At 37.2% G+C, this 57,671-nt stretch carries 51 protein-coding genes, 2 pseudogenes and 2 riboswitches (2 of these 55 cut by a window edge); of the genes and pseudogenes, 37 read left to right on the plus strand and 16 right to left on the minus strand.

What is annotated here, in order from left to right:
• The 6 genes in view from ACIQZI_RS10725 to ACIQZI_RS10750 are tightly spaced (at most 23 nt apart) and all read left to right on the plus strand, a layout consistent with a single transcriptional unit that may run on beyond the window.
• Nucleotides 1-368 carry the 3' end of an ABC transporter substrate-binding protein gene (locus tag ACIQZI_RS10725; protein ID WP_403072927.1) on the plus strand. It extends 676 nt beyond the left edge of the window, so only the last 368 of its 1,044 coding nucleotides appear in the window; its start codon lies beyond the left edge, outside the window; the stop codon is at nucleotides 366-368.
• Between the two features lie 18 nt (nucleotides 369-386).
• On the plus strand, nucleotides 387-1,313 hold the full coding sequence (locus ACIQZI_RS10730) for a nucleoside hydrolase (RefSeq protein ID WP_403072930.1): 927 nt from the start codon (nucleotides 387-389) through the stop codon (nucleotides 1,311-1,313).
• 23 nt (nucleotides 1,314-1,336) lie between these two features.
• The gene (locus ACIQZI_RS10735) at nucleotides 1,337-2,158 is read left to right on the plus strand and encodes an ABC transporter permease (RefSeq protein WP_062181917.1); all 822 of its coding nucleotides are present in this window, start codon (nucleotides 1,337-1,339) and stop codon (nucleotides 2,156-2,158) included.
• 7 nt (nucleotides 2,159-2,165) lie between these two features.
• Entirely contained in the window at nucleotides 2,166-2,954 is a 789-nt protein-coding gene (locus tag ACIQZI_RS10740; protein WP_062181914.1) for an ABC transporter permease, read from the plus strand.
• Between the two features lie 15 nt (nucleotides 2,955-2,969).
• Entirely contained in the window at nucleotides 2,970-4,034 is a 1,065-nt protein-coding gene (locus tag ACIQZI_RS10745) for an ABC transporter ATP-binding protein (protein ID WP_403072935.1), read from the plus strand.
• Nucleotides 4,035-4,051: 17 nt separating this feature from the next.
• Entirely contained in the window at nucleotides 4,052-5,764 is a 1,713-nt protein-coding gene (locus tag ACIQZI_RS10750; RefSeq protein ID WP_403072938.1) for an adenine deaminase C-terminal domain-containing protein, read from the plus strand.
• Nucleotides 5,765-6,235: 471 nt separating this feature from the next.
• Here the strand turns inward: ACIQZI_RS10750 and ACIQZI_RS10755 are convergent, their stop codons facing one another.
• Nucleotides 6,236-7,627 (minus strand): amino acid permease, encoded by a 1,392-nt coding sequence (locus ACIQZI_RS10755; protein WP_403072941.1) that lies wholly within the window; start codon nucleotides 7,625-7,627, stop codon nucleotides 6,236-6,238.
• A 467-nt stretch (nucleotides 7,628-8,094) separates the two neighbouring features.
• On the opposite strand from ACIQZI_RS10755, the gene ACIQZI_RS10760 reads away from it, so the two are divergent.
• The 12 genes and pseudogenes from ACIQZI_RS10760 (at nucleotide 8,095) to ACIQZI_RS10815 (ending at nucleotide 19,407) form a co-directional block, all read left to right on the plus strand.
• Nucleotides 8,095-8,625, plus strand: a complete 531-nt coding sequence (locus tag ACIQZI_RS10760; protein WP_403072944.1) for a GNAT family N-acetyltransferase — start codon at nucleotides 8,095-8,097, stop codon at nucleotides 8,623-8,625.
• Nucleotides 8,626-8,672: 47 nt separating this feature from the next.
• Nucleotides 8,673-9,488: a transporter substrate-binding domain-containing protein gene (locus ACIQZI_RS10765; RefSeq protein ID WP_403072947.1), complete on the plus strand. Its 816-nt coding sequence runs from the start codon at nucleotides 8,673-8,675 to the stop codon at nucleotides 9,486-9,488.
• A 29-nt stretch (nucleotides 9,489-9,517) separates the two neighbouring features.
• The gene (locus ACIQZI_RS10770; protein ID WP_403072950.1) at nucleotides 9,518-10,213 is read left to right on the plus strand and encodes an amino acid ABC transporter permease; all 696 of its coding nucleotides are present in this window, start codon (nucleotides 9,518-9,520) and stop codon (nucleotides 10,211-10,213) included.
• Nucleotides 10,214-10,230: 17 nt separating this feature from the next.
• Nucleotides 10,231-10,941 (plus strand): amino acid ABC transporter permease, encoded by a 711-nt coding sequence (locus tag ACIQZI_RS10775; RefSeq protein WP_403072953.1) that lies wholly within the window; start codon nucleotides 10,231-10,233, stop codon nucleotides 10,939-10,941.
• Nucleotides 10,938-11,711, plus strand: coding sequence for an amino acid ABC transporter ATP-binding protein (locus tag ACIQZI_RS10780; RefSeq protein ID WP_403072956.1), 774 nt, complete (start codon nucleotides 10,938-10,940; stop codon nucleotides 11,709-11,711). Before ACIQZI_RS10775 ends, ACIQZI_RS10780 begins: the two co-directional genes overlap by 4 nt.
• Before the next feature lie 146 nt (nucleotides 11,712-11,857).
• Nucleotides 11,858-11,957: riboswitch (SAM riboswitch) on the plus strand.
• Between the two features lie 84 nt (nucleotides 11,958-12,041).
• Entirely contained in the window at nucleotides 12,042-12,218 is a 177-nt protein-coding gene (locus ACIQZI_RS10785) for a YezD family protein (RefSeq protein WP_172796842.1), read from the plus strand.
• A gap of 508 nt (nucleotides 12,219-12,726) precedes the next feature.
• Nucleotides 12,727-13,800: a DUF5105 domain-containing protein gene (locus ACIQZI_RS10790; RefSeq protein ID WP_403072960.1), complete on the plus strand. Its 1,074-nt coding sequence runs from the start codon at nucleotides 12,727-12,729 to the stop codon at nucleotides 13,798-13,800.
• 15 nt (nucleotides 13,801-13,815) lie between these two features.
• Nucleotides 13,816-14,961 carry a TcaA second domain-containing protein gene (locus ACIQZI_RS10795; protein ID WP_403072963.1) on the plus strand — a complete coding sequence of 382 codons (1,146 nt, stop codon included), beginning with the start codon at nucleotides 13,816-13,818 and terminating at the stop codon, nucleotides 14,959-14,961.
• A gap of 246 nt (nucleotides 14,962-15,207) precedes the next feature.
• Nucleotides 15,208-16,125: a S66 peptidase family protein gene (locus ACIQZI_RS10800; protein WP_403073987.1), complete on the plus strand. Its 918-nt coding sequence runs from the start codon at nucleotides 15,208-15,210 to the stop codon at nucleotides 16,123-16,125.
• A 337-nt stretch (nucleotides 16,126-16,462) separates the two neighbouring features.
• Nucleotides 16,463-17,059 carry a YdcF family protein gene (locus ACIQZI_RS10805; RefSeq protein ID WP_483878416.1) on the plus strand — a complete coding sequence of 199 codons (597 nt, stop codon included), beginning with the start codon at nucleotides 16,463-16,465 and terminating at the stop codon, nucleotides 17,057-17,059.
• A gap of 79 nt (nucleotides 17,060-17,138) precedes the next feature.
• A pseudogene (locus tag ACIQZI_RS10810) lies at nucleotides 17,139-17,555 on the plus strand (IS66 family transposase); the annotation flags it as partial.
• 295 nt (nucleotides 17,556-17,850) lie between these two features.
• Entirely contained in the window at nucleotides 17,851-19,407 is a 1,557-nt protein-coding gene (locus ACIQZI_RS10815; protein ID WP_062181876.1) for an ABC-F family ATP-binding cassette domain-containing protein, read from the plus strand.
• Between the two features lie 145 nt (nucleotides 19,408-19,552).
• On the opposite strand, the gene ACIQZI_RS10820 is transcribed toward ACIQZI_RS10815, so the two are convergent.
• The 3 genes from ACIQZI_RS10820 to ACIQZI_RS10830 form a co-directional block, all read right to left on the minus strand.
• Nucleotides 19,553-20,785 (minus strand): aminopeptidase, encoded by a 1,233-nt coding sequence (locus ACIQZI_RS10820; protein WP_403072970.1) that lies wholly within the window; start codon nucleotides 20,783-20,785, stop codon nucleotides 19,553-19,555.
• A 450-nt stretch (nucleotides 20,786-21,235) separates the two neighbouring features.
• A complete protein-coding gene (locus ACIQZI_RS10825) occupies nucleotides 21,236-22,729 on the minus strand; it encodes a peptide MFS transporter (RefSeq protein ID WP_403072973.1) in 1,494 nt (497 codons plus the stop codon).
• Between the two features lie 489 nt (nucleotides 22,730-23,218).
• On the minus strand, nucleotides 23,219-24,706 hold the full coding sequence (locus ACIQZI_RS10830) for an aldehyde dehydrogenase family protein (protein ID WP_403072976.1): 1,488 nt from the start codon (nucleotides 24,704-24,706) through the stop codon (nucleotides 23,219-23,221).
• 524 nt (nucleotides 24,707-25,230) lie between these two features.
• Between ACIQZI_RS10830 and helD the strand changes: the two genes are divergently transcribed.
• The 4 genes from helD (at nucleotide 25,231) to ACIQZI_RS10850 (ending at nucleotide 30,054) form a co-directional block, all read left to right on the plus strand.
• Nucleotides 25,231-27,561: an RNA polymerase recycling motor HelD gene (gene helD / locus ACIQZI_RS10835; RefSeq protein WP_403072979.1), complete on the plus strand. Its 2,331-nt coding sequence runs from the start codon at nucleotides 25,231-25,233 to the stop codon at nucleotides 27,559-27,561.
• 59 nt (nucleotides 27,562-27,620) lie between these two features.
• Complete coding sequence (locus tag ACIQZI_RS10840; protein ID WP_403072982.1) at nucleotides 27,621-28,832, plus strand: MFS transporter; 1,212 nt, start codon at nucleotides 27,621-27,623, stop codon at nucleotides 28,830-28,832.
• 66 nt (nucleotides 28,833-28,898) lie between these two features.
• Nucleotides 28,899-29,004, plus strand: a riboswitch (SAM riboswitch).
• A gap of 313 nt (nucleotides 29,005-29,317) precedes the next feature.
• Nucleotides 29,318-29,503: a Fur-regulated basic protein FbpA gene (locus ACIQZI_RS10845; RefSeq protein ID WP_403072985.1), complete on the plus strand. Its 186-nt coding sequence runs from the start codon at nucleotides 29,318-29,320 to the stop codon at nucleotides 29,501-29,503.
• Nucleotides 29,504-29,871: 368 nt separating this feature from the next.
• The gene (locus ACIQZI_RS10850; protein ID WP_403073989.1) at nucleotides 29,872-30,054 is read left to right on the plus strand and encodes a Spo0E family sporulation regulatory protein-aspartic acid phosphatase; all 183 of its coding nucleotides are present in this window, start codon (nucleotides 29,872-29,874) and stop codon (nucleotides 30,052-30,054) included.
• A 155-nt stretch (nucleotides 30,055-30,209) separates the two neighbouring features.
• On the opposite strand, the gene ACIQZI_RS10855 is transcribed toward ACIQZI_RS10850, so the two are convergent.
• A complete protein-coding gene (locus ACIQZI_RS10855) occupies nucleotides 30,210-30,725 on the minus strand; it encodes a GNAT family N-acetyltransferase (RefSeq protein WP_062181796.1) in 516 nt (171 codons plus the stop codon).
• Between the two features lie 399 nt (nucleotides 30,726-31,124).
• Here ACIQZI_RS10855 and ACIQZI_RS10860 point away from each other — a divergent pair, with 399 nt between their 5' ends.
• The 5 genes from ACIQZI_RS10860 (at nucleotide 31,125) to ACIQZI_RS10880 (ending at nucleotide 35,862) form a co-directional block, all read left to right on the plus strand.
• Nucleotides 31,125-31,634 (plus strand): acyl-CoA thioesterase, encoded by a 510-nt coding sequence (locus tag ACIQZI_RS10860; protein ID WP_403072989.1) that lies wholly within the window; start codon nucleotides 31,125-31,127, stop codon nucleotides 31,632-31,634.
• Between the two features lie 395 nt (nucleotides 31,635-32,029).
• On the plus strand, nucleotides 32,030-33,049 hold the full coding sequence (locus ACIQZI_RS10865; protein WP_403072992.1) for an ABC transporter ATP-binding protein: 1,020 nt from the start codon (nucleotides 32,030-32,032) through the stop codon (nucleotides 33,047-33,049).
• Nucleotides 33,036-33,962, plus strand: a complete 927-nt coding sequence (locus ACIQZI_RS10870; RefSeq protein ID WP_403072995.1) for an ABC transporter ATP-binding protein — start codon at nucleotides 33,036-33,038, stop codon at nucleotides 33,960-33,962. Before ACIQZI_RS10865 ends, ACIQZI_RS10870 begins: the two co-directional genes overlap by 14 nt.
• Nucleotides 33,963-33,976: 14 nt before the next feature.
• Nucleotides 33,977-34,942, plus strand: coding sequence for an oligopeptide ABC transporter permease (gene opp4B / locus ACIQZI_RS10875; RefSeq protein ID WP_403072998.1), 966 nt, complete (start codon nucleotides 33,977-33,979; stop codon nucleotides 34,940-34,942).
• A 20-nt stretch (nucleotides 34,943-34,962) separates the two neighbouring features.
• Complete coding sequence (locus ACIQZI_RS10880; protein WP_062183337.1) at nucleotides 34,963-35,862, plus strand: ABC transporter permease; 900 nt, start codon at nucleotides 34,963-34,965, stop codon at nucleotides 35,860-35,862.
• Nucleotides 35,863-36,042: 180 nt separating this feature from the next.
• On the opposite strand, the gene ACIQZI_RS10885 is transcribed toward ACIQZI_RS10880, so the two are convergent.
• Both ACIQZI_RS10885 and opp4A read right to left on the minus strand, forming a co-directional pair.
• The gene (locus ACIQZI_RS10885) at nucleotides 36,043-37,092 is read right to left on the minus strand and encodes a M42 family metallopeptidase (RefSeq protein ID WP_403073001.1); all 1,050 of its coding nucleotides are present in this window, start codon (nucleotides 37,090-37,092) and stop codon (nucleotides 36,043-36,045) included.
• Nucleotides 37,093-37,139: 47 nt separating this feature from the next.
• On the minus strand, nucleotides 37,140-38,900 hold the full coding sequence (opp4A, locus tag ACIQZI_RS10890) for an oligopeptide ABC transporter substrate-binding protein (RefSeq protein WP_403073992.1): 1,761 nt from the start codon (nucleotides 38,898-38,900) through the stop codon (nucleotides 37,140-37,142).
• 295 nt (nucleotides 38,901-39,195) lie between these two features.
• Between opp4A and ACIQZI_RS10895 the strand changes: the two genes are divergently transcribed.
• The gene (locus ACIQZI_RS10895) at nucleotides 39,196-40,005 is read left to right on the plus strand and encodes a cyanophycinase (RefSeq protein WP_403073004.1); all 810 of its coding nucleotides are present in this window, start codon (nucleotides 39,196-39,198) and stop codon (nucleotides 40,003-40,005) included.
• A complete protein-coding gene (gene cphA, locus ACIQZI_RS10900; RefSeq protein WP_403073007.1) occupies nucleotides 40,002-42,617 on the plus strand; it encodes a cyanophycin synthetase in 2,616 nt (871 codons plus the stop codon). Before ACIQZI_RS10895 ends, cphA begins: the two co-directional genes overlap by 4 nt.
• A gap of 90 nt (nucleotides 42,618-42,707) precedes the next feature.
• Here the strand turns inward: cphA and yidC are convergent, their stop codons facing one another.
• Nucleotides 42,708-43,490, minus strand: a complete 783-nt coding sequence (gene yidC / locus ACIQZI_RS10905; RefSeq protein ID WP_403073010.1) for a membrane protein insertase YidC — start codon at nucleotides 43,488-43,490, stop codon at nucleotides 42,708-42,710.
• A 30-nt stretch (nucleotides 43,491-43,520) separates the two neighbouring features.
• A complete protein-coding gene (locus tag ACIQZI_RS10910; RefSeq protein ID WP_062181773.1) occupies nucleotides 43,521-43,808 on the minus strand; it encodes a hypothetical protein in 288 nt (95 codons plus the stop codon).
• Nucleotides 43,809-44,309: 501 nt separating this feature from the next.
• Between ACIQZI_RS10910 and ACIQZI_RS10915 the strand changes: the two genes are divergently transcribed.
• Nucleotides 44,310-44,789, plus strand: coding sequence for a hypothetical protein (locus tag ACIQZI_RS10915; protein ID WP_403073014.1), 480 nt, complete (start codon nucleotides 44,310-44,312; stop codon nucleotides 44,787-44,789).
• Between the two features lie 489 nt (nucleotides 44,790-45,278).
• Here the strand turns inward: ACIQZI_RS10915 and ACIQZI_RS10920 are convergent, their stop codons facing one another.
• Nucleotides 45,279-46,100 carry a glycerophosphodiester phosphodiesterase gene (locus ACIQZI_RS10920; RefSeq protein WP_403073017.1) on the minus strand — a complete coding sequence of 274 codons (822 nt, stop codon included), beginning with the start codon at nucleotides 46,098-46,100 and terminating at the stop codon, nucleotides 45,279-45,281.
• Nucleotides 46,101-46,336: 236 nt separating this feature from the next.
• Here ACIQZI_RS10920 and ACIQZI_RS10925 point away from each other — a divergent pair, with 236 nt between their 5' ends.
• Nucleotides 46,337-46,504: a YvrJ family protein gene (locus ACIQZI_RS10925; protein ID WP_062181767.1), complete on the plus strand. Its 168-nt coding sequence runs from the start codon at nucleotides 46,337-46,339 to the stop codon at nucleotides 46,502-46,504.
• Between the two features lie 117 nt (nucleotides 46,505-46,621).
• Here the strand turns inward: ACIQZI_RS10925 and cspD are convergent, their stop codons facing one another.
• Nucleotides 46,622-46,825: a cold-shock protein CspD gene (gene cspD / locus ACIQZI_RS10930; RefSeq protein WP_062181764.1), complete on the minus strand. Its 204-nt coding sequence runs from the start codon at nucleotides 46,823-46,825 to the stop codon at nucleotides 46,622-46,624.
• A gap of 1,000 nt (nucleotides 46,826-47,825) precedes the next feature.
• Between cspD and ACIQZI_RS10935 the strand changes: the two genes are divergently transcribed.
• Nucleotides 47,826-49,403, plus strand: a complete 1,578-nt coding sequence (locus ACIQZI_RS10935; RefSeq protein WP_062181760.1) for a peptide chain release factor 3 — start codon at nucleotides 47,826-47,828, stop codon at nucleotides 49,401-49,403.
• Between the two features lie 678 nt (nucleotides 49,404-50,081).
• A complete protein-coding gene (gene nhaC, locus ACIQZI_RS10940) occupies nucleotides 50,082-51,428 on the plus strand; it encodes a Na+/H+ antiporter NhaC (RefSeq protein ID WP_062183328.1) in 1,347 nt (448 codons plus the stop codon).
• A 38-nt stretch (nucleotides 51,429-51,466) separates the two neighbouring features.
• On the opposite strand, the gene ACIQZI_RS10945 is transcribed toward nhaC, so the two are convergent.
• Both ACIQZI_RS10945 and ACIQZI_RS10950 read right to left on the minus strand, forming a co-directional pair.
• Complete coding sequence (locus tag ACIQZI_RS10945) at nucleotides 51,467-52,657, minus strand: FtsW/RodA/SpoVE family cell cycle protein (protein ID WP_403073022.1); 1,191 nt, start codon at nucleotides 52,655-52,657, stop codon at nucleotides 51,467-51,469.
• A 436-nt stretch (nucleotides 52,658-53,093) separates the two neighbouring features.
• Nucleotides 53,094-53,285 carry an alpha/beta-type small acid-soluble spore protein gene (locus tag ACIQZI_RS10950; RefSeq protein WP_400625301.1) on the minus strand — a complete coding sequence of 64 codons (192 nt, stop codon included), beginning with the start codon at nucleotides 53,283-53,285 and terminating at the stop codon, nucleotides 53,094-53,096.
• A 515-nt stretch (nucleotides 53,286-53,800) separates the two neighbouring features.
• Here ACIQZI_RS10950 and ACIQZI_RS10955 point away from each other — a divergent pair.
• The gene (locus tag ACIQZI_RS10955) at nucleotides 53,801-53,965 is read left to right on the plus strand and encodes a hypothetical protein (RefSeq protein ID WP_062181754.1); all 165 of its coding nucleotides are present in this window, start codon (nucleotides 53,801-53,803) and stop codon (nucleotides 53,963-53,965) included.
• Nucleotides 53,958-54,101, plus strand: coding sequence for a hypothetical protein (locus tag ACIQZI_RS10960; RefSeq protein ID WP_157279558.1), 144 nt, complete (start codon nucleotides 53,958-53,960; stop codon nucleotides 54,099-54,101). Before ACIQZI_RS10955 ends, ACIQZI_RS10960 begins: the two co-directional genes overlap by 8 nt.
• A 102-nt stretch (nucleotides 54,102-54,203) precedes the next feature.
• On the opposite strand, the gene ACIQZI_RS10965 is transcribed toward ACIQZI_RS10960, so the two are convergent.
• A complete protein-coding gene (locus tag ACIQZI_RS10965; protein ID WP_403073027.1) occupies nucleotides 54,204-55,247 on the minus strand; it encodes an acyltransferase family protein in 1,044 nt (347 codons plus the stop codon).
• A 314-nt stretch (nucleotides 55,248-55,561) separates the two neighbouring features.
• Between ACIQZI_RS10965 and ACIQZI_RS10970 the strand changes: the two are divergent.
• A pseudogene (locus ACIQZI_RS10970) lies at nucleotides 55,562-55,744 on the plus strand (ATP-binding protein); the annotation flags it as partial.
• Nucleotides 55,745-55,814: 70 nt separating this feature from the next.
• On the opposite strand, the gene ACIQZI_RS10975 reads toward ACIQZI_RS10970, so the two are convergent.
• Entirely contained in the window at nucleotides 55,815-56,210 is a 396-nt protein-coding gene (locus ACIQZI_RS10975; protein ID WP_403073030.1) for a YkvA family protein, read from the minus strand.
• Between the two features lie 376 nt (nucleotides 56,211-56,586).
• Between ACIQZI_RS10975 and ACIQZI_RS10980 the strand changes: the two genes are divergently transcribed.
• Entirely contained in the window at nucleotides 56,587-56,850 is a 264-nt protein-coding gene (locus ACIQZI_RS10980; protein WP_062181740.1) for an aspartyl-phosphate phosphatase Spo0E family protein, read from the plus strand.
• A 208-nt stretch (nucleotides 56,851-57,058) separates the two neighbouring features.
• Here ACIQZI_RS10980 and ACIQZI_RS10985 read toward each other — a convergent pair whose 3' ends face one another.
• Nucleotides 57,059-57,671, minus strand: partial view of a ZIP family metal transporter gene (locus ACIQZI_RS10985; protein WP_062181738.1) — the 3' portion only. 116 nt of this gene lie beyond the right edge of the window; 613 of the gene's 729 nt are visible here — the last part of the coding sequence; the start codon falls outside the window, past its right edge — the gene reads right to left on this strand; the stop codon is at nucleotides 57,059-57,061.

Consider the following 57,671-nt stretch of genomic DNA (forward strand, 5'->3'; position numbering starts at 1 on the left):
CAGCTGGACCAATTATGGAAATGTACTTTACACAATTACAGGAAGCTGTTCCAAATGCTAAATTTGTTTCACCTAAAGAAGGTGGATATGCGGTCATGAATACAGTGAATATTGTAAAAGGCAGCGAGCAAAAAGAACTAGCAGAAGAATTTATTAATTATCTTTTAAGTAAAGAAGTTCAAGAAAAATCAGCAAAAGCAAAAATAGATTCACCAGTTAATACGAAAGTTCAATTAACAGAAGAAGAAGCTAAAGGACTTACGTATGGGGAAGATGTTATTAATAGCCTGAATATCCTTGATATGAAATTCGTGAATAAAAACTCAAAACAATGGATTGATCGTTGGAATAAGGAATTAGCTCAATAAGAATTTGAGGTGCTTACTATGACTAAAAAAGTCATTCTTGATGTTGATACAGGAGTAGATGATGCTATTGGAATCTTGCTTGCTTTAAAGAGCAAGGAGATGGATGTACTTGGGATTACGACTGTGAATGGAAATGTATCTTTAGAAGCTGCAACGGTTAATACATGTAAGGTTGTTGAATTAGCAGAAGTGGATGTCCCCGTTATCATGGGGGCTTCTGCTCCATTAGTGAGAATCCCTTATTTTGAACACCGAATACATGGTGAAGATGGAATCGGTGGAGCATTAAAGGATATGGTTCCTAAAAAACAACCCGATGAAGGATTTGGTCCTGATTTCATTATTAATTCGATATTGAGTTTTCCAGGTGAGGTAACCCTTGTTATGACTGCGCCTCTTACAAATCTAGCACTTGCAGTAAAGAAGTGTCCTGAGATTACGAAGTTTGTGAAAGAAGTAATCTTTATGGGTGGTGTAGTGAAAGACGTAGGCAATGTCACACCAACTGCTGAGTATAATATGTTCACTGATCCGGAAGCGGCAAAGATCGTATTTCATGCGGGTTTTCCTTCCTTGACTTTAGTCGGTTTAGATGTGACTAGAAAAGTGTTACTAACAGAAGAGCATATGGATGCCATTCATAATCCGATACTTTCTTCTTATATTAAAGAAAGTACGACGGATTATCGACAAAGATATTTTGAGCGTTATCAGATTCATGGTGCGGTGATGCATGATCCCCTTGCTGTTGCGATTGCAATAAACGCTAATATTGTGACGAAGAGAAAATATTATGTAGATGTAGAAACGAGCAGTGAATTATGTGACGGACAAACGGTTTGTGATTTTCAAAATCGTTTAGGGAGAACAGCCAATCTTGATGTTTGTTTAGATGTAGATGAAAAAGCTTTTATTGCACTATTTCATAAGGTCATAAATTCTTAAAGTGTGCAAACTGGGAGGATAAAATGAGAAACCGTACGATTTACCTGTTGTTATTGCCAGGAGCATTATTTTTAACAATCTTTATGGTGATTCCGATTTTATTAACGATTGGATCAACATTTTTTAATGAAGGCAGCTTTAGCTTTGAAGGTTATCTGCACTACTTTCAAGATAAGTATTTCATCGGTATTTTACTAACAACGCTTAGAGTTAGTCTTGTAACAACGTTTATCTGTATTTTATTAGGCTTTCCAGTTGCTTACTATATTTCTAAGGTTGGGACAAGAACCAAGGTACTCCTATTATTACTTTCCATCTTCCCACTTCTTACTAGCTCAGTTGTCCGCTCATTCAGCTGGATGATTATTATTGGGAAGAATGGTGTACTCAACAAGCTTTTACTTAGTATAGGACTTATAGAAGAACCGTTAAATATTTTGTACACCCCTACTGCGATCATTATTGGCCTCGTTCATTTATTCTTGCCATTAATTATTATTACGTTAATCGGTGTTTTGGAAAATATGGATGAGGATTTGTTAACGGCAGCAGAAAGCTTAGGCGCATCTAGACTAGGTGTTTTTGCCAAAGTCGTTCTGCCACTGTCCATGCCAGGACTTGTCATCGGAAGTATTCTCGTTTTTGTCGGCAGCTTTACGGCCTATACAACTCCAGCTTTATTGGGAGGGAAACAACGGGTAATTTCCACATTTCTCTATCAAAATGCAACAACATTAAATGACTGGCATACAGCAGCAATCGTTGCCACAATTATGATTGTTATCACGTTACTGGTGACTATAATAATGAACCAAATTGCATATAAAATAAATCCAAAGGGGTAAGGTTAATATGAAGCAAAAAAATCGGGGATTGGCTGTATTTACGTTCCTTGTATTTGTTTTTTTACTAGGGCCTTTGCTCATCATTTCCGTTACATCTTTTGAAGGCGGAAGTGTTCTGAAATTTCCTATTGAGACGTTTTCGTTTAAATGGTATGAAAATATTTTTAAAGTAAACATGTTTTTGACATCTTTCAAGACATCCATCATTGTCTCGTTAGCAGGAAATCTTTTGGCATTGATATTAGGAATTCCAGCGGCTTATGCTTTATCCAGATTCGACTTTAAAGGAAAATCTGTCTTGAATGCCGTGTTTATTTCACCGATTTTGATTCCAGGTATCGTTTTAGGTTTTACGTTTTTGCGTTATATTGTTACAACCTATCATTTACCAATTTATACAGGCTTGTTTATCGGTCATACAATTATTATGCTTCCATTTGTTATCCGCGTAATATCTTCAAGTTTGTCAACCTTCGATTTCTCTATTGAAGAAGCAGCACATAGCTTGGGTGCAAGCAAGATTGGAACATTCTTTCAGGTTGTTCTGCCTAATATCAAGTCAGGAATCATCGCAGCCGTTATGATTGCATTTTTAGAATCATTCAATAATGTTGATATTTCCGTATTCATGACTGGACCAGGTGTCAGCACCTTTCCAATACAAATGCTAACATATGTTGAAACATACTTTGATCCTACAATTGCAGCCATTTCAGTAATGCTGATGATTATTACGGCGTTCTTTATGTTCATAGTTGAGCGGTTAATGGGCTTATCATATTTCACTAAACGATAACGGAGGCAACAAGTAATGGCTTTATTCACATTAGAAAACATATCAGTTGCATACAACAAACAAAATATATTGCAGGATTTTAATTTAGAAATTGAAGAAGGGAAGTTTGTTTCTCTGCTTGGTCCAAGTGGCTGTGGAAAAACGACAACCCTTCGATTAATTGCAGGCTTTCTTGAATCAAATAATGGCAAGTTCTTATATAAAGGCAAGGATTATACAAAGGTCCCGGTTAACAAAAGAAATTTTGGCTTCGTATTTCAAAACTATGCACTATTTCCTCATTTAACGATTTTTGATAATGTAGCTTTCGGACTTCGGCTTAGAAAGGCTTCCAAAAGTGAAATAGAAAAACGAGTGGCAAGTGTGTTAGAAATCGTTAATCTTAGAGGGTTTGAAAAACGATATCCAAAAGAACTTTCAGGTGGTCAGAGACAGCGTGTTGCGATCGCAAGGGCACTAGTAATTGAGCCTGATTTATTACTTTTCGATGAGCCTCTTAGTAATCTTGATGCCAATCTCCGTGAAAATATGCGGATTGAAATTCGCCGTATTCAACAGGAGCTTGGCATCACAACGGTTTACGTATCTCATGATCAAGAAGAATGCTTCGCGATTTCAGATCAAGTGGCAATTATGAATAAAGGAATTATTGAGCAATTAAGTGACCCCGCTACGATCTATAATTATCCGAAGACGAAATTTGTCGCAGACTTTATCGGTTTTAAAAACTTTATCGACTTTGAAGACCAAACCATTCATGAAAATGAAATTGAACTGACAAAGTCGGGATATACATTTATCGTTCAAAAAAATAAAGAAAATTCAGATACTGACAAAAAAGTCGGTGCGATTCGTCCAGATAATTTAGTGATCCGTCCAATTCAAGGACCTGTAACTTCGGCGAAAAATGCACTGCCTGGAAAAGTGAAGATAAGAACGTATTTAGGAAGAAGCTATCAATATATCGTAGAAACGCCAATTGGAGATTTTACAGTCAATCAAGAAATGCTTGTACCTTATCAAGTTGGCGAGGAAATCATACTCGACTTTCCAGCGAACAACATGGTACTTGTTAAGTAAAACAGGAGGCGAACAGAATGAAAATAGATATGCTAATTACGAATGCCAACGTTTATAATAGCTTTTTGAAGAAATTCATGAAAAGTAATGTAGCAGTTGTCGATGGGAAATTCTATTATGTTGGCGAACGTGGACAAGATTTTTTTTCTGCTGATAAAGTAATTGAAGCAAAAGAAAAATATATGATCCCAGGTTTAATTGATATTCATTTACACATCGAGAGCACAATGGTTACACCAGCTACCTTTTCATATGGAATCATCAAAAATGGGGTAACGACGATTGTACCAGAACCGCATGAAATGGCGAATGTCTTTGGTGTCTCTGGTGTGAAGGAAATGATGAAAGCAAGTCGTGATTGTGTAGCAGATATGTTCTATGCAATTCCAAGTTCAGTGCCCGCGACAACGATGGAGACTACAGGTGGGAGTATCGAAATTGCAGATATTGATGAATTGCTACAAACGGGTGAAATGAAATGTTTAGGTGAAATCATGAATTTCTATGATGTGATTACGGACCCAGCATGTAAAACGAATCAAATTTTGAATTATATCAAAACAAATTACCCTGACTTAATTATCGAAGGCCACGTTCCTAAACTACTTGATTTGGAATTACAGCAAATTTTATTTGCAGGTGTCAATTCAGATCATACACATCAAACAGTGGAAGGGATGCAGCAACGTATCGCGGCGGGGATGTTTTTAGAAATTCAAGAAAAATCCATGACAGAAGAAATCATTGCATTCTTAATGAATGAAGCGGTGGATGAGCATTTTTGCTTTGTAACTGATGATGTGATGCCGGATTATTTTCAGAAATATGGACAATTGAACCATTTATTAAAGAAAGCAATTCAAATGGGCATGCCGCCAGAGAAAGCTATATATGCTTGTACGTATACGCCTGCGAAAAGGATGCAGATGCATGATCGCGGAATCATTGCAGCCGGAAAAATTGCCGACTTTTTATTAGTTTCAAATCTTGAATCATTTATTATAGAAGAAGTTTATAAAGATGGTGAACAAGTTTATCATCACAAGCAGCCTTATGAGCAGGTGGTAAGTGAAAAGAGCTTCCCGGAAAGTTTTTATCGTAGTATCGTGCTGAATGAGTTAACTGCGAAAGATTTTGAAGTATCATTGGAATTAGAAGATGGTAGTTATCCTTGTCGAATCATTGAAGTGAATGACGGCTCTACGTTTACAAAAGAAATTCACGATACTCTATCCATTTCCAATGGTAAGCTAGATTGGCAGGAAAGTGAGTATGGATTAATTGCAACGTTTGAGCGATATGGGAAAAATGGAAACCGAGCACATGGATTGATAAGCGGGGACATCATTAAGCGAGGGGCTATCGCTACAACCTATTCTCACGATAATCATAATTTATTAGTCATCGGCCATAACGTAGAAGATATGATACTTGCAGCGAATGAAGTAATCCAGAGTCAAGGTGGTATTTGCTGTGTTTTGAATGGTGAAGTATTATCAAGTGTACCGCTTCCGGTTGGAGGCATTCTTTCTGAGGAGCCATTAGAAATCGTTGCCGAGCAGGTGGATCATCTGACGCTTACTCTGAAATCATTAGGCTATAAGCATTATAATGTCATCATGTCTATAAGTACCTTATCACTACCTGTGAGCCCGGCGCTAAAAATAACAGATCGTGGTTTAATTTCAGTCAATGAAGGGAAATTCGTTCCGCTTGTTGTTAAGCCATAAGAGATAAAAAATCCAACAGCTGATAATAGCGTTGGATTTTTTTTGATGTTGGAAATCGGCCGATCTAAGTAAGATGGGCTACGTTATAACAGAATCAATTAGAACTATTCCTTTAGGTAGGAAAATTAATAGAAAATACGTGAAATAATGTAGTTAACCGTGGGAATATATACTAATGAATTTAAGGTAAATTTCCTATCTAAGTTTATTACGAGCCGGAAATTAAATTTACGTGCCGGATCGGTTTCTTTTCGTGCCAGTTTCAACGGTTTACATGCCGGAATCCGTACTTTTCGAGCGAGAATTGAAATTTGCGAGCCGGGGCCAAATTTACACAATAATTCATCTCACTGTCTTTTCATATTTTACAAGATAACCGTATTTATGGAAAAATGCGAAAACAAGGTTTATGGCTCTACTCAATTAATTGGGTTATGAAAAAAGAGGTTGTCCCAAAGGGCAACCTCACACTTAAATCGTTCGCTTTTTCATCACAAATGGATAAAGCAATAAACCTATGACAAACAAGCCAATACCTAACATAAAGGTGAACATATTTGCTGTTCCTGTTTTAATTACCCATATTGAATAAACTAAGGCAAGGGCAGTGATTATTCCATCGCGAACCCTTGAGCCTTTGATGATATCATAAGTTTCCCCAGTAATGACTAGTTTCAATTGATAGATGGCTGAAACAAGATAGGGAATTAAATAGGCAAGTGTTGCTACAACCATGGCGAAACTGTAGGCTTCCGTAATGGTTCCTGAAACGGTTGAAAATAAGAACAACTGAGTCATCAGGTTTGTTATCGTTAATGACCGTACGGGACTCCCTTTTTGATTTGTTTTTGCAAAGTAAGCAGGAAACAAATCCACTTTGGCTGCTTGATAAGGCACCTCGGAGCTGACCATGACCCATCCAATCGTAGAACCTAGAAGGGAAATGATGGCAAGTGCTGCCATTAAATAGACACCTTCATTCCCAATCGCTCCTGATAGAGCGTCGACAAGGGGACGGGAAGATTCACGCAATGCGGATTGCGGAAGTGCGCCCATTGTTAAAAGGGTGATGCCCATATAAATCACAACTGCAATAATGAGACCTAGTATTGTAGCTTTCTTTACGTCCCTTTGTGATTTTGCTCGATTAGATAGCATCACTGCAGCTTCAACGCCAATGAATGCCCATAGAGTAGAGATGGCTGCTGCGTTAATTTGGCTGCCTAAAGATAGAGCCGTTCCTTGTGAGTCTTGGAATCCACCACCGTTTGTTAGGTTGCTTGCATCAAAAATGAAGAGGGTGATAAAGATAAAAAAAGCAAAGCCAAGAACTTTTGTAGCCGTGGCAATAAAGTTAATTTTACCTGCTCCGTTATAGCTGCTGACTGTTATTGTATGGATCCCCCAAAGGGCCAATGAGCAGATTGCAAACGTTAAGGCTTTACCAAGTTCAAGGTTAAAGCTGTCCGTGGAGTAGATAATTTTTGTGCTTTGTAGAACAGGAAAAAAGGTAGATAAGTACCCTGCAAATGCAATGATTACAGAGGCTGTTGCCGCCCAGTTAGCTGCCCAATATCCCCAAGCCATACTATAGCCAGCAACTCTTCCTTTACTAGGAGAAGAAAAAATAGCTTGCGCATAGCTTTGTGGTCCAGCCTTAAGATCAGGCTTTCTGACGGCTAAATTACCGAACACAAGAGCAATCATTAATACACCAATTCCAGTGATGCCCCATGCAAGTGTTGCCCCTAGTGCACTTGATACTTGCGCAAGGTTGGCAGGAAGCATGAAGATTCCACCACCTACCATATTTCCAATTACAAAAGCTGTTAATATAAACAGTCCCCATTTTTTTTGATTCATAATAAAACGACCTCTCCATTGTTTTGATTCCTGATGTTATATTGAAAATCACATGTAGTTATTTTTTGTTCCATATACTATCCTTAATCAATATCATTCTGTATTTAAATTATACTTAAATAATTTAGTTTGGTAAAGTGATAAATCGATAAAGGTTATAAAACAATTTTTTCAGAAAATAATACGTTTTATATTGACATAGTGTGAAACCTGAATTATATTAAGTATTATTATAAAAACCAAGTTTTCTTATATGAATTAATTAGTTTAACTAAAGGCGCCGATTAGACAACTAAAGGCACCCACTATTCCGTTCGCTGAATAGTGGGTGCCTTTCGTTTTAAAGAAGGAGGATTATCCGTTGAGTATTTTATAACTATGAGGTCATCTAGAATTGAAATGAAAGAGTAGAAGTAACAAATAAATAACAAATAAATAACAATGGGGAATTAGGAAGGGTGGATCATATGACGGAAATTATTCGTTTAGCAAATTTAGATGATGCAGAAAGATTATTGTATGTAACTTTGAGAGCGTACGAACCGATTCGAGAGCTGGATATAAAATGGCCTGCAGCAACAGCGGATATTGAGTTAGTTAAACAAAACATTACGGACTTTTCCTGCTACGTCTTAGAAGAGGATGGGGTGATTATAGCTACAGTAACTGTTAGAACATTTGCTGAAGTTTCTGATTTAACCTGTGTCTGGTGGTTTGCAGTTGATCCTGATTATAAAGGATTGGGATATGGGAAGAAAATCTTGGATTGGGTAGAAGAAGTGGTTATTCGTGATCAGCTGAATCAGCCAGCTGTTGGTTTAGGAACGTCACCGAAACATCCATGGCTTGTTTCAATGTATGAGCGAAGAGGATATGAACAAATTTTCGAAACAAATCATGGTGACGGACAAAATGGTGTATTTATGAGGAAAAAATTGATACCTGAGTACACAGATAACAAAACGAAAAAACAGGAAGATGTTCAAACAACGAATTAATCTTATGAATCTATAAATAAATGGTTTAAGGTGAAGGAGATTACGAGATGAAAAAACGATTGTTGGTTTTATTAGGGGTGCTACTAGTTATCGTAACGGCAGGTTGTGGTTCAAATAGTACTCAATCTACAGGCGCAGCAAAAAGTTTTGATCCAAAGGTGAAAAAAATAATCGTTGGAACAGGTACACAATTTCCTAATATTTGCTTCATAGATGATGATGGTAAATTGACAGGATATGATGTAGAACTTGTCAAAGAAATCGATAAACGTCTTCAAGAGTATGAATTTGAATTTAAGACGATGGAATTTTCATCTCTATTATTAAGTCTAGAAACAAACAAAATCGATTTCATCGCTCACCAAATGGAAGTAAATGAAGAAAGACAGCAGAAGTTCTTGTTTAATGATGAGCCATATAACGTGTTCCCACTTCAAGTAGTTGTACATGAAGATAATCAATCGATTAAGTCAATTGAAGATTTAAAAGGCAAGAAAGCGATTGTAGGTGCTACGAGCAATTCAGCGATATTGCTTGATAAATATAACAAAGAACATGGCAATGAAATCGAAATTGTCTACAGCGGAAGTGGCAGTACAGATACAATCACACAACTTAAAAATGGTCGTGCAGACGCTACAATAAGTACTCCGTTTGCAGTTGATTTCCAAAATGAACAGGCAGATGCCGAACAAAAAGTGGTCGGCGACGTGCTTTCAAACTCTAAGGTTTACTTCATGTTAAGAAAAGATGAATCAGATTTGAAACAAGCAATTGATGGTGCGCTAAAAGAGATCAAAGCTGATGGTACATTAAAGAAATTAAGTACAAAATGGCTAGGAGCAGATTACTCGGAGCAATAACAATCTCATGAAAGGTACAGGATGCTTAGATGGATATAACCCTGATCGTAGATTTTTTTCCAAAATTAATTTCGTACCTTCATATTACTTTGTTGATTTTAGTTGCTGCGGTAGCAATTGGACTGGTAATTGGTGTAGTGATAGCTTTAATTCGTATTTATAAAGTGCCAGGCTTAAATCAATTAGCTCTCATTTATATTTCCTTTATGAGGGGCACGCCAATCCTAATTCAGCTCTTCTTAATTTACTTTGGACTACCGACACTTTTAGCACTTGTTCATATTGATGTATCTCGTGCAAATCCATTATTATTTGTAGCTATCACATATGGACTAAGCTGTGGTGCATCATTGGCAGAAATTATTCGTGGAGCCATTAATGGAATTGAAAAAGGTCAGACTGAAGCCGCATATTCAATTGGCATGAATGAAAAACAAATGATGGTGCGAATTATCTTGCCTCAGGCATTGGTTATCGCTTTTCCAAATTTCGCAAATTCAGTGATAGGCTCTTTAAAAGATACCTCGCTTGCTTTTACAATTGGTGTGATGGATATGGTAGGAAGAGGAAATACGCTCATTGCTTCTTCTCTACACGCACTCGAAGTATATATTACATTGTCAATTATCTATTATGGTGTTGTTATATGCTTGGAAAAAGGATTTTCACTTTCAGAGAAAAAACTACAAAGGTTTGAAGGAAGCTTGGCGGTAGATACAAAATAATTAGGAGATCTGAAATTATGCAAATTGATATTCCATTTATTTTTACGGCATTAACCGAAATATTCAAAGCACTACCATTGACGATGCTTATTACCCTGGTCCCGTTAATGATTGGTTTTCTTATTGGGATTGGAATTACGTTAATTAGGATTCGGAAAGTAAAAGGAATATATCGTTTGGCCAATTTCTATGTGTCATTTTTAAGAGGGACGCCGGCATTGATGCATATTATGCTGATCTATTTGGGCTTGCCACTTCTTATTGACAAAATGGCTGAAACGTTTCACTGGTCCATTCAATCCACTTCCATTCCGATTCTGTTATTTGTTTTAATGGCATTATCCTTGACAGCTGGCGCTTATATGTCAGAAATTATTCGAGCAGGTATATTGGCAGTTGATCAAGGACAGTTAGAAGCAGCTGAATCAATTGGAATGACGGGCTTTCAAGCGATGAGAAGAATTGTCTTCCCACAGGCTATTGCAGTTTCACTTCCTAATCTATGTAATATCTTTATCGGATTTTTGCATACATCGTCCATTGCTTTTATCGTTTCGCAAAAAGAATTAACGGGTGCTGCCAACATTGTTGCTTCAAATAACTTGAAATTTCTTGAAGCCTATATCGCAGCGGCCTTGATCTATTGGGGCTTAACGATTATCTCAGAAAAAGTTACTGCATTATTGGAAAAAAGAGTCACGGTTTATAATCGAGGAGGTGTAGCATGATACAGCTAAGAAATATCCAGAAATCATTCGGAAATCAACTCGTGTTAAAAGGAATTGATCTTACAGTAAATAAGGGAGAGGTTGTCTCGATACTTGGACCTAGCGGATCTGGGAAGACAACGTTACTTCGTTGCATCAACTTTCTAGAAAGACCTAATGAGGGTCAAGTAATAGTTGATGATTTTAAGGTAAACAGTAAACAGGTCAATAAAAAAGAAATTCTTACACTTCGGAAAAAAACAGCCATGGTGTTTCAACAATATAACCTATTTAAGCATAAAACCGTCATTGAAAATGTGATGGAAGGATTGATCATTGTTCAGAAACAGCCAAAAGAAACAGCAAGGAAATTGGCAATGGGAGTGATAGAAAAAGTTGGGTTAACGGAGAAAGCGAATGCTTATCCAGTTCAGCTTTCTGGAGGTCAGCAGCAGCGGGTAGGTATTGCAAGGGCACTTGCGCTTAATCCAGAGGTGATTTTACTAGATGAACCAACATCAGCACTTGATCCAGAGCTTGTTTTTGAGGTTCTTGAGGTAATTAAGCGGATTGCGGATGAAGGGATTACGATGATTATTGTGACACATGAAGTAAGTTTTGCTAAAGATGTCTCAGATTATATCGTGTTTATGGATCAAGGTGAAGTTGTCGAGGAAGGAATCCCGACGGTTATTTTTAATAATCCTAAAGAAGAAAGAACGAAGAGATTCTTTAAGAGAATAAACAGAGAAGAAGATAATCTTGAATCAAATTTAACTAATGTCATCTAATTACAAGGGGAAATGAAGGAGAAGTGGTGATTAAAAAGAGTATGAAAAATACAAGTATAATTCATACTTATCACCTAGGAAAAATAGGTAAAATAATTGACAAAAACTGTTTGTGAATTTACACTATATGTAACTAATAATCAACTTTCTTATCAAGAGAGGTGGAGGGACTGGCCCTAAGATACCTCGGCAGCAGACTTGTAATACTGTGCCAATTCCAGCAAGCGAATGCTTGACAGATAAGAAGAGTAAAGTACAGTTTTGTTGCTTAACCTCTTCTTATTTTTGGGAAGGGGTTTTTTCATATCCAAAAACCAGGGGGAGATTCGAATGGGAAGCATTGATGAATTAAAATTAAAGTATATTATATCAAGTCTCAAGGATCTTGAGTTCGGTTCTCTTAACATTACCGTTCATGAAGGTGAAATTACCCAAATCGATGTGACGGAGAAGAAAAGATTCCCAATCTTGAAAAACCAAAAAATTAGGGAACAAGGAAGAGCGTGAATTTAACATAAACAAGATTTGAGCATCTCTAAGAGGTGTTCTTTTTTTTATACGGCTAAAACACGGCAATATTAGATTTGTAGGGCTCTATAGAATCCGTAAAAGGGGGAGGGGAAAATGCGAACTAAAAATCAATTAATGGCTGATGGAATTAAATTCTTGATACCAGCTAATCGAAGGATGGATGCTTTTTCATTGGTCGTAATCTATGAGACATGGAGAAAGGCATAGATAAATCAGTTGAAATGTAATTTTATGTAAAGTGATAGGTGGTTTTTCTCTTTCAAAAATTCCTATAATTGAGCAAAAACTCCTAGATTAACGAATCGGAAATTTGGAAAAGACAGGATAAACGATCGATTTTTTAAAAAAGGCATTTTAATAAAATGAACTTATGGTAGGATGAAAAATAATGGATAAACGAACAAAAAATTCCATATTTTTTAATTAAGATTCAATGATTTACAGATACCATGGTAGAAGACAATTTTTGAGGGGAGATAAAACCATGAAAAAAAAAGGTACCATTTTATTGATTGTAATAGGCCTCATTTTTGTTTTAGGAGCATGCTCAGGTACAGATGAAAAAGCATCTGCGGACAAAAATCAGGGGAAGAACAAAAATAAGCAATTAGAAGCATCAATTGAGGAAGCATCTTACATCGTTCCAGATATTGAGTATGGCATGCCTGAAAATCAGGATCAAGGAATAATTGCCGTGAAATTAAAGATAAAGAATCTATCGGATTCATCGATACTTCTTTCAGAATATGAAGGGGTTAAATTGTATGATGGAGACCAACAGATCAATATAAAGCCAGAATTGTATAATCGAAAAATAGATTTAAATATCGGCACTAGCGGGAATCTCGGTGCTGGAAAGGCAAAATCATTTCTTGCTATCTTCGAAGTAGAAAAGGATAAGGAATATGAAATCGGATTGAATCCGATTTCTAGTAACTTTGAAGAAGATAATGATGAGCTGATACTTAAGCTTGATACGAAGAAATATGCAGATAGTTATGAAACACTTCAAGATCCAGCGAAAGCCTTCACAGCCTATGTCGATCAAATCTATTACGAAAAGGAAAACAATGATTACGAACAATTCGTATCTGCCGATAAACCAGCTATGCAGGAAGCGGCGAAAAATACGTTCAAAACCGAAGTGAAGGAATTATTTAAAAAAGACTTAACAGATGAGGAAATCGACAAACTATACATTAGCTATCGTGATATTTTAGCAGAAAAAGCAGTGGTCACGTCATCAATTGCAGCATATGCCAATGATAAAGCTATCGTTGCGTTTGATATAACGACACTGCCGTTACAGGAATTGTATCAAGAAGTGTATGAATATCAAAAAGAATTCCGAGATAAAACGGGCAATTATGATGAAAAGGCAATCGATGAGTACGTTCTATCTAAATTTGACATAATCCTAGATTCAATGGAAATGAAGTCCAGCAGCAGAAAAATTGAAGTTTCTCTTATGAAAAAGAATGGGAAATGGACAATCGACCCGGTTAATAAATATGGGGATAGCTTAGATAAGATTTTTGTAAAAGGATCAGTTTACTAAGGAGCCGTGAACAATGTGAATAAAAAGTGGTTATATGCAATTCCGGCAGTCTTTGTTCTGATGATCGTCATCATGGCCACAGTCCTTTTTGTCCAGCAAAGTAACAAACCGAAACAAGCTGTGGAGGTCTTTGAACAAGCTGTTGAGCAGAAGAAGCCCAAACAGCTTAAGGAATGGATAATGGCTGATGATAAAAGGGCTGTTATAAATGATGCATCCTTGAAAGCGCTGGTTGCTTATCTAAATGCAAATAATAATAGCTACCAGGTGATAACAGAAAGCTTGGATAAACAAGTGGAAAAGAAAGAATTCAAGACAACCAACCAGCAAATTAGTTTGGTTGAGTCCGGAAAGAAATGGGGTTTATTCCCAGAGTATAAGTTTAAAGTTAAGACGGCTTACATCAAGGTAACTGGTCAGCATAAAGACGATGAAATTCATCTTTCCATCCAGAAATCCAACGATACGCTTAAAAAAGACAAAGAAGAGAAATTATATGGCCCGGTTATTCCAGGCGCTTATCAAATTAATGTGACCGTGAAAAATAAGCTGGGTACTTTTATAGACAAAAGAAAAGTAGATGTCTGGGGAGGCAGCAATCAAGTAAGCTTGCTTATCGATGACGAAAAAATAGCCCAAAGTGATCAACGAATTCAAAAGGATGTCATTTCCGCAGTAGAAACCTTTAATAAAGATTTTGTCATGTATTATACAAACGAATTTGAGGCAAAACATTTTACCAATGTTTCGGACTCGGTTCTAGAAGGTCTTGCATTAGTCAACGTTGAATCAGAATTTGCTGAATTAGAAGAATACGTGGATGAAATTCAAATGCAGCATTCGGGAACAGTTGTAAATCTTGACGATTTGGATATTAATCAAATTCATAATGAATGGACTGCGGATGTCGAAGCTTTTGTTGCATATAATAATAAGTTCAAGATTCGAGGCATCGATAGGTATGAAGATATGTCCTATAAAGAGATTCGCACATATAGCTTGAATTATGATGTTAAAAGAAAAAAATGGCTCATTGATGAAGCGGATCGGGTCCCTGCGGATGGCTCTGAAAAAGATAGTTGGGATAAGAAGGCGGAATTGAGCGGAAAGGATTCACCTGTAATGAAATGGAAAAGGAAGGAGAGCATGGAACAACTTTAATTGAACGATTTAGTTATGTTCGCCTAATCCTAATAGACTTTATGTTTATTAGGTTTTTTCATTTGATCTAAGAAAAAAACTAATGAGTTACGGAATTTGTTATTTTTTCTCTGATTCAACTTAGATTTCATGTTATTTGATGACAGACCTAAAGTTAACAAAGCTTCGCCTCCTTAATCTTCATACAAAGGGTAATTGTGTAATACGTATAGTAATAGAAGAATGTGAAGGAGGATCAACATGAACATGATAAAACCAGCGCGCCTTCAAAAAGGGGATACAGTAGGAGTCATTGCTCCAGCAAGTCCTCCAGATCAAGAAAAAGTCAAACAAGCTCTTTCTTTTTTTACTGAGTTGGGCTTAAATTGTAAGCTTGGAAAAAACATAGAATGCCAATATGGTTATTTAGCAGGCAGTGATGAAGAAAGAGTGGAAGATGTGCACAGTATGTTTTCTGATCCTAGTATAAAAGCCATTTTTTCAGCGCGTGGCGGATATGGAACACCAAGAATTGCTGCTCAAATCGATTATGAAATCATTAGAAATAACCCGAAAATCTTCTGGGGATATAGTGACCTTACTTTTTTGCATAACGCATTTTTTCAAAAAGCAGGACTTGTTACTTTTCATGGTCCGATGCTAAGCTCTGATTTGGCTGGTGTAACAATTGATCCTGTAACTAAATCACGATTTTTGCAATTGTTTGAATCACAGCCATTTGTATATGATGAGACAATCTCACCGCTTGTAACTGAAATACCAGGTGAAGCAAGTGGACTTGTGATCGGTGGAAATTTATCTTTGTTAGTTAGTACGCTAGGTACGGAATTTGAAATAGATACAAGAGGTAAACTGCTATTTATTGAAGAGATTCACGAAGAACCCCGTTCAATAGATAGAATGCTGAACCAATTGTACATGAGCGGTAAATTATCTGATGCAGCGGGGATATTAGTAGGCGACTTTAAAGAATGTGAGACGACACGTACCTTAACACTTACATTGGCTGAAGTTCTACAGCATTATATTAAACTAGCTAATAAACCAACGGTATCAGGTTTTCAGATTGGTCATTGCACCCCACATGTGGCTATTCCACTTGGAACGTTTACAAAACTTGATGCAAATAATCGGAAAGTATTTATAGAGAGTGGTGTTCAATGATACAAGCAAAGTGAAGATAGCTAATATGATTTTTTTAAGCAACATCACCACGCTATTAATCAATCAAATATTTAGTGGATAAACGAATGTAAAACTTGTCCTTAGTGACAAGTTTTTGTTTTGGAAAAAGCCGAAACCTTTTCTCGATCATTTCGTAAATGAACTATTCTGTTTAAATAATTGGCACTCGATTAGATTTCCTATTCAGAGAAAATGAAACTTTTAAATGAAAGAAAAAACCAAAGGTGAAAAGCGGAAATGATGATATTTACAAATTAATAATTGAAGGGACTGTCATGTAATGAAGCTTGGTTTTTCAAAAAATAGAGGGCGTAAGATGAAGAAAGTCAATAATATTATTATAATCGTTGCCATACTAGGTGTCACATATATTGGTTTCCTACACGTAAATATTCAACAAGCTATTCAAAAAGAAGCACTAGTTCATGCGGATTATTTAATCGTGTTGGGTGCAAAAGTAAATGGGATTGTTCCGTCTCTTGCTTTACAATATCGAATAAATATGGCGGCAGAATATTTAACTAGAAACAAGTCTACGATTGCGATTGTATCTGGTGGTCAAGGAAATGGTGAAGAAATTAGCGAAGCAGAAGCGATGAAACGAGGATTGCTGAAATATGGAATTGATGAATCAAGAATCATTTTGGAGGACCGTTCGACAAGTACGTATGAAAATATAAAATATTCAAAACAGCTTATTCCAGAAGGTGTCCTGAAAGGTTTTCTTGTCACAAATGACTTTCATGTTTACAGAGCTGAGAAAATTGCTGCGAGTCAAGGATTGAAACTTCCGGGAATTGCCGCAGACACACCAAAAGTTGTTCTAGTAAAATCGTATATACGTGAATATTTAGCGATTACGAAATTCTACGGTACAGAGTTGCTGCGAAGAATTAAAATAATAGATGGATAACGCGGTCGCTTCCTTTTTACAGCTTATTCCTTGTGTGACCATAAAAAAAGAGGGATCTCAAACCTAAGGATCAGCCCTTTTTTCAGCATGGCTTTATGAACAAAAAGACCAAGACCTACCCAAAAGCGCTCTAGGAAAAGCCATCACTTATTGTTTGAATCAATGGAATCACCTTGAAGCTTTTTTATTAGATGGCCATTTAGAAATCGATAATAATAGAAGTGAACGTTCCATTAAACCGTTTGTGATTGGGAGAAAAAATTGGATGTTCTCCAATACAGCGCGAGGTGCTAGAGGGAGCGCCATCATGTATAGTGTCGTTGAAACGGCAAAAGAGAACGGTTTAAGTCCGTATCATTATCTTCGCTATTTATTTGAAACGCTACCAAATATGGATGTAACAAATAAAGAAGAAATAGATCAAGTCTTACCTTGGTCAACGGATTTACCTTCCATATGCAAAGTGCCGATAAAAAGGGAAGTAAACGTCAAGTAGTCCTGAAAACACAATTTTCATCGTGTATTTGGGCTACTTGACGTTTACGTAAACTCAAGAATAGAGAAAGGCACAATAAGCAGCTAAAAATCGCTTATCGTGCCTTTTTGCGCGCAAAACTTCCGATTGTCCCCTGTAAGAACCGTCCCTTCGTTTCCAAATTTATTCCATTCAACTATTCCATTTTCTGTGTTATAGTTCAATATTGAACTATAACAATCATATGAACGATTTTATAGTTATTTCCTAAACTAAACGAAACAAAATAAAATGAAATTTAAATGAGGTTAAATATATGAGTGTATTAACGGTTACAGACCTAAACCACGGATTTGGCGATCGTACGATCTTTGATAATGTTTCCTTCCGCTTGTTAAAAGGTGAACATATAGCTTTAATTGGGGCAAACGGCGAAGGTAAATCGACGTTTATGAATATCATTACAGGGCAACTTCAGCCTGACGATGGAAAAATAGAGTGGTCAAAGCATCAACGAGTCGGTTATCTTGATCAACATACGGTTTTGCAAAAGGGAATGTCAATCCGTGACGTATTAAAAACGGCTTTTCAATATCTCTTTGACGTTGAAACGAATATTAATACCATTTATGAAAAGATTTCAGACGTTACACCTGAAGAAATAGAAAAGTTGTTAGAGGAAGTTGGTACATTACAAGACATATTAACAAATAATGATTTCTATATGATTGATTCTAAGGTAGAAGAAGTGGCACGTGGTCTTGGACTTGATGGTATAGGATTAGAAAAAGATGTTCATGATTTAAGCGGTGGGCAACGAACGAAGGTTTTATTAGCCAAGCTTTTACTTGAGAAACCAGATATTCTTCTTTTAGATGAGCCTACAAACTATTTAGACGAACAACACATTGAGTGGTTAAGACGTTACCTGCAAGAATACGATAATGCTTTTTTATTAATTTCTCATGATATTCCATTTCTTAATAGCGTTGCAAATGTGATCTACCATTTAGAAAATCAGAAATTAAATCGCTACGTGGGTGATTACAACCATTTCCTTATTGCCTATGAAGCTAAAAAAATACAAGTTGAAGCTGCCTTTAAGAGACAACAATCAGAAATTTCTAGTTTAAAAGATTTTGTAGCCCGTAATAAGGCAAGGGCATCTACCAGCAGCCTTGCCATGTCGAGACAGAAAAAACTCGATAAAATGGATGTTATTGAAATAGCACAGGAACGACCAAAACCTGATTTCAACTTTAAAGAAGCAAGAACCTCAGGTAAATTAATTGTTGAGACGAAAGAATTTGTCATTGGGTACGATGAGCCACTATCAAAGCCGTTAAATCTTTATATAGAGCGTGGACAAAAAGTGGCATTAGTTGGAGCGAATGGGATTGGTAAGACTACACTCCTTCGTAGCATGCTCGGAGAAATAAGATCTCTTGCTGGTTCACTTGAACGCGGTGAACATCAGTATATTGGGTATTTTGAACAAGAAGTGAAAACGGAAAATCAAAACACGTGCATCGAAGAAATATCGAATACGTTTCCTCAGTTAAGCCAAGGACAGGTACGCGCTGCTCTTGCGAGATGTGGGTTAACCAGAAAACATATTGAAAGTAAAATATCCGTATTAAGTGGTGGAGAGCAAGCGAAAGTCCGGTTATGTAAGCTCCTTAACCAAGAAAGCAATATCCTTGTTTTTGATGAGCCAACCAACCATTTGGATAAAGATGCAAAAGCTGAGCTAAAACGAGCTTTGAAATCGTATAAGGGAAGCGTGGTCCTTATCTCACATGAACCTGATTTTTACCAAGACGTGGTAACAGATATTTGGGACGTAGAATCATGGACAACGAAAGCCATCTAAACTTGAACGTTCCGAGTAAGAGTCGCCAATTCTGACTACCCATATGAATAGTAAAAAAGGAGAGCCGATCATGATTACTCTCCTTTTTTCTTATATTCCATTCAAGGTTTTAGACCTTAGAAAAGCCTCTATATCAACGTTTTTATTAAAACGCCCAATCCCCATTACGGAAGACAGGTTCGCTTGTTCCGTCTGGTTTGATGCCGTCGATGTTCATTTTGTCAGAGCCGATCATGAAGTCGACATGGGTAAGGCTGTGGTTCAATCCGTTCTCGGCAAGTTCTTCTTGAGACATTTGTTTGCCGCCTTCGATACAAAATGCATAGGAGCTTCCAATTGCTAAATGGTTAGAAGCATTTTCATCGAATAGTGTGTTGAAGAAAAGAACATTTGATTGAGAAATCGGTGAATTGAAAGGGACAAGAGCGACTTCACCGAGATAATGAGATCCTTCGTCTGTTTCTACTAATTTCTTTAAGATTTCTTCACCTTGTTCCGCTTTTATTTCAACAATCCGGCCTTCTTTGAACGTAACGCTGAAGTTATCGATGATATTGCCGCCGTAGCTTAGTGGTTTCGTACTTGCGACGGTTCCATTAACTCCTGTTTTAAAAGGGACCGTAAACACTTCTTCGGTCGGCATATTCGCCATGAATTCATGGCCTTTTTCGTTTGTGCTACCAGCACCTACCCAAAGGTGAGTTTTAGGTAGTTCAATCGTAAGGTCTGTACCAGGTGCCGTGTAATGTAGTTTTTGGTATCGTTTTTCGTTTAAATAATCGACTTTTTCATGAAGAGTTCCATCATGATGTTTCCAAGCTTCGATTGGGTTTTCGACATCAGCACGCGTTGCTTTAAAGATCGCATCCCATAGTTTATGTATCCGGTTTTCCTCTGCAACATCCGGAAATACTTTATCTGCCCAAGCTTGTGAAGGTACAGCTACAATGGACCAGCTTACTTTATCGGATTGCATGTATTGACGCCATTTTTGTAAAGCGGTACCTGAAGCTTTTTGAGCATTGGCAATTCGCTCAGGATCAATGCCTTTTAATAGATCAGGGCTTGAAGAAATGACTGATAGGTAAGCTGCGCCATTTTCAGCAAGTTCAATCGTTTCCTGTGCTCGCCAATGTGGATATTCCGTGAATACTTTATCTGGTGCTAGCTCATATTTCGTACGATTAATAGAATCGTCATGCCAGTTTACGATCACGTTGTATGCTCCTGCTTCATAGGCTTTTTTTACAATAAGACGTACTAGCTCAGCGCCTTCTAATGTTGTATTCACAACAAGAGTTTGATCAGGCTGGACATTGACACCAACTTTAACAGCTAGCTCTGCATAGTTATCTAACTTTAATTGAAAATCGTTCATCATCATACACTCCTTATTAAAGATTCTTTAAAGAAATTTTTATCCCATTTTAACAGGCGGTAATACACTCACTCTAAATATTGTAGACGGATCAAGAAAAAGACGAAGGGGATAAAAAACTCTGATAGAAATTTCAGTTTATCAAAATCTTCCTTTATATTGTATCGATAGTTAATAAAAAAAGAAACTTTTTGCAATCTATTCCTTAAGAAAACTGGATGAAAAACAAAATGCCTGCTCCATCTACTAGACGGAGCAGGCATTTTGCGTAGGAAGGCTACTCCTACTTTGTTATTTATCCCGGTTTAACAGGCTGTAACACCCCCCACCTCAATTTTTGCGAGAGAATCAAGAAATAAATAGGTGGGGATAAACAGCCTGTAAATCCCCGATTGGTTCAACTAACCCTCAGTGGGAGATGAAAAAAAACCCACTGATGGAAGTTTCACTTTATCGAACACCTTTCATTTGTCGTTGAATGACAGGTGAGATGAGGAATAAAATAATTCCTAATGCAATGGAAATACCGCCGATAACACCGAAATAAAGAATTTCATTTTTCTCTGTATATAATTTAACAACTTGAGCGTTAATGGCCTGTGCTGAAGCATTTGTCAGGAACCAGAGGCTCATTGTTTGAGCTGAGAAAGCGGATGGCGCTAATTTAGTAGTGGCTGACATTCCTACTGGTGATAAGCATAATTCTCCAAGTACAACTAGGAAAAAGCTAAGTACGAGCCATAGTGGGTTCGCAAGACTTTCTGTACCGTTTAAGTATGCAGGGAAAATCATGACAATAAAGGATAAACCAGCGAAAAGCAACCCGAGTGAAAATTTCTTCGGTGTAGAAGGTTGACGATCGCCTAAACGAACCCAAATCCACGCGAATACTGGTGCGAGGAAAACAATGAATAATGGATTAAGCGATTGAAACCAAGATGATTGCAGTGTGATTCCTGCAAATTCCAGTTGTGTTCGATCGTTTGCATATGTGGCTAATATATTTGAACCTTGTTCCTGAATAGCCCAAAACATCATCGCTGCAATAAATAAAGGGATATAGGCAAGCAAACGGGAACGTTCATCTGAGTTCGTTTTCGGACTGCGGTACATGAAAATGAAAAACGCAGCTGGAATCAGGATTCCAAATATACTTACAAGGAAAATAAAGCGGTCAATGGTTAAGTACCCCGTATTAATACCAATGGCACCAAGTATCACGATGATAACTACTCCGAGCCCAATTGAACCAAATACCTTGAATCGATCTTCTTTCGCAAGTGGGTTCGGTACATGTTGCCCAGCAAGACCAAGATTTTTCTTCTTAGTAACGAGATAAACGATAAGTCCGATAAACATCCCAACCGCTGCAATACCGAAACCGAGATGGAAATTATATGTTTGTCCAATTGTTCCGACAATTAATGGTGCAAGAAAACCACCAAGGTTAATCCCCATGTAATAAATGCTAAAACCTGAATCACGGCGAATATCATTATCGCTGTATAAATCGCCAACAACACTAGATACATTCGGTTTGAGGAGACCAGTCCCAATAATGATAAAGGCCATCGACACAAATAATGCTGTAGCACTACCAGGGAATGATAGGATAATATGGCCGATCATAATTAAAATTCCGCCATAAAAAACCGTTCTTGCAGTCCCTAATAAGCGATCGGCAATCCATCCGCCAATAATACCGGACATATACACCAATGAGCCGTAGATGGCCATAATAGAGTTGGCGGTAGTACGATCAAGACCAAGTCCACCTTGGGTTACTTCATAGTACATGTAGAAAATTAGGATGGCTCTCATACCATAGTAAGAAAATCGTTCCCAAAACTCTGTGAAAAAGAGAGTGAATAACCCTCGAGGATGTCCAAAGAAACCGGTTTGGGGAACACTCCGGATTACCTCATCCTTGTCTTTACTATTCATAAATAAACTCCCCCCCATATGGGTTTACTGCATGCTTACATCTTGAAAACAAAATAAAGTAGCTTCCGATCATTAATTAATGGAGCATTTTTAACATACAGTTATTTTTTTGACTAAAAATAGTCTACGTATTAATATACACTTTTTTTAAAAAAATTAAACACTTTCGCTGATATTTCTATATTAAAATAATATTATCCGTATTTTGTAATAGCTGGATGAATGTGTTTTAGTCTACTGAATAACAATGATTTTATGTGATAAAATGGATTGTTTTAAAAAGAATGAGGTGTTTTGAGATTTTTTAAGAATTATATTAGTGGTATTGAAAGCATAAATAATTATTTTGATATTGCATAAATCGAAGAAAAGAGAATGAAATAAATGGATTAAACTTTGTTCATCCATCGATATAAAGGTTACAAATCTTTATCGATGAATGAACGAAGAATTATTTCCTTTTACTCATTCTCACTTAGAGATACTTATTTACTTATCGAGGTTCACCCATACGCTCTTTACTTCTGTATAATTATTTAACGCATAGGAGCCCATTTCACGTCCCATGCCGGATTGCTTGTAGCCACCAAATGGAGAAGCAGCATCAAATGCATTGTAACAGTTGACCCATACAGTTCCAGCGCGTAACTTACTTGCTACGTAATGAGCGTTGGCAATATCACGAGTCCATAGTCCTGCTGCTAGTCCGTATTCACTAGCATTTGCCCGGTTAATTACATCATCCAAATCTTCATAAGGCATGGCTGCGATAACTGGGCCGAAGATTTCCTCTTTTGCAATGGACATGTCGTCTTGAACGGAAGCGAAGATGGTTGGGGATACAAAATAGCCATCATCCTGGGGTTTATCGCCACCAACAAGTACCTCTGCGCCTTCACTTAACCCTTTTTCGATATATCCAAGAACACGATCTTGTTGTACTTGAGAAACAAGAGGTCCGATTTGGGTATTTGGATCCAGACCTATACCTTGTTTTATGTTTTTAGCATGAGAAACCATGTCAGCAACGACATTATCATAATGTTTCTTTTGGATGAATACTCTGGAACCTGCACAGCAAACTTGGCCTTGGTTAAACATGACGCCATTAAGCGCACCTGGAATTGCTTTTGAAAAATCGGCGTCTGGAAGAATGATATTTGGTGATTTTCCTCCAAGCTCAAGTGTAACGCGTTTTAATGAATAGGAAGCAGACCTCATGATTGATTTACCAACCGCGGTCGATCCTGTGAAAGCAATTTTATCAACAAGAGGATGATCAACTAGTGCTTGTCCAGCTGTTTCACCGAATCCAGGTACAATATTGATGACCCCATCTGGGAACCCTGCTTCATCAATTAACTCTGCTAAATAGATAGCGGAAAGTGGAGTTTGTTCGGCAGGCTTTAATATGATTGTGCATCCAGTAGCTAGTGCTGCACCTAGTTTCCACATTGCCATAAGTAAAGGGAAGTTCCAAGGAATAATCTGACCTACGACACCGACTGCTTCATGGCGGGTGTAGTTGAAGAAATTTCCGTTAACTGGAATAGTTTGTCCAACGATCTTCGTTGACCAGCCAGCATAATAGCGCATATGTTCAATGGCGAGAGGGATGTCTGCGTTTGTTGTCTCATTTATTGGTTTCCCGTTATCTAACGTTTCTAATTGTGCTAATTCAAGTTTGTTTTCTTCCATTAAATCAGCTAGCTTGTACATTAACCTACTTCTATTGGCTGCACTCATACGTGACCAAGGTCCGTTATCAAAGGCATTGCGGGCTGCATGGACAGCTAGGCTAATATCCTCTTTGTCTGCTTCATACACATCAGCCAAATTCTCGCCAGTAGCAGGGTTTGGGGTTGAAAATGTTTTTTTGGATACACTTTCAACGAATTCCCCATTAATATAAAGTTTTTTGGGACTTTGTAAAAACGTTTGCAATTTCTGACTGATTTCTAGCGTAAGATTTGTCATGAATACCCTCCTCGAATGATTGTTTGGTATTTTGCAAATCATGATGTAATGGAAAACGTATACTTTGAAGACTTCTTCAAAAACCCGCCCACACAATCATACTGTAAATTGTTTGGTTTTTAAATCAGGAAATTGCGATAAAAAATTATAGAATGACCGATTAAATGACAAATTAATGGAAGGATAATGTTGGATTGTGTGATCATTCGATGGTTTTTGTTGGAATATCAATTTAAAATATGGAAAGGTATGATTACGAGTTATTAAAATATGCGGAAAGATGAGGGGGAAACATAAAAAAAACAGCTGTTGTATACGCGGACAGCTGATGTTATACTAATAAAGTCTATTGTTTAAACAGGTAATAGATTATAAATATCCTTATTTAATCATACATAAGATATAGCGGTTTGTCAATAGCTATTTTGAGATTTAAAGTTTATTGCGAAAGCAGGCTAAATACAAACAATGCTATGCCTTAAGGTTGAGAAGATGCAGGCTTTTCTAAATTGGAGGGGTGCTTTATGACGAACTGGGAAAATGAAAGAGAATATGAGCAAGAGCGGATAGAGATTGTGATTGACAAAGTAACTAAGTCGGAACAGCATTTGAAACAATCTGCAGGTGAAGCAACTACAGATATAGTATCACTTCGCAAACGTTTTTGGGAAGATGTTACAGTTAATGTGGAAAATGAAGATGAAACAATTGAAACGGTTGCGAGCATTAATCAGCAAACAGAATTGCTTTCTGAAAGAGAGCGGAGACAAAATCATTCAATGAAGCAAATAGCTGTTTTGAATCGTCTTCAATCATCTCCTTATTTCGCGAGGATTGATTTTCATGAAAAAGACATGGAAGAAAGTGAGCAGATTTATATCGGAATCGGCACTTTTTATGATGAAGAGCATGAAGAATTTTTGATCTATGATTGGCGTGCTCCAATCTCCAGTGTATATTATGATTTTTCACCTGGCCCTGCCACATATACGGCACCTAGTGAAAAGGTAAGTGGGGAGTTACTTTTAAAACGTCAATACATTATACGTAATGGTGTTTTAGAGGGAATGTTTGATACGGGTGAAGCAATCCGAGATGATTTGCTTCAAGAAGTTCTCGGTAAGCAGGCGGACACACAAATGAAAAGCATTGTCGCGACTATTCAAAGAGAGCAAAATATTATTATTCGTAATGAAAAGAGTCGTCTCTTACTTGTCCAAGGTGCAGCTGGGAGTGGGAAAACATCTGCGGCTATGCAAAGAATTGCCTATTTATTGTACAGATATCGTGAAGGAATGAGTGCTGAGAATATATTATTGTTTTCGCCAAATCCCCTTTTCAATAGTTATGTAGCCAATGTGTTGCCAGAGCTCGGTGAAGACAATATGCAGCAGACGACCTTTCAACAATATTTGCTTGCGATGCTCGGAGAAAATCTTGAAGTTGAAGATGTATTCGATCAACTAGAATTCGTGCTGAATAATGACGGGAATCTGAAGTATTCAACTAGATTGAATAGTATTCAATATAAATCATCACTCAATTATTTACAGGGTATAAATGAATATTTGGAAGCATTGAAGTGTGAAGGATTAGTATTCAAAAATATTAAAATCCGAGGAAAACTCCTTGTGTCAGCGATGGAAATTTCAAAGTACTTTTATGAACTAGGTAGTGAAAAATCGATTCCTAATCGTTTGCAGCTTGTTTCTGAATGGTTGTTGAAAAAAATCAAGAAGCTTGAAAAAATAGAGAGAAAAGATGCATGGGTTGAAGAAGAAATACAATACTTAGAAAAAGAAGACTATCTCAGAAGCTATCGGATCGCAAATAATCACGAAGAACATGAACGAGATTCATTTGATGAAGGAGAACGCGAGCAACGAATCCTTAGCGAGTATGTCGTGAAAAAGCGATTTAAGCCTTTGTACAAGAAAATAAAGTCTCTTGCCTTTCTTGATGTTCGTTCCATTTATAAAAAAATGTTAGAAACAGAATGGCCAGTTGCCGATTGGGAAAATATCAAAAGTTTAACAATGAATGAGCTTGATCAAGGAAGATTATTATATGAAGATGCGACACCTTTTTTATATATGAAAAAAAAATTGGAAGGTTTCGCGACCAATTCACAAATTCGGTTCCTTTTCATTGATGAGGCTCAGGATTATTCGCCATTTCAGTTTGCTTTTTTAAAGAATTTATTTCCAAAAAGTAAACTGACAGTTTTGGGTGACTTTAACCAAACAATCTATGCGCATGGAAACAATGCAGGTTTAGACATTTTGACTCTTTTGTTCGAGAAAAACGAAACTGAAAAGGTGATTTTGAATAGAAGCTATCGTTCAACGAAGGAAATTGTTACATTCACAAAAAGTCTGCTTTTGGACGGTAGCCAAATTGAACCTTTTAATCGAGAAGGAAAAAAGCCTGTCATCGTACATTGCCAAAATCAGGAGTATCTTATATCGAAGGTTTTGAAGAAAACAAAGGAATTTATAGAATCTGGGCATAAAACGATTGCGATCATTTGTAAAACACAAGCAGAAACAAGTTTTGCATATCAAGCATTAAAGGAGAAAATGAAACTTAACAGAATTGGCGTAGGGAAAACTACATTTACTGATGGAGTTATGATTATCCCTTCTTATTTGGCAAAAGGAATAGAATTTGACGCGGTCATTATTTATGATGCATCGAAGGATCAATACGGTCTGGAAAGTGAACGAAAACTGCTCTACACATCCTGTACTCGTGCTATGCATGAATTATGTATATGTTTCACTAGTGAGATAAGTCCGTTCATTAAATTGCTTCCAGAGGATCTTTATGAAAAAGAAAATAAAGACAATGGTTGATCAATTTATGGTAAAATAACGAAGTATTTATAGTTAAGAGGTTGTTCAGGAGGACTGTCATGGAGGGAAATACAAAAACGATTTCTAATCGTAGGTTACTTGGCGTTGCTGGACTCGGTTGGATGTTTGATGCAATGGACGTGGGTATGCTGTCATTTATTGTGGTGGCATTACAAGCAGAATGGGGTTTGACAACTCAACAAGTAGGGTGGATCGGTAGTATTAATTCGATAGGAATGGTATTTGGTGCCTTTCTTTTCGGAATTATGGCTGACCGTATTGGAAGGAAGAAAGTTTTTATCATTACCTTGCTGCTTTTTTCAATTGGCAGTGGCTTATCGGCTCTCGTTACATCATTGGCTTTATTTTTAGTACTTCGTTTTCTTATCGGTATGGGACTAGGTGGAGAGCTTCCGGTCGCTTCAACACTTGTTTCAGAAAGCGTACCTGCCAAAAATCGAGGAAAAGTGGTCGTTCTACTCGAAAGTTTTTGGGCATTAGGCTGGCTTATTGCTGCTTTAATTTCCTATTTCGTTATTCCGGGGTACGGGTGGAGAATCGCTTTGATTTTAAGTGCTCTCCCAGCGTTTTATGCCCTTTATTTACGCTTACATCTACCGGATTCACCGAAGTATGTCGGACTTGAAATCAAAGCTAAGCCAACGATTATGCAAAATATCAAAAGTGTGTGGGCAAGAGAACATAGAAAACAAACGCTTGTATTATGGATTCTATGGTTTTGTGTCGTGTTTTCTTATTATGGGATGTTCTTATGGCTTCCAAGTGTTATGGTGATGAAAGGATTTAGTTTAATCAAGAGCTTTGAATATGTATTGATTATGACCTTAGCTCAGCTCCCTGGATATTTTACTGCAGCATGGTTTATCGAGAGAATGGGCCGCAAGTTCGTTCTTGTCACGTATTTAACTGGAACAGCTGTAAGTGCGTATTTCTTTGGCGCGGCAGAGGGACTACCGATGCTCATCACGTCAGGTATGCTGTTGTCATTCTTTAATTTAGGAGCTTGGGGGGCACTTTATGCATATACCCCTGAGCAATATCCGACAATGATTCGTGGTACCGGCGCTGGTATGGCGGCTGCTGCTGGAAGAGTTGGGGGAGTTTTGGGACCGCTTCTCATCGGATATTTCGTTGCAGCGGGTACTGCGCTTAGTGTGATTTTTACAATTTTTACAATTGCAATTTTAATTGGAGCAATTGTCGTGTTAATTTGGGGGAAAGAAACGAAGAACACTGTTTTGCAAGATTAGCAAAATAGGACCATTGACTTTATTTGGAATAAAACGTATAATGGCATTAACATCAATTATATATCATTCTTATCCAGAGAGGTGGAGGGATTTGGCCCTGCGATACCTCGGCAACAGACTCAACTTTGAGCACTGTGCCACATCCAACAAGCGAAGGCTTGGAAGATAAGAAGAGTCGAACGGACGTAAACCTCAGCCTCTTCTTGTTTAAGAAGAGGCTTTTTATTGTTTGGATTTGTTGGTAGTAATCTCAACTGTACAGTGTGGCTATCGTTTGTCGCATTTATCCCGCATGAACGGAAAGTCAAAACCCCAACTGATTGAAGATTCACTTTATGAATAAGCACGTAGAAATGAAAATTTTAATTTACTGAAATAATGTTTGAAGTACACTTAGGAATGGTATATAAAGTTTGTTGAAGAAATTCATATTGAAATAAGCTTGTGAAATAATTGTCTAATAAATGAAGCAAGAGGTGTATAGAATGGCAAAGTTACTGCAGATGGTTGAGGAAAAAAAAGCGTTTTTAATCGAACAATTATTATCCCGTGGCGTGTATAAAACATCCGATCAAAAACATTTTTATGATGTTCCCTTGAGTATTCTAGAGAGAGAATTTGAACAAATTCAAAATAAAGAGTATTCTTCAACTAAAAATATTGTCACTTAGCAGAAGAGTAATTACCAAATATAATCTGGTAGTAATCTTAATAAAAGAGGATGTCCAAAAGAAGTCTGCCCCCGTAACTCCTACTTACACTTCATTTAAACTGTAAGTAGGAGTTACGGGGGCAGATCTTTTACTTTTGGGACATCCTTTTTGCTATTTTTGATTGAATGCTTCATTGCGCGAATGTACTATAGAATTTGTTTAGATTAAATTGAAAAAATAATATATGAGTTGTATAAAATGTGTCTAATTTGCGAATTCTAGATTAATGAAGTAAAACTTTGATTGTAAAATATTGCTTTTATTTGATGATAACTCTAGACTTATTTTACAATAAGTCAAAATAGCTGATGGAGTGTGAGGTAGTGATGAAATCTTTCGTTCAATTATCCAATGAAATTGAACAAAAGCGTGAAGAAATGATTAAACTAGCAAAGGGATTTGGACTTTCGAATAAACAAACAATTAGAGCGAGCCAAGAGCTTGACATATTAATAAATATCTTCAATATTACGCCTCTCACGGATGCGCAATATAGTGAAGAGTATTAGATGATGTTTCGAGGTAGGCTAAATAGAGAAGAAGATGTCTCGAAAGGGTAGACCCCGTACTTCAACACACAGTATTATGTGAAAATAACATGTATATAGACTGTATGTCGCAGTTTGCGGGGATGAAGATTCCTTTGGACATCCTTTGTTTGATTTTATCCTTTTTCGTGTAGCACTCTTTTTCCTAAAATGATTAAATCTCGTTCAATATCGTCTAGCAAGGCAATTTTTTGAAGATTTCCCCATCTTTCAAACCCGAATTTCTCAAATAATTTAATGCTTGGTGTATTGTGACCGAATACGAATCCGAGGATTGTAGCGATGTCTAAAGAAGGACATAGCTCAATGGCTTTCTGGATAGCAAGTCCACCAAGACCTTTCCCACGAAACGAATCGTCCAAATAGATACTTATTTCAGCAGTTGTGTTATAGGCAGGTCTCCCATAAAACGATTGAAAGCTTAGCCAACCAGCAGTCCGATCATCTATTGTTATTACATATAATGGTCTTTTATCAGGAATGTGATCATGAAACCAAGCGAGTCTTGATTGGACAGATACCGGCGAAGTGTCAGCCGTTACCATTCTCGAAGCGATGGTTGAATTGTAAATTTCCACTATTCTTGGTAGATCCTCTAATGAAGCAAGTCGAAATTGTAATGAATGATCCATGTGCAATACCCCTTATTGGTGAATGAAAAATATTTTTTTGTAAGCATATCATACTTGAACTATAAAATGAATGGTAGTGTAATATTTCTTTTTTTAGTTTGGATATATATCTAGATTATTGATAAATCGAATATCTAGTTTCTTAAAAGATCCTCTAAGAAAATGAATCCCCCAGTGTTCCGTCGTACAGAATATTTAACTTTACGTAGTTCGGGTATTTATGATAGATGTAAAGTAAAATAAGAGAGTGGAAGTGAGTATGTTCACGAGAAAATTGTTTGGTTTAAAACGAGTTTCTTTATTTTTAAATGAACGTCTTGCTACTATTTGAAAGAATTATATCGAGGAAAATGGCCACGCTTGTAAAAAGAGATTTAATTGGACAGGAGAGTTTGGATAATGGAAGAACAGAAATATTGCAGTGATTCTCTTGTGGTAAAAACAAGCCTTGTTTTACCGCCTGATACGAATAATAATGGAACGATGTTTGGTGGGAAATTAATGGCTTATATTGATGATGTAGCGGCTATTTCAGCTATGCGGCATTCAAGAAGATCGGTTGTAACGGCATCAACCGATTCTGTAGACTTTCTCCATCCAATCTACGAAGGCAATGCGGTCTGTTTAGAAGCATTTGTCACTTATACAGGAAGAACATCGATGGAAGTAGTTGTCAAAGTAATTGCAGAAGATTTACTATCAGGGACCCGAAATTTATGCGTGATTTCATTTTTGACATTTGTTGCTCTTGGTGAAAACGAAAAGCCAACTCTTGTGCCTAGTATTATTCCACAGTCTGAGATGGAGATAAAACTATATGAATCAGCTGTGATTAGAGCAGAAGCGAGGAAGAAACGAAGAGTAGGTACAAAAGAAATTGCTGCTATCTTTGGGACAAACCAACTATAAAAATAAAAGCGACCTAAAAAGGTCGCTTTTGTTATGGAGAATGAATCGTTTGCCAGAAAATATCTTTCGAGTCCATAGAGTATCTCTAATAAAAGGTGCATTCATTCATCATTCTAGCGTGCATGATTAGGTTTTTAATGAGTACACAAAAGAAGAGTTTGTATTGAAGTCGTGATTTACTAGAGAATTAAAATTATGAGAATGTTCTATATTAAAGCTGTATACATAAAGATAAGAATAGGAAATTATAAAATCATAATGAAGCGTAAAAATCGCACTTTAAGAGTTTGTAAATCCAATCTAGTTTGTAATAAAGAAAGGGATTTACAAACGCTCCTCGTTGAGTAGAGCTTGTGTTCATACTGAATATTGACAATGAAGGTGGGGCAATGTCAATGGAGAAACCAATCTTGCAAATAGAGAATCTAACCACATCGTTTAAAATAAAAGATAAGTATTATATGGCGGTGGATCATGTTTCATTTTCAGTAAGTGAAAATGAAATCGTGGCAGTCGTTGGCGAATCAGGATGTGGAAAGAGTGCATTAGCTCTATCGATTATGAGATTGCATAATAATCAACGGACGAAGATCGAAGGAGAAATCAAATATAGAGAAAGAAATATCGTTACAATTTCAGAAGGGCAAATGAATCAAATACGTGGAAAAGAGATAGGGATCATCTTTCAGGAACCTTTAACTGCTTTGAATCCTTTAATGACAGTTGGAGATCAAATTGAAGAAAACTTGACTTTTCATACAAAACTATCAAAAGAAAAGAAAAGATTAAGAACGATAGAGCTATTAACACAAGTAGGCATTCCGTCTCCAACGCGTACTTATGATCAATTTCCTCACGAATTATCAGGTGGAATGAGGCAAAGGGTGATGATTTCCATTGCTATTGCCTGTAACCCATCACTAGTAATAGCTGATGAGCCTACTACTGCATTAGATGTAACAATACAAGCACAAATTTTAGAATTGCTTAAATCCATTCAGAAAGAAACGAAAATGGGAATTATCCTGATTACTCATGATTTGAGTGTTGTTGCAGAAGTAGCAGACAGAGTCATTGTCATGTATGCTGGACAAGTTGTTGAGATGGGTACTGTCAAACAAATATTTACCAAACCTTTGCACCCATACACGAGGTCATTATTGAAATCTATTCCATCACAAGCAACAAACAAAAAACGATTACATGTGATCGATGGAATTGTACCGTCGATTGTAAATATGAATCGAGAGAGTTGCAGGTTTAGTCCCCGGATTCCATGGATTCCTTGCAATGCTCACGAGAAATCACCCGAATTACATGAAGTTGCTCCCGATCATTGGGTACGTTGCACATGCTATAAACATTTTTACTTTAAAGGATTGCAAAGGGGGGAGATAACTAATGGGATTACTTAAAATAGACGATTTAAAAGTTCATTTCCCAATCCGTGGTGGCTTTTTTAGAACAATCGTTGATTATGTAAAGGCAGTTGATGGTGTTAGTTTTGAACTGAATGAAGGGGAAACATACGGCCTTGTTGGTGAATCTGGAAGTGGAAAATCAACGACCGGGAAAGCAGTTGTGAAACTAAACGATGCTACGTCAGGCCGGATATTATTTGAAGGACAGGATCTCTCGAGGTTGTCTTTTGGGCAAATGAAGCCATTTCGAAAAGATATTCAAATGATTTTTCAAGATCCATATTCATCACTCAACCCAAAAAAGCGGGTTGTTGATATTATTGCTGAACCCCTGCGGAATTACGAGCGTTTGTCTGTAGGAGAAGAAAAGAAAATGATTCAGAAGTATTTGGATAAGGTAGGTTTAAGCCCAGATTCGATGTATAAATACCCGCATGAATTTTCTGGTGGACAGCGTCAAAGAATCGGAATCGCAAGAGCTCTTACTCTAAAGCCTAAATTAATTATTGCTGACGAACCAGTTTCTGCCTTGGATGTTTCTGTACAAGCCCAAGTGTTAAACTTCCTCCAAGATCTTCAAGAAGAGTTTAAATTAACGTATTTATTTATAGGACATGACTTAGGTGTGATTCGACATATATGTGACAGAATGGGAGTAATGTATCGTGGTCGTTTAGTAGAAGAAGGAATTAGTGAAGAGATATACGAAAATCCACAGCATATTTATACGAAACGATTGATCGCCTCTATACCAGATTTAAATCATGAAATGCGAGAGAAAAAGACGAACCTAAGGAAAAGGGTTGCGAAAGAGTATAAGCAAAACCATTCTAAATATTTTGATGATCTGGGGAGGGCTTACGACTTAAAACCAATCTCCAACACGCATAGAGTCGCGTTACGATAGGAGGTGGAGGGATCATGTGGAAGTTTATTCTTAGACGTTTTTTCGTGATGATTCCTCAGTTATTTATCCTAAGCTTAATTGTTTTTGCATTGGCAAAACAAATGCCTGGGGATGCTTTAACAGGAATATCTATGGATCCAAGAATAAGTCCAGAACGGATTTACGAATTAAGGGAAAAAGCAGGATTGAATGATCCTTGGTATGAACAATATGGGAGATGGATTTCCGGTATTGTCCACGGTGATTTTGGTAAATCGTATACTCACAAAATACCAGTAACAGAGGTGATTGCAGAAAGAATCTGGAATACTGTATTTTTAGCACTAATAACACTACTCCTTACCTACTTATTTGCTATTCCGATGGGAATCCTCAGTGGTCGCTACAATGACACGTGGATTGATAAAATAGTGACTGGCTATAATTATTTAGGATTTGCGACACCCCTTTTTATCTTTGCCCTTATCATGTTATTCGTTTTTGGCTTTTCATTTGGTTGGTTTCCAACTGGAGGTAGTGTGAGCTCTAAAGTTGATGCTCAGACATTTGCGTATTATGTAAGTAAACTCCATCACGTCATCCTCCCGGCATTGAGTACAGCTCTGATTGCCACTGTTGGCACCGTTCAGTATTTAAGAAATGAAATTATTGATAACAAGTTCAAAGATTATACACGAACTGCAAGATCAAAAGGAATTCCAGATAATAAAATTTATACACGCCACATTCTAAGAAACTCCTTATTACCAATTGCGGCCTTTTTAGGATATGAAATTACTGGATTAGTCGGTGGCACTGTCATTATTGAAACAATTTTTAGTTATCCTGGAGTTGGCCAATTATTTATCAGTTCTATTGGGCTAAGGGATTTCAGTGTTGTCACTGCGATTGTTATGATGCTAGGGTTTGCAACTTTACTTGGTACTCTTCTCTCGGACATCATATTAAGTTTAGTTGATCCTCGTATACGGGTGGAATAGGGAGGGGAAAGCTGTTGGAGATGAAGGGAGAATCAGTAAATAATATTCAACTAGCAAAAAGGAGTCCATCAGGAATTAAGATTATATGGCAGGAATTAAAAAAAGATAGACTTGCTTTCGGTTCCCTATTCTTTCTCCTAATATTGTTGGTAAGTGTCTATATAGCATCCTTTATGATGGATCAAAAGGCGATCGCCCGAGTGGATATTTACTCCATTTATCTCTCGCCTTCTGAAAGAAATTTGTTAGGAACGGATTATGCTGGACGGGATATATTAGGACAACTTATTTTTGGTACAAGTAACTCGTTCACAATTAGTTTGTGCATTACATCTTTAACAGCATTCATAGGTTTAAGTGCCGGGCTAATAGCTGGTTATTTTGGGGGAGTTGTTGATAACGTAATCATGCGTGCGATCGACTTTATCATGTCACTTCCTTCAACGATGATGATTATTGTATTTGTTACAGTTGTACCGAAGTTTACTGTCACAAATTTTATCTTGATTATGTCCATCTTTTTATGGACAGGGAAAGCCAGACTAATCCGTTCGAAAACTTTGGCTGAGCGGGAATTGGAGTATGTACAAGCATCACGAACTTTGGGAACACCACATTGGAAAATTATCCTTTCGCATATTTTACCTAATATAAGTTCTATTATTATTGTGAACTTCACATTGAATTTAGCAGGTAATATAGGTCTTGAAACGGCATTGACTTTCTTAGGTTTCGGTTTACCTGAAAGTACACCAAGTCTAGGGACTTTAATTAGTTATGCAAGAAACCCAGATGTTCTTGAAAACAAATGGTGGATTTGGTTACCTGCTGCAATGATGATTCTAGTATTAATGCTAAGTATAAATTTTATGGGACAAGCCTTAAAACGTGCAGCTGACGCAAGACAAAGAAGAGGTTGAAATATGAGGGTTCCAAATGAAGTAAATAGCGATTGTATTTGAAAGTATGAAGGATGACGTATTAAAAGAAATTACCTTTACACGTCGTCCTTCAAATCCTGCCAAAAAATTAAGAAAAAAACTGTAAATACAACCGCCGCTGTCGTATTAAAGGTGAAAACTCGTTATTTGCAGCTTTCTTTAAATTAATTCAGATTGCAAATAGTGATAAAGTAAAGTTGCTGTATGTTTCAATGAGGAAATATGCGTTCTTTCAAATGCGTGTGATGCATCAATGCCAGGGCCGATTAATCCATGAGCAATATCAAAACCAGCACGTACTGCCGCTGATGCATCTGAACCGTAATAAGGGTAAATATCGACCCGATAATCCACATTATTATTCTTCGCTACCTCAATTAGATGCTGCCGAAGTTTGTAATGGTAAGGTCCTGAAGAATCTTTAGCACAAATAGAAACACTGTATTCATCCGTTGCCTGACCGTCTCCGATTGCCCCCATATCAACAGCAATATACTCAACTGTTTCAGGCGGGATATTGGAATTCCCACCATATCCAATCTCTTCATTATTTGAAATAAGGAAATGAGTTGTAAAGGGAAGGGTGATTTTTTCTTTTTGAATGATATCGATCAAATGTAACAAGATGCCAACGCTTGCTTTGTCATCTAAGTGTCTAGATTTCAAAAAGCCGCTTTCTGTTTCGTCTACACGTGGTTCAAATGACACGAAATCGCCAACAGAGATGCCAATTGCTTCTGTTTCAGCCTTTGTTTTGACTACTTCATCGATTCGCACTTCAATTGTCGTTTCGTCTCGTTTTGCATCACCTGCATTTTTGTACACATGAACCGATGTTTGATTGATTAAGATTGTACCTGTGATAACTTTTCCGTCTGCTGTGTGGATTTTACAGTATTCTCCTTCAACAGAATTCCAGCGAAATCCACCAATCATGCTCAAAACTAGACGCCCGCTACTCTTAATTTCTTTCACCATCGCTCCAAGTGTATCCACATGTGCGGTTAATAGTCGATGCTTACTATCATTTACTCCCTTAATTGTTGCGATCAAGGCGCCTTTGTTTGAAATAATATAGGGAATGTTCCTATTAACCATGAACTTTTCTACATATGAGATTGCTGCTTCTGTATAACCTGAAGGACTTGGAATGGAAACAAGATCCTTTATGTATTGTACAATTTCTTGATTATTTATTACTTTGACCATTAAAAAAACACCTTTCTTTACGTTACACTATTATATGAAGTATCACTTTATCTTACAGCATTTACAGCAGTTACAGCAACTTTAGACCAGTCAGTAAATTTGAAGTCGAAATTTTTAATACGTAGATTTGCAGCGGCGAGATTATAACGGTATAAAGTAGGAATCATTGGTACTTCATCATGAACAAGTTGCTGCCATTCATCATAAACATCTTTACGGTATTTTTCATCGAAGGCTTCAGGAGACAATCCTTTTGCCAGTAATTCTTGACTTTTATCATTCACCCAACGTGTATAGTTATAATCTGAGTTTTTATCCCAGATTCCAGATGGGTCTGGATCAGAACCTGTTTGCCATGCTGCTTGGTAAATATCAATTTTCGGATCGTCCAATTCTACCATATCATAAAATGAGTTAAACTCTTGAAGGCGTCCATCAACGAGTTGAACATCCAAACCAATATCACCCCATTGTTGAATATAATAGCGTGCAAGTAGCTCTGAATTCGCATCTCCATTCATAGAAGCAAAATGGATCGTAAATTTCTTTCCTTTTAAATCTTCACGTATCCCATCCCCATCTATATCTATATAACCCGCATCATCCAATAGTTGTTTTGATTTTTCTTGATGTAGTGAATATCCTGTGATATCGGAGTTATGATAGTGAGAGATCGCTGGAATTACAGTGTGGGCAGGGGAACGAAGTCCCTTATAAACTTTTTCTCCAACAGATTTATTATCGATCGCATAGGCCATTGCTTGACGAAGTTTTATGTTAGCCATTTTGGGATTGTCCATTTTTGTTGTTTTAGTTATTGCGTCAAAGTGCCCTAATTTAAAGCCGATATATGAATAGGAAAATCCAATATATCCTAGCGTTTCAATGTTCTGCAATTTTTTAGCTTGATCATATTGATCAGCTGAAATTTCAACAATATCTAATTCGCCTGTTTCGATAGCTTTAACCGCTAAGTCAGGGTTAATCACTTTAAGTGTAATACTTCCGAGTTGAGGTTTTCCTTGCCAATATTCATTATTCGCAACAAACTCGACTGCTTCACCAGGAATAATTTTATTTACTTGAAATGGTCCGAAACCAATCGGAGTTTTCCGGATTTTATCAGAAGCTTCCAAGTCAGCGATGGCTACCTCTTTCAAATATTCTTTATGCATCGGATATGTCCAAACACCGCCTGTAAGTAAGGATGGATTCGCTTCTTTATAAGTAATGGAGATTTTTGGGCCGTCTACTTTAATGCCAGAAATGTACTCTACTTTTCCTGCATGGTATGCTTCCATACCTGCAACCATTTGCATTTGTTTATCATATCTGACACCTGTATAGTCCGGACTACCGATTACAAGAAATGCATATTCTAAATCCGCACCTGTGACAGGTGCTCCGTCATGCCACTTTACATGATCTTTAATCGTTAATGTGATCGTTTTATTATCTTCAGACATTTCGTATATTGCAGCACCCTCATTATTAAACGTATAGTTCTCATCTGTTTGTAATAAACTTTCATCAAAGAATTGTAATATTAATGAATCTGGATTACCCGAATATAATAAATAGCTTAGAATACCTGTAAAAGGAGTATCGGATGAGAGTCCGTAATTTAAGTGGCCATTCCTGATAGTAGGTTTAGAATTAGCTGTAACTGTCGGAAATGAGTTTGCAGTATTTTCCTTTGTTTTATTTAGTTTTTCATGACTCATGCCATCAACTACAGTATGGTTTGTGTTAAACGCTGTTAATGATAGAACAGAAATCAATATCATACATAGCCATTTATAACTCATCCGTACTTCTTTTTTTATTTTGGAATGATTTGTTATCTCTTTACCTTTAGCCAAAGCTGTTTTCTCCTTTATTTTGATTTTTGGAACGATACTGCCAATTTACCTAGTCCTTGTATCCTATTCACACGTATTCTTCCTCATAAAAAAAATTCCAAACCACTAGATTTATAAAATTTCTGATTTTACATGCATATTTTTAATACGAAAAATCATAATAGATAGGTATGATTTTTTCAAAAGAAGTACATGATGGGTATTTGGAAAACAAATTATTTTATAAAGGTGATCAAAATTCATGAGTGTTGGTGAGTTATTAATAATTGGTGGAGCTGAAAAAAAGTGTCCGCAAGGAGAAGTATTAAATTTGTTTGTCGATTTGGCTAAGGGAAGATCAGGAGCAATTGGAATTATCCCAACAGCAAGTGAGATTCCAGAAGAGGTGTGTGAAGACTATATTCGCACCTTTCATCAATTAGATGTTAAGGATATTGATATATTGTCCATTACAAATAGAGCAGAAGCTAATTCTCCTGAAATTCGGGCACGAATCGCATCACTTGCGGCTGTATTTATTACAGGTGGGGATCAAAGTCGACTCGCAGACATTATTAGAGGTACAGTCCTTCATGATGCATTAATGGACACTTGGAGAAATGGATTGATTCTAGGTGGAACAAGTGCTGGTGCATCCATTATGGCACATCAAATGATTGTTGCTTCGGATACGAAACTTGACGATGATAAATTGAAAGTTGAACTCGGAGCGGGATTTGGATTTCTCGACAAGTTCATCATTGATCAACATTTTTCTCAAAGAGGAAGATTCGATCGCTTGCTGAGTGTCATTGCGGAAAATAGGGAAGTTATCGGGATTGGGATAGATGAAAATACAGCTATCCTTGTCAAGGACGATCAATTTGAAGTGTTTGGTGAGCATCAAGTATTAGTCATTGATGGTAGAAATAGTGATTTTGTAGATATCATAGCTTCAGAAAACGGAAGTGAGGAATTAACGATTTCTAACTTCGCACTTCATACACTTACAAAAGGATATCACTTTGATTTATTAAAAAGACAACTCATAAAAAAGGGGAAGAAGAAATGAAGATTAATCGAGTCAGATATTTAAAGGGGCCAAATTACTTTTCATATTCGCCTACCTTGCTTATCGAGTTGGATATTGAAGAATTGGAATATCAGCCTTCAGATATCATACCAGGATTCAACGAAGCATTGATGGAATCGATCCCTTCACTTCTTTCTCATACATGTTCTAAAGGCTATACTGGTGGTTTCTTTGATCGTCTCAAGCGAGGTACTTGGATGGGACATATCTTAGAGCATATAGCCATTGAGCTACAAAATTTAGCAGGAATTGAAGTAAGACGCGGGAAAACCATTGCAGGGGAAAATCCAGGTATCTATTATGTTACGTATAGCTATAAAGAGGAGCAATCAGGTCTTTGTGCATTTAATTCTGCAGTGAAAATCGTCGAGAGCATCCTCTCGAATTCAAAACCTGTAAAAATTGAATCTTACGTGGATGAAATTGCGGAACTATACTATTCGAATAAATTAGGTCCAAGTACCGAAGCTATTTATCAAGCAGCTCTACAGGAAGAGATTCCTGTTCAGCAACTAGGGGACGATAGTTTATTGAGACTTGGTACTGGTTCGAGGCAAAAGTTTGTCCAAGCTACGATTACGAGCCAAACCTCAAATTTAGCTGTTGAACAATCCTGTGATAAACAAATGACCAAGGATATTTTAACAAGTTGCGGTTTGCCAGTGCCGATTGGGGTGGTCGCCCAGACGCTCGAGGAAATCTTCCAGAAGGCTGATTTAATCGGCTATCCCCTTGTCCTTAAACCACTAAAGGGGCGACAAGGACAAGGGGTGATGACGAATATTAAGAATCGTGAACAATTGTTCAATGTTGTCAATTGTCTTGAACCGCAAGGAGAGTCATATATTATCGAGCGCTATTACGAAGGACACGATTATCGGCTTCTTGTGGTAAATGGTCAACTTGTTGCGGCGAGTATGAGAATTCCCCCTTTTATTATAGGAAATGGTACTGATACAATCCAAGCGCTTATTGAATTGGAAAATAAAAACCCGCTTCGAGGCGACGATCATGAAAAACCAATGACAAAAATCCCTTTAGCTCACTCTGTTATATGTTATTTAGAAAAAATGAATTTGTCTTTGCAATCCATTCCAGAAAAAGGTGACATTATTCAAGTAGTGGGGAACGCAAATTTGTCAACTGGTGGAAAAGCAATTGATGTAACAGATCAAGTGCACGCTACTATTAAAGAGATAGCCGTGTCGGCAGCAAAAGCAATTAATCTAGATATAGCAGGGATAGATTTGATTTGTCCGGATATTTCAAAACCTTTAAATCAAGATGAAGTAGCTATTATTGAGGTCAATGCAGCACCCGGCATTAGAATGCATCATTATCCAAGTGAGGGAAAAAAGCGAGATGTTGGGGCAGCCATTGTGAATTATCTTTTTAAAGAAAGAACGGAAGCCGCGATCCCGATTATTGCGATAACCGGTACGAATGGTAAAACGACAACAGCAAGGCTCGTTTCTCATTTCTTGTCTGAAGACGGACGAACAGTAGGAATGGCGAATTCTGATGGTGTATACATTGGCAGTCAATGTATAGATGAAGGAGATTGTAGCGGACCGATAAGTGCGAGTAAAGTGTTAGCAAATCCGAATGTTGATTATGCGGTTCTTGAAACTGCACGAGGCGGTATTTTACGGGAGGGGCTTGCCTTTAGGCATTGTGATGTTGGCATTATAACAAATGTAGCTGAAGATCATCTTGGTAGTGATGGCATCGTTACGTTTGAACAATTAGTAAAGCTGAAACGACTAATTGCTGAAGTGGTGCATGAGACAGGATACTGCATATTAAATGCTGAAGATTCGCAAGTTGCCAAGATGAGTTCACATAGTAAAGGACAAATTATTTATACATCACTTACTGAGCATAATCGTTTTGTGAAAAAAGCGCTGCAAGAAGGGGCGGTAGTTTGGTATGTAAATAATTCTGGTTGGATTATGTATGCGTCTGGGGGGAAAAAAGAACGTTTTCTGTTAGGAAGCGATATTCCAATTACGATTAATGGTACGGCAAAACATAATCTATCAAATCTGCTTCAAGCATTAGCTGCTGCCTATTCACAAGGCGTCCCGATGGATCAGTTACGAGAAAGAGCGTTATGTTTTTATCCAGATAGTGAACTTTCAAAGGGTCGATTTAATATTAGGGAATTAAATGGGAGGAAAATAATAATTGACTATGCACATAATGTAAGTGGCCTCGCTGCGATATTTGATACCGTTAAAAACTTCGCTAAACGGAGAGTTGTGTCTGTGATTGCTGGACCTGGTGATCGGAAAGATGATGATCTAAGAAAAATGGCAGCGTTACTAAGCAAGCATTCAGATATCCTCTTGTTGAAGGAGGATGATAATCTTCGAGGAAGAGAGCCATTGGAAGTTGCTAATATAATGAAAGAAACTGCGATCGCAAAGCATATGAATAAGCAAAATGTACTTATTGTTCCAAAAGAACCTGATGCGTACCACGAAGCGTGGGAACTTTCAAAGCCTGATGATCTTCTGTTGTTTTTTTATACAGACTTTGATTATGTAACGGCGTTCTTTTCGAAAATTGCCAAACCGACTCTTAACTAAACGATATGACAAAAACCCGACTTGAGATAAAGTCGGGTTTTTTAGCTAAGTAAATATCAGTGGATGAATCGATATAACGTGCTCATTTCATTAGTCTTTTAACGTTTCAGGAGAAATGAGTACTTCTTGTTTCGGTTCGCGTTTATATAATTTTTGTAATGTGTACGTTTGAATGATCATGAATAGTCCTCCAACTGACCAATAGAGAGGCAAAGCTGCAGGTGCTGAAAACGAAACAAAGAGAATCATAACGGGTGAAAGTAAGCCCATGAACTTCATGTTCTTTTGTTGTTCAGTAGGCATTTGTTTTAGGGAAACCTTGAATTGTAGGTAATAAATCACACCTGCAATTACGGCCATGATCATATCTGCCTGTCCAAGGTTATACCATAGGAAGCTATGTGTCGCAATCTCATGTGATGCTTTAATGGCATAATAAAAGCCCATCAAAATCGGCATTTGAATTAACATAGGCAGACAGCCCATATTTAAAGGGTTGACTCCGTGTTTTTGGTACAATGCCATCATTTCTTTTTGAAGTTCTTGTTTTTTTACTGGATCTTTTGTTTGTTTGATTTTTTCTTGAATGGCCGCCATCTCAGGTTTTAAGTTGTCCATTTTACCCTTCATATGAAGCTGTGTTTTGTACTGCTTCATTGTTAAAGGAAGAATGAGAATGCGAATGAGTAGTGTTACTAAGATGATGCTTAACCCGTAATTTCCATGGAATAGCTGAGCATTGAATTCAAGCAGCCAAATCAACGGATTAATCAGGAATGTTTGGAAAAATCCATCACCTGATCCAGAAGTAGCTTGGCAACCAGTTAACATAAGTGTAAGTATTGAAACAATTACGATCATATTTTTCTTCAATATATTTCCTCCTCGTTTTGTTTAATTGATCTAAACAACGAGAAGGGAAGCTGGTTCATCTGAGTCATCAGGAGACTCTTTTCTGCGAATCACTATAAAAAAACGTTGAATTCCTCTGCATTCAAAAAATTCTGCAGATATATATGCATGCTTCAGTTGCAGGATTTGGTGAGCATCCTGCCCTTTGCCTTGCGTAAAAAAGTCATTTTTATGAATAAAATAAATGGCTGAAACAGGAATAAAGAGGGCGAGAATACATCCAGCCATCATTGCGTTAAGAAAGGTTTGATAATCAAAGTCAAGCAATAATTCCCACATAGGAACCCCTCATTTTCTAGTTAAAAACTCTACCTACACTATAACAAATTATATTAAATATACAAGTTTTTTTAGTAAGGAAGAAGGTTCCTCCTTACGGAAATTGTGGATACATCGTTCCTGAGGAATTGTTTTATTCCCTTTTAACAGACTGTAACACCATCACTATTTTAAAGAAAGAATGGATATGAAACAAGGTACGGTAGGGTAGATGCCTACATAGTGTAAAGGGTAATGATAAAGTAAATTCGAGGTGAAGGTAAATGAATCCGTTCAACCCAAATTCCCGATTTAATTTTGAAGGAAATCAGTATGTTAATGAGCAGAGTAATGATCCTTACTCTAATGAATATGATAATTATGGGGAGTATGACGAGGTGTTAGCTAGACAGGCAATGGATAATCCAGAGCAATTGCCAAGTCCTCAGTGGGAAAATTTGAATCAACCTTTATTCGATGGAGGATTTAGGTATCCAAACCAATCACCACAAGGAGGTGGATATGGACAGTACCCTGGATCCCCCCCACAAGGAGGAGGCCACGGACAGTATCCGGGACCACCCCCGGGGCCCCGACAATATCCGGGACCACCCCCACAAGGAGGAGGACCCGGACAATATCCGGGACCACCCCCACAAGGAGGAGGACCCGGACAATATCCGGGACCACCCCCACAAGGAGGAGGACCCGGACAATATCCGGGACCACCTCCACAAGGAGGAGGACCCGGACAATATCCGGGACCACCTCCACAAGGAGGAGGACCCGGACAATATCCGGGACCACCTCCACAAGGAGGAGGACCCGGACAATATCCGGGACCACCCCCACAAGGAGGAGGCCATGGACAGTATCCGGGACCCCCACAAGGAGGGGGTCATGGACAGTATCCGGGACCACCCCCACAAGGAGGGGGTCATGGCCATGATCATCATGATGGACCGCCAACAGCGGCACCTCCATTATTTGTTCCGCAATTAAGTGGCGGGCTTTTGAAAGCTGTAGATCCAGATAGTTTAAGGGGTTGTTTGTACCGAAATACCTATATTTGGCTCGAAAGCGGCAGAGGCTTTTGGTTTTATCCGACTTATGTTGGCAGATATTCTGTTGCAGGATACCGCTGGAGAAGAAACTTGCAACGGTGGGTTTACTTTGGTGTAGACGCGGATCAAATTCGTTCATTCCAATGCTATTAAAATAGTACACGATTTAATTTAACTGTCCATGAACAAAGAGGAGGTATTAGAAGTATCCGTTATGATGCTTTTAATACCTCTGTTGTTTATAGAGGATGTTCAAAAAGTCCGGTAAAAATAGCTGTCGAATTGCTTCAAAGCTCTGTCTCTCCGGTTCTCACGTATTAACTACATACGCTCCGGTCTTTTCGAGATGTGCTCCTCGAACTTCTCGGCTCTTTTTAACCTCCTTTTTGAACACGCACTTATTGAGAATTGCTCATATTAAAGGAAATCAAGTAACAGGTCCGCTATTCTTTTCGTTTAAACTGAAATATTCAGGGAAATCAGTCGCAATTCCATCAAGTTTCATTTTCTCAAATGAATGGACATGCTTCCGATTATTGACCGTCCAAGTGAATGCCATCATTCCACATGCATGTATTCTTTGTTTTAGCCTTTCGTTCATCATCGTTCTTTTGGGATTGATAAATGAAGCAAATTGTGAATATTTCAGTAAAGCTTTGTTTGATATTCCTTTTGGATTATGTTTGATTAGGATCCCGACTGGGACTTCTGGTAAAAGCTCGTGGAACTTTTTAATTGAAGTGATATTGAAAGATTGGACCATCACTTTTGGAGACTCGATGCTTACTTGCAATCTGTTCTTAAGCTCATGAGCTAGTGCCAATTCAATATCAGGATAGTGTTCGGGATGCTTTATTTCAATTAAAATCCCAGCAAAGGGTAAGATTTCATCCAATACAGTGCTTAATAGGGGAATTCTCTCTCCTTTAAACTGCTCGCCATACCAACCACCAGCATCTAATTTAGCCAGCTCCTCATATGTAAAATCCTGAACCCTTCCCTTTCCATTTGTTGTCCTCTCCAAGGTTGAATCATGAAAGACAACAATCTTTCTATCAAGGCTCATTTGAATATCAAGTTCAATGTAATCAACATGATATTCTAAAGCTTTTTTAAAGGAAGCGATTGTGTTTTCAGGGCAATGCCCACAAGCACCTCGATGACCAATCTTGAAAGAAGCATGTGTTGAGGGAAGTGACTGATCTTTTCTGTTAAACCAGCTGTGAAATAAAAGAAAGATTGATTTCATTCGGTTACCTCACTTTCTAAGAACTCTATCTATGACTAAAGGTTGTTCAAAAAGCCCGGTTCACAATTATTTACAACATGCAAAACTATAAAAACTATTTCTTCTCGAACATCTAAGCATATTTTATCCTACTTATTGGTCAGGGCCTAATCGTATTTCAATGGTACATAATTTATAATATGCTGCTACTTTTTCAAAGTTTGGAGGTATAACGAGAGTGAGGGGAGGTGAACGATATGAATGAACTTCTAACATTTGTCAGTGATGTTGGTTTTCCAATTATTGTCACGTTGTATTTGCTTCATCGATTTGAAGCAAAGCTTGATGTGCTTAATCAAACCATTGTTGAGTTGCCCGATCGTTTGAAGGATCACTTCAATTTGAAAAATAGAAAAGATTGTTGAGCGGGACTAACAATCAGTGGGATGAAGAAACTCTACTGATTGAAGTTTCACTTTATTTCCAACATTACAATAAAAAAGATGCGGCCAAGTGGCAGCATCTTTACCCATTAAGGTAGATTATAGTTTTACAACATTTTTAGCTTGAGGTCCGCGGTTGCCTTCTTCAATTTCGAATTCGACGTCCTGACCTTCGTCAAGATTTTTGAAACCTTCTCCTTGGATTGCAGAGAAATGTACAAATACATCGTCGCCGCCTTCTACTTCAATAAATCCAAATCCTTTTTCACCATTAAACCATTTAACTTTACCAGTAACTGTCATTCGATAAATCCTCCTAAAAATTAAGCAAATATTAATATATGGTAAAGCTTATTAGTAAAAATAAGCCATTCATATATTAGCAAAATTCCACTAGTTGTAGATGCTTGCTAATATGTGAATTCGTTTCATTTTTCTAAATATTATCTAATCAAATTGTAAAACAAATCATTTTAAATCTCAATCACTATCTTTCATCAAAATGACATTTTCTATCGTATCCTAAAAAGTAATTTCTTATACCTGAATTATCAGCTGTTAAAACATACATAAATAAAGCAAGTATGTTTTAAATTTTCCTTCTTAGGTTAAACAGGAGGATAGAGAGTGGTGATTTATTAACGCTTAATTCGAAAGAAAGCAGGGTTCTAGTATGAAGAAAAAGATGCTAAAACGTGTTGCCGTATTAGTTGCTCCTTTGTTGATAAAAGAAGCAAAAAAATATTGGCAAAAGAAGCAGCAAACAAAACGACAAAAGCAATAGGTGTCAAACTAAAGCGACTATTTAAAAAATGAAAGCTGTGTTAAACAATATGGTTATTTAAACGGATTATGACTCAATTGTGTGAAACTGTGGTTTCACACGTTTTTCATTGTCCAAATGTTAGCTTCACCGCTTTCGTCCTCTTGTTTGTTGAAGTTCCTCAAAGTCGTTTGCGCTTTTTATAAAAAGCTAAAAAAATCTAAGTTTCTTCAATAATTTTTGGTGTCTAGCGAAAGCAGCCTACCACCTTGTCTTATGCTATGCCTGAGGTTGATCAAGTCGTTTGTACTTTTCTATTGTGTAACTCTTCTTAGGGTATAGCCAAAAAAGAAGCAGATATGATATATTTCTAAAGTGTAGAATGAGTGAACATCTTTCATAAACTATAACTATTGGTATAAATGAAGGAGATACTGACAATAAGATCTTCATTTAAAAGTGTGATGAATAAGAAAAGATGGACGTTAGTTAACTTGATGGTGGACATTCCACTTATATAGGATAGAAGGGAATAAACATATGAATACATTAAACGATGAGGTTCAATCAAGAAGAACCTTTGCTATTATCTCTCACCCGGATGCTGGGAAAACAACCTTAACGGAAAAACTGCTTTTATTTGGTGGTGCCATCCGTGATGCAGGAACCGTTAAGGCAAGGAAAACAGGTAAGTATGCGACAAGTGATTGGATGGAGATTGAAAAGCAACGTGGAATTTCAGTCACTTCATCTGTCATGCAATTTGATTATGATGATTTTCGTGTGAATATATTAGATACACCAGGACACCAAGATTTCAGTGAAGACACATACCGTACACTGATGGCAGTCGATAGTGCTGTGATGATTGTGGATTCTGCTAAAGGAATTGAAGATCAAACGATCAAGCTGTTCAAGGTATGCCGGATGCGCGGGATTCCGATTTTTACGTTTATTAACAAAATGGATCGTCAAGGAAAAATGCCGCTTGAGTTACTTGCTGAGCTAGAAGAAGTACTTGGAATTGAAACGTATCCAATGAACTGGCCGATTGGAATGGGAAAAGAATTTGTCGGTGTCTATGACCGGTTTAATAATCGAATTGAGCAATTCAAAAGTGATGAGAAAGATCGGTATCTTCCTTTGAATGATGAAGGAGAATTGGCAGTTGATCATGCATTAAAGGATTCACCTCTTTATGAGCAAACGCTTGAAGAAATCATGCTGCTTTCAGAAGCTGGTAACCAGTTCTCGGAAGAAAATATACTAGCCGGAACGCTTAGTCCAGTCTTTTTCGGAAGTGCATTGACGACATTTGGCGTTCAGACTTTTTTAGATGCATACTTACAATTTGCTCCTGCACCACAGCCACGAAATACGACAGTAGGCGAAATTCAACCAATAAACGAGGATTTTTCTGGCTTTATCTTTAAAATCCAAGCGAATATGAATCCTAAGCATCGTGACCGCATTGCGTTTTTACGCATATGTTCAGGCAAGTTTGAACGTGGTATGAGCGTATTTCTTAGTAGAACAGGGAAACCGATAAACTTGTCATCCTCTACTCAATTTTTAGCTGATGATCGTAATACGGTAAATGAGGCAGTAGGCGGTGATATTATCGGTCTTTATGATACGGGGAATTATCAAATTGGTGATACAATTACAACAAGTAAGGAATTGTATCAATTTGACCGTTTACCACAATTCACTCCAGAATTATTTATGAGAGTAACCGCTAAAAACGTGATGAAACAAAAGCATTTTCATAAAGGGATTAATCAGCTCGTGCAAGAAGGAGCGATCCAGTTGTTCAAAACTATACGTATGGAAGAGTATTTGTTAGGGGCAGTAGGTCAGCTACAATTCGAAGTATTTGAACACCGGATGCGCAATGAATACAACGTTGAAGTTATTATGGAGAGAATGGGCAGCAAGATTACTCGTTGGGCAGAGGATGAAAAGATTGATGAAAATCTTCATAGCACACGTAGTATCCTTGTGAAAGATCGGTACGATAAATATGCGTTCCTTTTCGAAAATGATTTCGCTCTGCGCTGGTTCCAAGACAAAAACCCTGATGTAAAGTTATATAATCCAATGGATATGAGTGAATAAAAAATGAGGCTGTCCGATAATGAAAGAGTTAGACCGACATGCCTATATATCGTTTATCCCGCTTTAACGGGCAGTAAAGCCCTCACCTCAAGGCTGATAGGAACCGAAGAAGCATAGGTGGGGATAACTGCCCGTAAAAGCCCGATTGGTGAGATATAGTGAAACTTACCACTGTGTTCTTCAGCGGTTTAGTTGAGGCCCACAGGATGTGGGTCACTCAGACGTTGCCGCAGGACGCGGCGGACTTAGTCTGAGTTCGTTGAATCGGGTTCGTAGTGTCGCTTTATCGAAGATTTAGCAACACTAGAACGGGACTAACAATCAGTGGGGGATGAAGAAAATCCCCACTGATTGAAGTTTCACTTTATATGAAACAATAAATGGTGTATCGAATGTGAGGTCTGACCCTTTTGGGACAGCCTCATTTTTTTACTCCTATCGAATTGTTCACATTTGAAAATCATGAAAGAGAAGTTGCAACATAGGGTATTATCCCTTTATAGAAAAAAGGATTGACAAATCCAGCGGATTGGCTTAAATTTAACTTTATGCTTTATCGCTTAAAAGCGTCTAAGTGAAAAAGGTAGATAATTCTCTACATTTGCAACTAAGTAGTTTTATACAACATGAAAGTGGGGAAAACAGGTGGAAGTAAAGAATGTGAAATTAAAGCTGTCGATGGGAGAAGCATTGGTTATTCTTGCTATCTCATTAACTATAATTGGAATTGGAATTATTCATTATGAAATGACGCCTCATATACCGATACTTGGTGCCATACTCGCTCTGATTATTTATGGAAGAATGAAAGGACTAACCTTCTCAATCATTGAAAAGGCTATGATAAATGGTGCAGCTCCTGGTTTAGGTGCGATTTATATTTTCTTTTTTATTGGGATGTTAATTTCGAGCTGGATGGCAAGTGGGACCATACCGACCCTGATGTTTTATGGATTTCAATATATTTCAGGCAGCTCCTTTTTTGCGATTGTTTTTTTATCAACTTCATTAATTGGCTTATGTATCGGCAGCTCGTTAACAACATCTGCTACTGTAGGCGTCGCGTTTATCGGGATGGCAACTGCACTTGACTTTTCATTGGCAATTACGGCAGGTGCCATTATTTCTGGAGCATTCTTTGGTGATAAAATGTCTCCATTATCCGATACAACCAATCTCGCATCTGAAACAGTAGGAGTTCCGTTATTTGAGCATATTCGAAATATGTTATGGACAACCATTCCAGCATTTTTGATTAGTTTGGTATTGTTTTTCATACTTTCCCCAAGCACAAATGTTACAGGTGTAAAAGAAATGGACGAGATGGTATCTGCATTATCTACTCACACAACAATAAGTCTATGGAGCTTGCTACCATTTGTTATGGTTGGGGGACTAGCTTTGAAAAAGGTTTCCGCAATTCCTACATTATCCGCTGGAATTATTACGGCAATCATTATTACGTTTTTTACCTCACCTGATGTGACTGTAACCGGAATAGCTGATATTTTATACTCAGGGTTTTCTTTAAATAGTGGAGTAGAACAACTTGATTCGATTGTTTCAAGAGGAGGAATTACGAGTATGATGTTTTCCATTTCACTTGTGATTCTGGCCCTTGGGATGGGCGGCTTGCTATTCGAACTAGGTATTATCCCTGCCATTTTAGAAGCCGTTAAGAAAACGTTGACGAACGTCGGGCGCTTAGTTTCTGCCACTGTTTTGACTGGAATTGGAGTAAATTTTCTTGCGGGTGAACAGTATTTATCGATACTTTTACCAGGGAAAACGTTTCGGCAGGAATATGAAACAATGGGATTGAAAGCAAAATCATTGGCAAGAGTGTTAGAGGATTCAGGTACTGTCGTAAATCCACTTGTTCCTTGGGGGGTCTGTGGTGTATTTCTTACCCAAGTACTTGGCGTACCAACCATTGAATATGCACCATTTGCTCTTTTCTGCATTCTTTGCCCGCTGCTAAGTTTGCTTAGTGGATGGACAAAAATCGGCTTGCACTTTAAATAATCAAAAACCGCTGTTAGAATTCTAGCAGCGGTTTTTGATTATTTATTGGATACGAAGTCCTGATGAATAACGGGCTCTTCAGCTTCTTTCTGTGCCTTTAGATTCATACGCATAATAATATTTTGATACATTCCAATAGAAGTCATCAAAAGCAAAAGTGAGGATCCTCCATAACTTATAAAGGGTAATGTTATACCAGTGATCGGCATGAGACCAGTAGCGCCGCCAATATTGATAATAACTTGAATCCCTATCATCGAGGAAATCCCAATAAGCAGAAGGCTACCAAATGGATCGGTGCATTTAGCAGATAGAACGAGACCCCTTAATACAATAAACGCTAAAGTAAGCAGTACGAAGGCCACTCCAAGGAATCCGAGCTCTTCAGCGATAATGGCAATGATAAAGTCGGTATGACTTTCAGGCAAATATCCGTATTTCTGCGTACTTTCTCCCAATCCAACTCCTGTTAAGCCTCCATTACCAATTGCAAGCAATGAATTCGCTAACTGAAGACCAGAATCGCCTGCTTGAAACGGATCTGAAAAGCTTGTGAAACGAGCTATTTTATTAGCAGAAAAAATCTTTGATATATTGCCTGTAACAAAGAAACCTGCAATTGCTACCCCAGCGAACATTAGAAATATGGAGAATAACTTTACCAGCCCTTTAAAGGCCATTCCAGATGAAATGATGATGGATGCAGAAATTAAGAATATAATAGCTGCCGTACCATAGTCGGGTTGAATCGCGATAAGTAAACAGATGGTTACAAGAAAAATAATCGGTGGCATGACGGCTTTATCCATATTATTGATACGGTCTTGTCTTTTTCCGTAAATGGCTGCCAAGTAAATAATTAAGGCTAGTTTAGAAAATTCAGCCGGCTGGATGGAAAATCCGCCAATTTTAAGCCAACTTTGAGCATTACCAGCTGTATGCCCAAATAAAAATGTAAAGAACAGTAATCCAGATATTCCGAACATCATAATCATTAAGATTTTTTTATTCTGAAAAAATTTGTAAGGAAAGATCATCATAAAAAACATTGCACAGAATGATAGCAGCATCGCTTTTTTTTGATTTTGATAAAAATGATCGATGTCATAATCCCATCTTGCTACTGCTGCAATCATGCTCGAGCTGTACACCATGACTAAACCAAATAAGCAGAGTAACACAATGGCGATGAAGGTGGGATAATCATAAGCTTTTAATATTCTTTTCAATTGTGTGTTCACCTCTGATACGTTTAAGCTATCTGTTTTTTTTACCGATTAATTGATAACGGAAAATCAAGAAGAATGATCATATCATATCATGATTCCGCTACTACTTGCTAATAAATATTGCTGTGTATTCGATTCAAAACATTAGTATATACCCTTTTACATTCGCTAATAAACATGGATAATCCTTTCCATATTTATTGTTTTTTTGTAATAGTTCGTTTATAATGAAGGTTTTTTAGATTTTCGGAGTTTTTTTGGAGAATATAATAAAATGATGTAAAAATAGCGAAATAAAAAAGGGTGACTCTAATAACAACTCTCCCTATAGTGCTTTAGAGAAATTGTTATCTTAGAGTCATCCTTTGTTTAACCCATGCTAAAGTGCATGTAATTGTTTTTTAAATCCATTAGATATTTAGTTTTTTTGTTATAATTATTTACCTTGTAGTTGAGATTGAGCTTGTTGAACAAGTCGTTTGGTGATTTCTCCACCAACAGACCCATTTGAACGTGATGTTGATTCTGCACCTAATTGCACTCCGAATTCTTGTGCGATTTCATATTTGATTTGGTCAAGTGCTTGTTCAATTCCCGGTACTAATAAATTATTACTGTTGTTTGCCATTTGTAATCGCCCCTAACTTTTTTTCAGTGGTGGTTAACCACTGTACTAATATTATGGGATAATCACTTGTTTTTATTAATGATTTATTTTGGGAAAGTGCATCAATAATGGTGTGAAAGGATGAAGTTGGAATACATGTAGAATCACGGCTGCTATTAGTTGAAGTGAGCGTTTGGTGTATGTACGACCTCTTTATCCCGCGTTAACGGGCAGTAACACCTCCAACTTTAAGACTTAGAGGAATCGAAGAAGCGGTAGGTGGGGGATAACTGCCCGTAAAAGCCCAATTGGTGAGATACAGTGAAACTTACCAATCGGGTTCGTAGTGTCGCTTTATCGAAGATTTAGCGACACTAGAACGGGACTAACAATCCAGTGGGGGATGAAGCCCCCCGCTGATTGAAGTATCACTTTATTTTTTTCCGTATTCAGGGTTGTTGAGATCTGAATAAAATAGAAAGAAATTACCCCATCCTAACAAGCAAGGTACTTTGAATAAGGATGGTGGATGAAAAGTGAAACGAAAAGCAAATGTAGATGGTGCCTTGAAAACGAGCAAGACGCCAAAACGAAATCAAGCGGAAAATGAATATGCAAATGAGTTTGCAATGGATGAAAATGTGATGAAAGGTGCAAATCGTAATTCAAAACAAGGAAGAAAAGGGAAAACACATGAATAAACAAAAGATCCAAAAAAAAGAAAATGCACTTCCTAAATACCAAATTCGAGAAGAATTCGGCACGGAATTTACAAGTGATATGAACGCAGCGAAAATTTATGACGTACTTGCCTCAGCAAAGCAAAAAAAGAAATAACAACCGAAAATTTAACGATGAAAAATAGAGAAGCTTAAACAACCCCCTAGTCTCATTTAGTCTAGGGGGCAATCTTAGGAAAGAAGGGATCTAATTCTATTTTTATTGATCCTGCCAGCGTTTTTTATAGAATTTGAGATACAGAAAAAATTTATTGATTAAGTTTACAAATTGTGTTGTTTGTACTTCGATGATTGGTTGGGCAAGTGATGTTACGAACTTGCTTGATAAAAGAATGGTTAGTAAAAAGGAAATTCCCGCAAGCATTACATAATTTTCTGCATCTGTAAAGAAACCTTTTATATTGCTTTCTCTAAATGTACGTATTATAAAGCCATGAAGTAAATATACATACAGTGTTTGCTCTCCCCATTTGGTGAAGAAGTGCCTTTCACGAGGAATTAATGACAGAAAACTAAAGACCATGAGCAAGCTTAGACCATAGAATCCTAATCTTTTGAACATCGAAATGATACTTGCTGTTTCTAATTCGGAATATGGCTTAGATCCAAGAAGCCATTTATAGTTAATGTCCGGATATAAATAAAAGCCAATAAATACAATCACCATAATCATGGCTGCTCCTAACCGAATTTTTGGATTGAACAGCTTGGCCAAATGTTCTTTCTTTAGATGGTACCCAATGAGGAACAGTGGGAAAAATACAAAAGTCCTTGATAAACTTAAGAAATTAGTGACTATGTCCACATAGCCTATGAGCAGTGTAATTCCGAATGCAACTACGATCCCAGTTAGTGGCTTCAACTTTGCAAAGCCAAGTAACATGATATTCCAGAAAAATAAGCTAATTAAAAACCAAAGTGACCAATGTGGATTGAGGAGATCCACATTTAAAGTAGTTTTATCATATAGAAAAAAGTAGAAAATCGAATAAATGACTTGGAAAATTAGGTATGGAATAATCAGTCTTTTTGTAATTTTAGAAATATATCCTTTTTGATAGAATCCTTTTGCGAAAAAACCAGAAACTAAAATAAAAGCGGGCATATGGAAGGAATAAATGGTTTTATAGAGCGCATTTATGCCCTCGCTCCCTTGAATATAACTGTTTAGGAGATGACCGAATACGACAAACGCTATCAAAATAAATTTTGCATTATCAAAGTAAAAATTTCTATTTGTCATAAAGTGACCTCCATTCAAAATATCTCTTTTAAATGAGCAAAAAATTACTCTATTTTTATACCCAGTTTTCATGAACGAAAATCATTATATCAAAAATTTTTTAATAACAAAATATTACTATCGTCTGAATTATCTGAATTTTAATTGGAGAAATTCTAAAATAGTCAAGGTAAATAACGAAATCATGTTAATATGTAATAGAATGTAATTGAATCAATTTTCTAGAAATTAACAAAGAATAGGCATGCTAAAAAAGATATTATTGGTGATAACATCGAATGATAGTAGTTTCGTAATCGTTAATGGATCGTATTGCTGATTCATTTGTAAAAATTTCGATTATCGATCAAGTTCCTGGAATTCCAGAAGCAAAGTTGAGAAGGCTTGGAGAACCATTTTATGCTATAAAAGATCGAGGGACGGGTCTTGGACTCATGGTTAGTTATAAAATTAATGAAGAGCATAAAGGATATAACGAAGTAGAAAGTGAAGTATGAAAAGGAATGGTATTCCATATCTTCCTGACGATACCAAGAGAGGGGTAGAGAGTGATTTATAATTATCCAATCACTCTGCTTTTTGTTTCCATGCATTAAAGGCTAGTAAATCATGTTCAATTTGCTTAAAAGCAAAAGTGAGAATGGCTACATCATCGAGCAAACCGAACCCAAATAAAAAGTCTGGCATGAGATCGATGGGCGAGACGAAATAGGCAATTGCAGCGAATATGATAAGTAAAGAACGGGTTGGAATTTGCCGATAATCCCCGGAAATCCACGCTTTTATCATTTGAAACAGCGTTTGAAGGTTGGTCCAAACTCCTTTAAGCATTGTTTCATTTTTATTTGCTTTTATACCGGCTTCTCCTAATAATTTACCTGCTTCTTGCTTATTGGTTGAATAATGTTTGGCATCTTTTTTAAAGAGTGAAATGCCTTTTTTGAATAGTCTTTGTCGGATCATAATTCTGCCTCCATTTATTTTACTATATCTAATCTACCCATTTTGAATGATATTGAAGCGCAAACGCTGTATAAATTGTTTCCCTCTTTTTTTGTATAGGTTGTTCAAAATGTCTGATAGGAATTATTTCAAAAAGAAACATCTTTTTTATGTCTACTGCTCTTTCTAGGGTACTGATTCCGGTACTACCGTAATAATTGTACACTCTTTGACCACTAATCATGAGTTTCTCACACTTTTCAGCCCTATTTGAATACGAATGTAAAAATTTAAAAGGTTTTGTCTATTTTTGCGAATCTATTTACATAGGATGGAAAATTTGTAATAATCCATTTGTATACAACCTATAACTTGGCAGGAGGAAGCTGAAGTAATCATGAAACCCAGTTCAGTAAAAATGTTTAATCAAATTCAAGAGAAGAGAATTGAAATGTTTCAATTAGCAGAAATGTACGGTATGACAGATGAACTTACGATTCGTTCCAGTCAAGAGCTTGATGTATTAATAAATGAATATAGTTATGTGCAAGACAGCCCTGTTTTTGAAGCAAAGCATAGTGTGAACAATATGATTATTATTGTTCAACAACCATTCACTTACCAGAACCAATCTCAGCGAATCGTTGTGAGTTCTACATAATCTAAAAAACTTCGTAAGCCCAATCATCGAGTAGTGTCAGATTAACAGAACTATCATTCAAATCATCTAAGAGACGTCCCCACCCAAATATAGATATGAAATCATCGATAAACAACGAAGATAATGAAAAAAAGCTGTTCTCAGAATTTATTCATCCTGTGAAAACAGCTTTTAAAAAAAGAAACATTGCTAAAGACATCCATTTCATCTACATATTAAGAAGTAGAATCATAAATAAAAGTCCAACAATAAAGGAATAAGTCGACGTTCGCTCGTTTCCATCTCCATGGCTTTCTGGTATTAATTCTTTATAGACGATGAATAACATGGCACCAGATGCAAAGGCCAAGCCATATGGAACAAGAAAGCCAATATAAGAGGTGAGGTAGAAGCCAAGCAGTCCGGTGACAATCTCAATCGCACCAGTCAAGGTAGCTATAATAAATGCTTTCAATTTACTAATTTGTTGATTGACTAAGAATAGTGCAACAAGAAGGCCCTCTGGAGCATTTTGTAGACCAATAGCAAAGGCAATTAGATTACCTGTGCCTTCAGTATCAGAGGCATAACTTACACCAACAGAAAGACCTTCTGGAATATTATGTAATGTAATAGCTATAATAATCAATAAAGCTTTTTCATCAAACTCAATTCCTTTTTTTGTATGACCGAGATCAATATGGGGAATGTTTTTCTCCAATAATGTTAAAATTAACACTCCCAAAAAAACACCAACGACAAGCTGAATATAGCCGCCTGTTTTTAATGCTTCTGGAATTAGACTCAGCAAGGATGCGGCCATCATAATCCCTGCTGTGAAC

It is taken from the genome of Peribacillus sp. NPDC096379 (assembly GCF_044762875.1).
Taxonomy (GTDB): domain Bacteria; phylum Bacillota; class Bacilli; order Bacillales; family DSM-1321; genus Peribacillus.

Excerpts from the sequence above, each read along its gene's own strand:
- ACIQZI_RS10760 (WP_403072944.1), top strand. The coding sequence starts at position 8,095 with ATGACGGAAATTATTCGTTTAGCAAATTTAGATGATGCAGAAAGATTA.
- cphA (WP_403073007.1), top strand. The coding sequence starts at position 40,002 with ATGAAGATTAATCGAGTCAGATATTTAAAGGGGCCAAATTACTTTTCA.
- ACIQZI_RS10850 (WP_403073989.1), top strand. The coding sequence starts at position 29,872 with ATGAAATCTTTCGTTCAATTATCCAATGAAATTGAACAAAAGCGTGAA.
- ACIQZI_RS10735 (WP_062181917.1), top strand. The coding sequence starts at position 1,337 with ATGAGAAACCGTACGATTTACCTGTTGTTATTGCCAGGAGCATTATTT.
- ACIQZI_RS10895 (WP_403073004.1), top strand. The coding sequence starts at position 39,196 with ATGAGTGTTGGTGAGTTATTAATAATTGGTGGAGCTGAAAAAAAGTGT.
- ACIQZI_RS10855 (WP_062181796.1), bottom strand. The coding sequence starts at position 30,725 with ATGGATCATTCATTACAATTTCGACTTGCTTCATTAGAGGATCTACCA.
- ACIQZI_RS10880 (WP_062183337.1), top strand. The coding sequence starts at position 34,963 with ATGAAGGGAGAATCAGTAAATAATATTCAACTAGCAAAAAGGAGTCCA.
- ACIQZI_RS10935 (WP_062181760.1), top strand. The coding sequence starts at position 47,826 with ATGAATACATTAAACGATGAGGTTCAATCAAGAAGAACCTTTGCTATT.
- ACIQZI_RS10960 (WP_157279558.1), top strand. The coding sequence starts at position 53,958 with ATGAATAAACAAAAGATCCAAAAAAAAGAAAATGCACTTCCTAAATAC.
- ACIQZI_RS10815 (WP_062181876.1), top strand. The coding sequence starts at position 17,851 with ATGAGTGTATTAACGGTTACAGACCTAAACCACGGATTTGGCGATCGT.
- ACIQZI_RS10915 (WP_403073014.1), top strand. The coding sequence starts at position 44,310 with ATGGACAGTACCCTGGATCCCCCCCACAAGGAGGAGGCCACGGACAGT.
- ACIQZI_RS10755 (WP_403072941.1), bottom strand. The coding sequence starts at position 7,627 with ATGAATCAAAAAAAATGGGGACTGTTTATATTAACAGCTTTTGTAATT.
- ACIQZI_RS10780 (WP_403072956.1), top strand. The coding sequence starts at position 10,938 with ATGATACAGCTAAGAAATATCCAGAAATCATTCGGAAATCAACTCGTG.
- opp4B (WP_403072998.1), top strand. The coding sequence starts at position 33,977 with ATGTGGAAGTTTATTCTTAGACGTTTTTTCGTGATGATTCCTCAGTTA.
- opp4A (WP_403073992.1), bottom strand. The coding sequence starts at position 38,900 with ATGAGTTATAAATGGCTATGTATGATATTGATTTCTGTTCTATCATTA.
- ACIQZI_RS10870 (WP_403072995.1), top strand. The coding sequence starts at position 33,036 with ATGGGATTACTTAAAATAGACGATTTAAAAGTTCATTTCCCAATCCGT.
- ACIQZI_RS10980 (WP_062181740.1), top strand. The coding sequence starts at position 56,587 with ATGAAACCCAGTTCAGTAAAAATGTTTAATCAAATTCAAGAGAAGAGA.
- ACIQZI_RS10740 (WP_062181914.1), top strand. The coding sequence starts at position 2,166 with ATGAAGCAAAAAAATCGGGGATTGGCTGTATTTACGTTCCTTGTATTT.
- ACIQZI_RS10885 (WP_403073001.1), bottom strand. The coding sequence starts at position 37,092 with ATGGTCAAAGTAATAAATAATCAAGAAATTGTACAATACATAAAGGAT.
- ACIQZI_RS10750 (WP_403072938.1), top strand. The coding sequence starts at position 4,052 with ATGAAAATAGATATGCTAATTACGAATGCCAACGTTTATAATAGCTTT.
- ACIQZI_RS10785 (WP_172796842.1), top strand. The coding sequence starts at position 12,042 with ATGGGAAGCATTGATGAATTAAAATTAAAGTATATTATATCAAGTCTC.
- ACIQZI_RS10910 (WP_062181773.1), bottom strand. The coding sequence starts at position 43,808 with ATGTGGGAATTATTGCTTGACTTTGATTATCAAACCTTTCTTAACGCA.
- ACIQZI_RS10860 (WP_403072989.1), top strand. The coding sequence starts at position 31,125 with ATGGAAGAACAGAAATATTGCAGTGATTCTCTTGTGGTAAAAACAAGC.
- nhaC (WP_062183328.1), top strand. The coding sequence starts at position 50,082 with ATGGGAGAAGCATTGGTTATTCTTGCTATCTCATTAACTATAATTGGA.
- ACIQZI_RS10950 (WP_400625301.1), bottom strand. The coding sequence starts at position 53,285 with ATGGCAAACAACAGTAATAATTTATTAGTACCGGGAATTGAACAAGCA.
- ACIQZI_RS10825 (WP_403072973.1), bottom strand. The coding sequence starts at position 22,729 with ATGAATAGTAAAGACAAGGATGAGGTAATCCGGAGTGTTCCCCAAACC.
- ACIQZI_RS10820 (WP_403072970.1), bottom strand. The coding sequence starts at position 20,785 with ATGAACGATTTTCAATTAAAGTTAGATAACTATGCAGAGCTAGCTGTT.
- ACIQZI_RS10745 (WP_403072935.1), top strand. The coding sequence starts at position 2,970 with ATGGCTTTATTCACATTAGAAAACATATCAGTTGCATACAACAAACAA.
- ACIQZI_RS10975 (WP_403073030.1), bottom strand. The coding sequence starts at position 56,210 with ATGATCCGACAAAGACTATTCAAAAAAGGCATTTCACTCTTTAAAAAA.
- ACIQZI_RS10830 (WP_403072976.1), bottom strand. The coding sequence starts at position 24,706 with ATGACAAATCTTACGCTAGAAATCAGTCAGAAATTGCAAACGTTTTTA.
- ACIQZI_RS10965 (WP_403073027.1), bottom strand. The coding sequence starts at position 55,247 with ATGACAAATAGAAATTTTTACTTTGATAATGCAAAATTTATTTTGATA.
- cspD (WP_062181764.1), bottom strand. The coding sequence starts at position 46,825 with ATGACAGTTACTGGTAAAGTTAAATGGTTTAATGGTGAAAAAGGATTT.
- ACIQZI_RS10765 (WP_403072947.1), top strand. The coding sequence starts at position 8,673 with ATGAAAAAACGATTGTTGGTTTTATTAGGGGTGCTACTAGTTATCGTA.
- ACIQZI_RS10845 (WP_403072985.1), top strand. The coding sequence starts at position 29,318 with ATGGCAAAGTTACTGCAGATGGTTGAGGAAAAAAAAGCGTTTTTAATC.
- ACIQZI_RS10925 (WP_062181767.1), top strand. The coding sequence starts at position 46,337 with ATGAATGAACTTCTAACATTTGTCAGTGATGTTGGTTTTCCAATTATT.
- ACIQZI_RS10920 (WP_403073017.1), bottom strand. The coding sequence starts at position 46,100 with ATGAAATCAATCTTTCTTTTATTTCACAGCTGGTTTAACAGAAAAGAT.
- ACIQZI_RS10730 (WP_403072930.1), top strand. The coding sequence starts at position 387 with ATGACTAAAAAAGTCATTCTTGATGTTGATACAGGAGTAGATGATGCT.
- ACIQZI_RS10770 (WP_403072950.1), top strand. The coding sequence starts at position 9,518 with ATGGATATAACCCTGATCGTAGATTTTTTTCCAAAATTAATTTCGTAC.
- ACIQZI_RS10800 (WP_403073987.1), top strand. The coding sequence starts at position 15,208 with ATGATAAAACCAGCGCGCCTTCAAAAAGGGGATACAGTAGGAGTCATT.
- ACIQZI_RS10840 (WP_403072982.1), top strand. The coding sequence starts at position 27,621 with ATGGAGGGAAATACAAAAACGATTTCTAATCGTAGGTTACTTGGCGTT.
- ACIQZI_RS10775 (WP_403072953.1), top strand. The coding sequence starts at position 10,231 with ATGCAAATTGATATTCCATTTATTTTTACGGCATTAACCGAAATATTC.
- ACIQZI_RS10790 (WP_403072960.1), top strand. The coding sequence starts at position 12,727 with ATGAAAAAAAAAGGTACCATTTTATTGATTGTAATAGGCCTCATTTTT.
- ACIQZI_RS10805 (WP_483878416.1), top strand. The coding sequence starts at position 16,463 with ATGAAGAAAGTCAATAATATTATTATAATCGTTGCCATACTAGGTGTC.
- helD (WP_403072979.1), top strand. The coding sequence starts at position 25,231 with ATGACGAACTGGGAAAATGAAAGAGAATATGAGCAAGAGCGGATAGAG.
- ACIQZI_RS10865 (WP_403072992.1), top strand. The coding sequence starts at position 32,030 with ATGGAGAAACCAATCTTGCAAATAGAGAATCTAACCACATCGTTTAAA.